At 45.4% G+C, this 57,671-nt stretch carries 53 protein-coding genes (1 of these 53 running past the window's edge); 22 read left to right on the top strand and 31 right to left on the bottom strand.

Annotated features, from left to right (window positions below; translation table 11 throughout):
* From R7093_RS15740 to pgpA, 6 genes are all read left to right on the top strand, one after another.
* A protein-coding gene (locus R7093_RS15740; RefSeq protein WP_318146731.1) for a riboflavin synthase crosses the window boundary here: on the top strand, window positions 1–520 show its 3' portion. Its footprint begins 134 nt before the window's first position; only the last 520 of its 654 coding nucleotides appear in the window; its start codon lies off the left edge, out of view; it ends in the stop codon at window positions 518–520.
* 173 nt (window positions 521–693) lie between these two features.
* Window positions 694–1,803 carry a bifunctional 3,4-dihydroxy-2-butanone-4-phosphate synthase/GTP cyclohydrolase II gene (gene ribBA, locus R7093_RS15735; RefSeq protein WP_005381573.1) on the top strand — a complete coding sequence of 370 codons (1,110 nt, stop codon included), beginning with the start codon at window positions 694–696 and terminating at the stop codon, window positions 1,801–1,803.
* Window positions 1,804–1,972: 169 nt separating this feature from the next.
* Entirely contained in the window at window positions 1,973–2,443 is a 471-nt protein-coding gene (gene ribE / locus R7093_RS15730; protein ID WP_005381572.1) for a 6,7-dimethyl-8-ribityllumazine synthase, read from the top strand.
* The gene (gene nusB, locus R7093_RS15725; protein ID WP_005381571.1) at window positions 2,443–2,910 is read left to right on the top strand and encodes a transcription antitermination factor NusB; all 468 of its coding nucleotides are present in this window, start codon (window positions 2,443–2,445) and stop codon (window positions 2,908–2,910) included. The genes ribE and nusB overlap by 1 nt, the downstream gene beginning before the upstream one ends.
* 78 nt (window positions 2,911–2,988) lie before the next feature.
* Complete coding sequence (gene thiL, locus R7093_RS15720; RefSeq protein ID WP_047102095.1) at window positions 2,989–3,954, top strand: thiamine-phosphate kinase; 966 nt, start codon at window positions 2,989–2,991, stop codon at window positions 3,952–3,954.
* Between the two features lie 91 nt (window positions 3,955–4,045).
* Complete coding sequence (gene pgpA, locus R7093_RS15715; RefSeq protein ID WP_005381569.1) at window positions 4,046–4,552, top strand: phosphatidylglycerophosphatase A; 507 nt, start codon at window positions 4,046–4,048, stop codon at window positions 4,550–4,552.
* 58 nt (window positions 4,553–4,610) lie between these two features.
* On the opposite strand, the gene dxs is transcribed toward pgpA, so the two are convergent.
* From dxs to xseB, 3 genes are read right to left on the bottom strand one after another with little or no spacing between them, the layout of a single operon-like run.
* Window positions 4,611–6,476, bottom strand: a complete 1,866-nt coding sequence (gene dxs / locus R7093_RS15710; protein ID WP_047102093.1) for a 1-deoxy-D-xylulose-5-phosphate synthase — start codon at window positions 6,474–6,476, stop codon at window positions 4,611–4,613.
* Window positions 6,477–6,496: 20 nt separating this feature from the next.
* Window positions 6,497–7,381 carry a (2E,6E)-farnesyl diphosphate synthase gene (ispA, locus tag R7093_RS15705; protein WP_005383621.1) on the bottom strand — a complete coding sequence of 295 codons (885 nt, stop codon included), beginning with the start codon at window positions 7,379–7,381 and terminating at the stop codon, window positions 6,497–6,499.
* 21 nt (window positions 7,382–7,402) lie between these two features.
* On the bottom strand, window positions 7,403–7,645 hold the full coding sequence (xseB, locus tag R7093_RS15700; RefSeq protein ID WP_005381566.1) for an exodeoxyribonuclease VII small subunit: 243 nt from the start codon (window positions 7,643–7,645) through the stop codon (window positions 7,403–7,405).
* A gap of 263 nt (window positions 7,646–7,908) precedes the next feature.
* Between xseB and pomA the strand changes: the two genes are divergently transcribed.
* From pomA to rlmM, 7 genes are all read left to right on the top strand, one after another.
* A complete protein-coding gene (pomA, locus tag R7093_RS15695; protein ID WP_005381564.1) occupies window positions 7,909–8,670 on the top strand; it encodes a flagellar motor protein PomA in 762 nt (253 codons plus the stop codon).
* A 14-nt stretch (window positions 8,671–8,684) separates the two neighbouring features.
* Entirely contained in the window at window positions 8,685–9,632 is a 948-nt protein-coding gene (locus tag R7093_RS15690; RefSeq protein ID WP_047102078.1) for a flagellar motor protein MotB, read from the top strand.
* 211 nt (window positions 9,633–9,843) lie between these two features.
* Window positions 9,844–11,292 (top strand): tRNA uracil 4-sulfurtransferase ThiI, encoded by a 1,449-nt coding sequence (gene thiI, locus R7093_RS15685; protein ID WP_005383617.1) that lies wholly within the window; start codon window positions 9,844–9,846, stop codon window positions 11,290–11,292.
* Between the two features lie 510 nt (window positions 11,293–11,802).
* Window positions 11,803–12,723, top strand: a complete 921-nt coding sequence (locus R7093_RS15680) for a transcriptional regulator GcvA (RefSeq protein WP_005383616.1) — start codon at window positions 11,803–11,805, stop codon at window positions 12,721–12,723.
* Window positions 12,704–13,327 (top strand): alpha/beta fold hydrolase, encoded by a 624-nt coding sequence (locus R7093_RS15675; protein ID WP_085569905.1) that lies wholly within the window; start codon window positions 12,704–12,706, stop codon window positions 13,325–13,327. The genes R7093_RS15680 and R7093_RS15675 overlap by 20 nt, the downstream gene beginning before the upstream one ends.
* The gene (locus tag R7093_RS15670) at window positions 13,317–13,715 is read left to right on the top strand and encodes a DUF423 domain-containing protein (RefSeq protein WP_047010151.1); all 399 of its coding nucleotides are present in this window, start codon (window positions 13,317–13,319) and stop codon (window positions 13,713–13,715) included. Before R7093_RS15675 ends, R7093_RS15670 begins: the two co-directional genes overlap by 11 nt.
* On the top strand, window positions 13,712–14,803 hold the full coding sequence (gene rlmM, locus R7093_RS15665) for a 23S rRNA (cytidine(2498)-2'-O)-methyltransferase RlmM (protein ID WP_017820611.1): 1,092 nt from the start codon (window positions 13,712–13,714) through the stop codon (window positions 14,801–14,803). The genes R7093_RS15670 and rlmM overlap by 4 nt, the downstream gene beginning before the upstream one ends.
* 109 nt (window positions 14,804–14,912) lie before the next feature.
* On the opposite strand, the gene xni is transcribed toward rlmM, so the two are convergent.
* From xni to queF, 5 genes are all read right to left on the bottom strand, one after another.
* The gene (gene xni / locus R7093_RS15660) at window positions 14,913–15,695 is read right to left on the bottom strand and encodes a flap endonuclease Xni (RefSeq protein ID WP_025768895.1); all 783 of its coding nucleotides are present in this window, start codon (window positions 15,693–15,695) and stop codon (window positions 14,913–14,915) included.
* 58 nt (window positions 15,696–15,753) lie between these two features.
* Complete coding sequence (ppnN, locus tag R7093_RS15655; protein ID WP_047102074.1) at window positions 15,754–17,130, bottom strand: nucleotide 5'-monophosphate nucleosidase PpnN; 1,377 nt, start codon at window positions 17,128–17,130, stop codon at window positions 15,754–15,756.
* A gap of 291 nt (window positions 17,131–17,421) precedes the next feature.
* Window positions 17,422–18,987, bottom strand: coding sequence for a sensor domain-containing diguanylate cyclase (locus tag R7093_RS15650; protein WP_005381978.1), 1,566 nt, complete (start codon window positions 18,985–18,987; stop codon window positions 17,422–17,424).
* A gap of 98 nt (window positions 18,988–19,085) precedes the next feature.
* A complete protein-coding gene (locus tag R7093_RS15645) occupies window positions 19,086–21,368 on the bottom strand; it encodes a tetratricopeptide repeat protein (RefSeq protein WP_017635678.1) in 2,283 nt (760 codons plus the stop codon).
* 164 nt (window positions 21,369–21,532) lie between these two features.
* On the bottom strand, window positions 21,533–22,378 hold the full coding sequence (queF, locus tag R7093_RS15640) for an NADPH-dependent 7-cyano-7-deazaguanine reductase QueF (RefSeq protein WP_025768898.1): 846 nt from the start codon (window positions 22,376–22,378) through the stop codon (window positions 21,533–21,535).
* Window positions 22,379–22,486: 108 nt separating this feature from the next.
* On the opposite strand from queF, the gene syd reads away from it, so the two are divergent.
* Together syd and R7093_RS15630 are read left to right on the top strand one after the other, a co-directional pair.
* Complete coding sequence (gene syd, locus R7093_RS15635) at window positions 22,487–23,032, top strand: SecY-interacting protein (protein WP_005381970.1); 546 nt, start codon at window positions 22,487–22,489, stop codon at window positions 23,030–23,032.
* Between the two features lie 2 nt (window positions 23,033–23,034).
* A complete protein-coding gene (locus tag R7093_RS15630; protein ID WP_047010147.1) occupies window positions 23,035–23,811 on the top strand; it encodes a Zn-ribbon-containing protein in 777 nt (258 codons plus the stop codon).
* A 126-nt stretch (window positions 23,812–23,937) separates the two neighbouring features.
* On the opposite strand, the gene R7093_RS15625 is transcribed toward R7093_RS15630, so the two are convergent.
* Genes R7093_RS15625 through metN form a run of 3 tightly spaced genes read right to left on the bottom strand, consistent with a single transcriptional unit; the run spans window position 23,938 to window position 26,481 of the window.
* Window positions 23,938–24,747: a MetQ/NlpA family lipoprotein gene (locus tag R7093_RS15625; RefSeq protein WP_005381966.1), complete on the bottom strand. Its 810-nt coding sequence runs from the start codon at window positions 24,745–24,747 to the stop codon at window positions 23,938–23,940.
* Between the two features lie 32 nt (window positions 24,748–24,779).
* Complete coding sequence (locus R7093_RS15620) at window positions 24,780–25,457, bottom strand: methionine ABC transporter permease (RefSeq protein WP_005383604.1); 678 nt, start codon at window positions 25,455–25,457, stop codon at window positions 24,780–24,782.
* A complete protein-coding gene (gene metN, locus R7093_RS15615) occupies window positions 25,447–26,481 on the bottom strand; it encodes a methionine ABC transporter ATP-binding protein MetN (RefSeq protein ID WP_005381962.1) in 1,035 nt (344 codons plus the stop codon). The genes R7093_RS15620 and metN overlap by 11 nt, the downstream gene beginning before the upstream one ends.
* A gap of 341 nt (window positions 26,482–26,822) precedes the next feature.
* Between metN and gmhB the strand changes: the two genes are divergently transcribed.
* The 4 genes from gmhB to treC all read left to right on the top strand — a co-directional run bounded on the left by gmhB (window position 26,823) and on the right by treC (window position 31,770).
* A complete protein-coding gene (gmhB, locus tag R7093_RS15610) occupies window positions 26,823–27,374 on the top strand; it encodes a D-glycero-beta-D-manno-heptose 1,7-bisphosphate 7-phosphatase (protein ID WP_005381961.1) in 552 nt (183 codons plus the stop codon).
* Window positions 27,375–27,448: 74 nt separating this feature from the next.
* Entirely contained in the window at window positions 27,449–28,396 is a 948-nt protein-coding gene (treR, locus tag R7093_RS15605; RefSeq protein ID WP_047102070.1) for a trehalose operon repressor TreR, read from the top strand.
* A gap of 176 nt (window positions 28,397–28,572) precedes the next feature.
* The gene (gene treB, locus R7093_RS15600) at window positions 28,573–29,997 is read left to right on the top strand and encodes a PTS trehalose transporter subunit IIBC (RefSeq protein WP_005381959.1); all 1,425 of its coding nucleotides are present in this window, start codon (window positions 28,573–28,575) and stop codon (window positions 29,995–29,997) included.
* A gap of 87 nt (window positions 29,998–30,084) precedes the next feature.
* Window positions 30,085–31,770 carry an alpha,alpha-phosphotrehalase gene (gene treC / locus R7093_RS15595; protein ID WP_054576933.1) on the top strand — a complete coding sequence of 562 codons (1,686 nt, stop codon included), beginning with the start codon at window positions 30,085–30,087 and terminating at the stop codon, window positions 31,768–31,770.
* An 89-nt stretch (window positions 31,771–31,859) separates the two neighbouring features.
* Here treC and R7093_RS15590 read toward each other — a convergent pair whose 3' ends face one another.
* The 3 genes from R7093_RS15590 to R7093_RS15580 all read right to left on the bottom strand — a co-directional run bounded on the left by R7093_RS15590 (window position 31,860) and on the right by R7093_RS15580 (window position 35,104).
* Window positions 31,860–32,759, bottom strand: coding sequence for a hypothetical protein (locus R7093_RS15590; protein WP_047102068.1), 900 nt, complete (start codon window positions 32,757–32,759; stop codon window positions 31,860–31,862).
* Window positions 32,760–32,890: 131 nt separating this feature from the next.
* Window positions 32,891–34,411, bottom strand: coding sequence for a transcriptional regulator (locus R7093_RS15585; RefSeq protein ID WP_047102066.1), 1,521 nt, complete (start codon window positions 34,409–34,411; stop codon window positions 32,891–32,893).
* 90 nt (window positions 34,412–34,501) lie between these two features.
* On the bottom strand, window positions 34,502–35,104 hold the full coding sequence (locus R7093_RS15580) for a YitT family protein (protein WP_318146730.1): 603 nt from the start codon (window positions 35,102–35,104) through the stop codon (window positions 34,502–34,504).
* Window positions 35,105–35,451: 347 nt separating this feature from the next.
* Here R7093_RS15580 and glyA point away from each other — a divergent pair, with 347 nt between their 5' ends.
* The gene (gene glyA / locus R7093_RS15575) at window positions 35,452–36,702 is read left to right on the top strand and encodes a serine hydroxymethyltransferase (RefSeq protein ID WP_047102062.1); all 1,251 of its coding nucleotides are present in this window, start codon (window positions 35,452–35,454) and stop codon (window positions 36,700–36,702) included.
* A 461-nt stretch (window positions 36,703–37,163) separates the two neighbouring features.
* On the opposite strand, the gene lipA is transcribed toward glyA, so the two are convergent.
* The 12 genes from lipA to leuS form a co-directional block, all read right to left on the bottom strand.
* A complete protein-coding gene (gene lipA, locus R7093_RS15570) occupies window positions 37,164–38,129 on the bottom strand; it encodes a lipoyl synthase (protein ID WP_005391329.1) in 966 nt (321 codons plus the stop codon).
* The gene (lipB, locus tag R7093_RS15565; protein ID WP_005384137.1) at window positions 38,126–38,788 is read right to left on the bottom strand and encodes a lipoyl(octanoyl) transferase LipB; all 663 of its coding nucleotides are present in this window, start codon (window positions 38,786–38,788) and stop codon (window positions 38,126–38,128) included. Before lipB ends, lipA begins: the two co-directional genes overlap by 4 nt.
* A gap of 176 nt (window positions 38,789–38,964) precedes the next feature.
* A complete protein-coding gene (gene ybeD, locus R7093_RS15560; protein ID WP_005384135.1) occupies window positions 38,965–39,243 on the bottom strand; it encodes a DUF493 family protein YbeD in 279 nt (92 codons plus the stop codon).
* A 139-nt stretch (window positions 39,244–39,382) separates the two neighbouring features.
* Window positions 39,383–40,561, bottom strand: a complete 1,179-nt coding sequence (locus tag R7093_RS15555) for a serine hydrolase (protein WP_005384132.1) — start codon at window positions 40,559–40,561, stop codon at window positions 39,383–39,385.
* A 91-nt stretch (window positions 40,562–40,652) separates the two neighbouring features.
* Entirely contained in the window at window positions 40,653–41,456 is an 804-nt protein-coding gene (locus R7093_RS15550) for a septal ring lytic transglycosylase RlpA family protein (protein ID WP_017635670.1), read from the bottom strand.
* A gap of 2 nt (window positions 41,457–41,458) precedes the next feature.
* Window positions 41,459–42,580: a rod shape-determining protein RodA gene (gene rodA, locus R7093_RS15545; RefSeq protein ID WP_005384128.1), complete on the bottom strand. Its 1,122-nt coding sequence runs from the start codon at window positions 42,578–42,580 to the stop codon at window positions 41,459–41,461.
* Window positions 42,580–44,496 (bottom strand): penicillin-binding protein 2, encoded by a 1,917-nt coding sequence (gene mrdA / locus R7093_RS15540; protein WP_005384126.1) that lies wholly within the window; start codon window positions 44,494–44,496, stop codon window positions 42,580–42,582. Before mrdA ends, rodA begins: the two co-directional genes overlap by 1 nt.
* A 29-nt stretch (window positions 44,497–44,525) precedes the next feature.
* On the bottom strand, window positions 44,526–44,996 hold the full coding sequence (gene rlmH, locus R7093_RS15535) for a 23S rRNA (pseudouridine(1915)-N(3))-methyltransferase RlmH (RefSeq protein WP_017821762.1): 471 nt from the start codon (window positions 44,994–44,996) through the stop codon (window positions 44,526–44,528).
* Window positions 44,997–45,000: 4 nt separating this feature from the next.
* Window positions 45,001–45,318: a ribosome silencing factor gene (gene rsfS / locus R7093_RS15530; protein WP_005373015.1), complete on the bottom strand. Its 318-nt coding sequence runs from the start codon at window positions 45,316–45,318 to the stop codon at window positions 45,001–45,003.
* Between the two features lie 88 nt (window positions 45,319–45,406).
* On the bottom strand, window positions 45,407–46,426 hold the full coding sequence (holA, locus tag R7093_RS15525; protein WP_047102059.1) for a DNA polymerase III subunit delta: 1,020 nt from the start codon (window positions 46,424–46,426) through the stop codon (window positions 45,407–45,409).
* A 5-nt stretch (window positions 46,427–46,431) separates the two neighbouring features.
* Window positions 46,432–46,971: an LPS assembly lipoprotein LptE gene (gene lptE, locus R7093_RS15520; RefSeq protein ID WP_005373019.1), complete on the bottom strand. Its 540-nt coding sequence runs from the start codon at window positions 46,969–46,971 to the stop codon at window positions 46,432–46,434.
* 152 nt (window positions 46,972–47,123) lie between these two features.
* On the bottom strand, window positions 47,124–49,697 hold the full coding sequence (gene leuS / locus R7093_RS15515) for a leucine--tRNA ligase (protein WP_005384121.1): 2,574 nt from the start codon (window positions 49,695–49,697) through the stop codon (window positions 47,124–47,126).
* Between the two features lie 153 nt (window positions 49,698–49,850).
* On the opposite strand from leuS, the gene R7093_RS15510 reads away from it, so the two are divergent.
* Complete coding sequence (locus R7093_RS15510; RefSeq protein WP_005373024.1) at window positions 49,851–50,321, top strand: zinc ribbon-containing protein; 471 nt, start codon at window positions 49,851–49,853, stop codon at window positions 50,319–50,321.
* An 84-nt stretch (window positions 50,322–50,405) separates the two neighbouring features.
* Here R7093_RS15510 and lnt read toward each other — a convergent pair whose 3' ends face one another.
* The 5 genes from lnt to miaB form a co-directional block, all read right to left on the bottom strand.
* Window positions 50,406–51,923 (bottom strand): apolipoprotein N-acyltransferase, encoded by a 1,518-nt coding sequence (gene lnt, locus R7093_RS15505; RefSeq protein ID WP_047102055.1) that lies wholly within the window; start codon window positions 51,921–51,923, stop codon window positions 50,406–50,408.
* A 33-nt stretch (window positions 51,924–51,956) separates the two neighbouring features.
* Entirely contained in the window at window positions 51,957–52,856 is a 900-nt protein-coding gene (corC, locus tag R7093_RS15500; protein ID WP_005384118.1) for a CNNM family magnesium/cobalt transport protein CorC, read from the bottom strand.
* A gap of 105 nt (window positions 52,857–52,961) precedes the next feature.
* Window positions 52,962–53,426, bottom strand: a complete 465-nt coding sequence (ybeY, locus tag R7093_RS15495; protein ID WP_005373030.1) for an rRNA maturation RNase YbeY — start codon at window positions 53,424–53,426, stop codon at window positions 52,962–52,964.
* A gap of 2 nt (window positions 53,427–53,428) precedes the next feature.
* A complete protein-coding gene (locus R7093_RS15490; protein WP_005373033.1) occupies window positions 53,429–54,526 on the bottom strand; it encodes a PhoH family protein in 1,098 nt (365 codons plus the stop codon).
* Window positions 54,527–54,599: 73 nt separating this feature from the next.
* Window positions 54,600–56,024, bottom strand: coding sequence for a tRNA (N6-isopentenyl adenosine(37)-C2)-methylthiotransferase MiaB (gene miaB / locus R7093_RS15485; protein ID WP_005373038.1), 1,425 nt, complete (start codon window positions 56,022–56,024; stop codon window positions 54,600–54,602).
* Window positions 56,025–56,281: 257 nt separating this feature from the next.
* Here miaB and R7093_RS15480 point away from each other — a divergent pair, with 257 nt between their 5' ends.
* Window positions 56,282–57,460, top strand: coding sequence for a 2-octaprenyl-3-methyl-6-methoxy-1,4-benzoquinol hydroxylase (locus R7093_RS15480; protein WP_318146729.1), 1,179 nt, complete (start codon window positions 56,282–56,284; stop codon window positions 57,458–57,460).
* The last annotated feature ends 211 nt before the right edge of the window (window positions 57,461–57,671 follow it).

Here is a 57,671-nt window from a genome sequence, read left to right as displayed (position 1 = left end):
TGGTGTTTGCTTAACGGTAGTTGACTTCGGAAGCCACTATTACAGTGCTGATCTGTCATTAGAAACCTTGAAGAAAACTGGGTTTGCTGAATACCAAGTAGGCGATAAGGTGAATCTAGAAAAAGCCATGTTGCCAACAACGCGATTGGGTGGACATATCGTTTCTGGCCATGTCGATGGGGTTGGTGAAATTGTCGAACGCAATTCAGTTGGCCGTGCGATAGAGTTTTGGGTTGCAATGCCTGCGGAAATTAGCAAGTACGTTGCAGAGAAAGGCTCGATTACTGTTGATGGTATTAGCCTAACCGTCAACGACTTACGTAAAAATGCTTTTAAGCTGACGATCGTTCCTCATACGAGTGAAGAAACTACGATTGACCAGTTTCAAGTGGGGCGCAAAGTCAACTTAGAAGTTGATGTACTTGCGCGTTATATGGAGCGTTTACTGCAAGGACAACAAGAAGATAAGGCCGAGTCTCGTATCACGATGGACTTTTTACAGCAAAACGGTTTTGCATAAGTCTTGGGAGTGGCTGCGTGAGGCATGCGATAAAGAGCAGACTCACAGAACACCGCGAGATTCATTGACTTGCTTAATGCAAAGCTCAAACTATTGACCTAACTAGCATTCACTGCAACGTAATTTTTCATTGCTGTCGCAATAACAAATTTAGAATAACGGGATAACAGACTATGCCAATCAGTACGCCACAAGAAATTATTGATGATATTCGCGCAGGCAAAATGGTCATCCTAATGGATGATGAAGACCGCGAGAATGAAGGTGACTTGATCATGGCTGCCGAGCATATTACGCCGGAAGCCATCAACTTTATGGCAACCTATGGCCGTGGCCTGATTTGTTTAACCATGACCAAAGATCGTTGCGAAAGTCTAGGTCTGCCACCAATGGTGCAAGACAATAATGCGCAATACACCACCAACTTTACTGTTTCGATTGAGGCAGCAGAAGGGGTAACGACTGGTATTTCAGCCGCAGATCGCGCACGTACCGTTCAAGCAGCAGTCGCGCCAAACGCTAAAGCTGCGGATTTGGTGCAGCCTGGTCACATCTTCCCTCTCGCAGCTCAAGACGGCGGTGTACTGACTCGCGCAGGTCACACTGAAGCTGGCTGTGATTTGGCTCGTCTTGCTGGTTTAGAGCCAGCATCGGTGATTGTTGAGATCTTAAATGACGACGGCACCATGGCTCGTCGCCCAGATCTAGAGATCTTTGCAGAGAAGCACGGTATTAAATTGGGCACTATTGCCGACCTAATTGAGTACCGCAATAACACTGAGACAACGATTGAACGTGTGGCAGAGTGCAAGCTACCGACAGAGTTTGGCGAGTTCACGTTAGTCACTTACAAAGACACCATTGATAACCAAGTGCACTACGCAATGTGCAAGGGCGATTTGAAAGAAAAAGCGCCACTGGTTCGCGTTCATCTTCAAGACGTTTTTACCGACTTACTACGTAGCGATCGTAATGCAGAGCGCAGCTGGACACTAGATAAGGCAATGAAACGCATTGGTGAAGAAGGCGGTGTGCTGGTTGTTCTTGGCCATGAAGAATCGACCGATCTACTTATTCATCGCGTGAAGATGTTCGAAGCGCAAGACAAAGGTGAAGCCCCAACGCTTGCTAAAAAACAAGGCACGTCTCGCCGTGTTGGCGTTGGTTCACAGATTCTTGCGGATCTCGGTGTACATGATATGCGCCTTCTGTCATCGACCAACAAAAAGTACCACGCGTTAGGTGGTTTTGGTCTGAACGTTGTTGAGTACGTCTGCGAGTAACAACCGAACAATAAGTTCCTAGTCTTTGACGTGCTTAACTCGTCAATGGCTAGGAACCGGTGATTTGCCTCCAATTTCCATTAGATATTGCTCACAAATTTGTGCTAGAATCCGGCGATTCTCACTTGATGAACATATTTCACTTATAAATAGAGTTAAAGGAAAGCTTATGAAAGTGATCGAGGGTGGCTTCCCAGCGCCAAATGCAAAAATTGCTATCGTTATTTCTCGTTTCAACAGTTTTATTAACGAAAGCCTACTTTCTGGTGCGATCGATACACTAAAGCGTCACGGACAAGTAAGCGAAGACAACATCACGGTTGTGCGTTGTCCAGGTGCCGTAGAACTACCTCTAGTAGCTCAGCGTGTTGCTAAAACTGGCAAATTCGACGCTATTGTTTCTCTAGGGTCTGTTATTCGCGGTGGAACGCCTCACTTTGACTATGTTTGTAGTGAAATGAACAAAGGTCTAGCACAAGTGTCTATGGAATTCAGCATTCCAGTAGCATTTGGTGTTTTGACTGTTGATACGATCGATCAAGCGATTGAACGCGCAGGAACCAAGGCTGGTAATAAAGGTGCAGAGGCTGCACTAAGCGCACTTGAAATGATTAATGTACTATCTGAAATTGATTCCTAATGGGGGCCAGTGTGAAACCAGCCGCACGTCGTAACGCACGTCAATTCGCTCTACAGGCGATCTACTCATGGCAAATTACTAAAGAGAATGTTGCCAAGATTGAAGAACAGTTTTTGTCTGGCGACAAATACGATGAAGAAGAACTTCATGCATCTGAGCCAGCGCTTGCTGCTCCAGAGACAGACGTAGCTTACTTCCGTGAACTATTAAGCGGTGTTGTACTTAGCCACGCTGAGCTAGATAGCAAAATTCGTCCATACATCTCTCGTCCTATGCAGGATTTAGATATGATGGAACTTGCTCTTCTTCGCCTTGCTATGTACGAGATGACTCGTCGCGAAGATGTTCCTTACAAAGTTGTTATCAATGAAGCGATTGAACTTGCAAAAGTTTTTGCAGCAGAAGATAGCCACAAGTTTGTGAATGGTGTACTTGATAAAGCAGCACCTCACATTCGTAAGAAATAACGATTTCTTCAATGAAAAGGTCAGCACATGCTGACCTTTTTTGTATCAAAAGCTTTTACATCAAAAAGTAAGTGAATTATGTCTGGTGAATTTAATCTGATAGACAAGTATTTCGTCGGTCGTCAGAGCCAACGTAAAGATGTCCATCTAGCCGCTGGTGATGATTGCGCTTTGGTCAAAGCGCCAGCTAATGTTCAGATTGCGATTAGCACGGATACATTGGTAGCTGGAACGCATTTCTTAGCCGACGCGAACCCAGCATGGGTCGCACACAAAGCATTGGCTTCTAACATCAGTGATTTGGCGGCGATGGGCGCAACGCCTGCGTGGGTGAGCTTTGCATTAACGATGCCTGAGCCAGATGAAAAATGGCTTGCTCCTTTCTGTGATGCATTTTTCGAACTGGCTGATTACTATGGTATTCAGTTAATAGGCGGTGATACCACCAAAGGGCCATTGTGTCTGACACTTACGGTGCAAGGTTTTGTACCTGAAGACAAAGCGCTCACGCGATCCGGAGCCAAGCCTGGGGATTGGGTATATGTAACGGGAAACCTTGGCGATGCAAAAGCTGGCTTGGATGTGATTCTAGATGACTCTCTGCGCAGCAGAGCCGGCGCGGAAGCACTAGAGCGAGCTCATTACCTTAGTTCTCCGCGTGTGCTTGCTGGACAAGCTCTTGTTGGCTTAGCCTCGTCGGCGATAGATATTTCAGATGGTTTAATCTCTGATATTAAGCACATTTTACAGCGATCTCAGGTTGGGGTTAGTATTGATGTCTCTCAGCTACCGATCTCTTCAGAATTAGTCCAGTTTTTAGATGATAAGATCAGCGCGCAGCAGTATGCTTTAGCAAGTGGCGAAGAATACGAGTTGTGTTTTACCGTGCCGGAGCAAAATCGAGGCTCGTTACAAAGCGCTTTATCTCATACTGGCTGTAAGGTCACATGTATTGGTCAAATCCGACCAAATGGAACCTTCGAGCTGCATGATAACAATCAACCACTTGATTGGGACTTAAGTGGCTTCGACCACTTTAAATGATCTGAGCTAAGCTCTAGCCAAGAGCCTGTTACTATTGAGTAACTCGCAGGCATGACGATTGAAACCAAACTAGCAGTATAGGTTTAAGGATATGACCAACCCTCTTTCTCTGATTTCATTAAAGAATCCGTGGCATCTATTGGCGACGGGTTTTGGCAGTGGATTATCCCCGTTTATCCCTGGAACAATGGGCACACTGGCGGCCGTGCCTTTCTTTTTGCTGTTGGCACAATTACCATTTACGGCGTATGTCATTGTTGTTCTGATTTCGTGTGTGATCGGCATTCAAATATGCCAAGTGACGTCTGCAGACATGAAAGTACATGATCATGGTTCAATCGTATGGGATGAGTTTGCGGGCTTTTGGATTACGATGAGCATTGTACCTGCACTGAATATTCCACTCACTGAATGGAAGTGGTTGATCACTGGCTTCATCTTATTTCGTTTTTTCGATATGGTAAAACCTTGGCCAATTGGGTGGCTAGATAAGCGAGTTCACGGTGGGCTGGGTATTATGGTTGATGATATCGTGGCGGGAATTATGGCTGGTGTTGCCCTGTTTCTAGTCGCAAAATACGCTGGCTGGATGAATTAAACCATGAACTAAACACTGGACGTAAAAAAGGGATGCCATGAGCATCCCTTTTTACATGCTATTTTGCTAAATAATCCAAGATGGATTTTTCAATTCCTTTTGCATCGAGACCAAGCTCTTCATGCAGTTCATCTTGTGTTCCCTGACGAATAAACTCATCGGGTAAACCTAGGTTTAAGACTGGCTTAATGATTTTATCTTTCATCATGAACTCAACGACACCCGCACCTGCACCACCTGCGATAACATTTTCTTCTAACGTCACGAGCACGTCATGATCTGCGGCTAATTGACGAATTAATGCTTCATCGAGCGGCTTCACAAAGCGCATATCAGCAACAGTGGCGTTAAGGTATTCTGCCGCTTCTAGCGCGTTACCCAAGAAAGTACCAAAGCTCAGAATAGCAACTTTTTCACCTTGGCGAACCATGCGCCCTTTACCGATTTCTAACGCCGTAAACTCAGTTTCGATTTCTACGCCCATGCCGCTACCACGAGGGTATCGAACCGCACTCGGGCCAGAATGCTTATGGCCAGTGTAAAGCATTTGTCGGCACTCGTTTTCGTCGCTTGGCGCCATGATCACCATGTTCGGAATACAGCGCATAAAGCTCAAATCGAACGCACCTTGGTGAGTTTGACCATCTGCGCCAACGAGACCTGCGCGGTCGATCGCAAACATCACTGGTAAGTCCATGATCGCGATGTCGTGGATCAATTGGTCATAACCACGTTGCAAGAAAGTCGAATAGATAGCAACGATTGGATGATCGCCCGCAATTGCCATGCCTGTTGCCAGTGTCACTGCGTGCTGCTCAGCAATCGCCACATCAAAGTATTGGTCTGGGTACTCTTTTGAGAAACGCACCATACCTGATCCTTCGCGCATTGCTGGCGTAATTGCCATTAGCTTAGGATCTTGGGCCGCCATGTCACATAAAAAGTCACCGAAGATCTTTGAGTAAGTTGGCTTACCGCCACTGCTCTTCGGCAGACAATTATGCGTTGGATCGAATTTAGGAACACCATGGTAGCCGATAGGATCTTTCTCGGCAGGCTCATAACCTTTGCCTTTCTTGGTCATGATGTGCAGGAATTGAGGGCCTTTGAGCTCACGCATGTTTTTTAGCGTTTTGACGAGTTCATTGACGTCGTGTCCATCAATCGGGCCAATGTAATTAAAGCCGAACTCTTCGAACAGAGTACCAGGCACTACCATGCCTTTGAGGTGTTCTTCCGTACGGCGAACCAACTCTTTAATAGGTGGAACACCAGACAACACTTTTTTACCGCCTTCACGGATAGAAGTGTACAAGCTGCCAGAAAGTACTTTCGCAAGGTGGTTATTCAGGGCGCCGACGTTTTCTGAAATCGACATTTCGTTGTCGTTCAAAATCACCAACATATCAGGATGAACGTCGCCAGCGTGGTTCATGGCTTCGAATGCCATGCCTGCTGTAATTGCGCCATCACCAATCACACTGACGATTTTGCGACCTTTACCTTCTTTTTGTGCGCTGATGGCCATGCCAAGACCTGCACTAATCGATGTCGAAGAGTGGCCGACAGATAAGGTGTCATATTCACTTTCTTCACGCCAAGGGAAAGGGTGTAGACCATCCTTTTGGCGAATTGTTGGCATTTTATCGCGACGTCCGGTGAGGATTTTGTGCGGGTAAGCCTGATGACCAACATCCCAGATCAATTTGTCGATAGGGGTGTTGTAAACATAATGCAGAGCGACAGTTAGCTCTACGGTGCCTAAGCCAGACGCTAAGTGTCCGCTAGATTGGCTCACTGAATTTAGCAGATACGTTCGCAGTTCATCACACAGATTTGGTAATGTTTCTTTCGGAAGAAGACGTAATTCTTCCGGTGTATTTGCTAACGCCAGTGTTGGGTACTTTGAAATATCAAGAGTCATATAAATGCGCGCTTATAGTGTTAATTTTTGCGCTCGATGACATATCGGGCGAACTCTTCGAGTAACTGAGTATTGTATGGGATAGCTTCCAATGCTTGAAGTGCTTCCTGTAACAGAGTGTGAGCTTTCTCTATGGCTCCCTCTAAACCCAGCAGGGAAGGATAAGTGCTCTTATTCAGACCTTGGTCGGAACCTTGAGGCTTACCCAGTGTTTCTGTGTCACTGATGATATCAAGAATATCGTCTTGAACCTGAAACGCCAAACCAATTGCTTTTGAGTAGCGCTCCAAGTGAGGTAGAACCTCGATACCTTTCTCACCAGCAGCTAATGCACCTAATTTTACCGCACAATCAATCAGAGCTCCGGTTTTTTTACGGTGTATCTCTTCCATTTCTTCAAGAGAAACTTGGCGATTTTCCGCGCCTAAATCTAAGGCTTGCCCTACACACATGCCGCTGGCACCAGAAGAATGCGCTAATGCTTTGATCATGTTGATGCGTTGAGCTTCTGCCGCCGGGCTTAATTGACCATCAGCAATAATAGTGAAGGCAAGGGTTTGTAGTGCATCACCTGTCAGTATTGCGGTTGCTTCATCAAACTTAATATGACAAGTTGGTTGACCTCGACGCAGTTCATCATCGTCCATGGCTGGCAGATCATCATGAATGAGTGAGTAGGCATGTATACATTCGATAGCAGCGGCGGGGGTGTCTAAGTCTTCAGGTTTACAGCCGAGCATTTGACCTGTGATGTAAACAAGAAAAGGGCGAACGCGTTTTCCACCTAGCAAAAGGCCGTATTTCATTGCTTGAATCAATGGCTGCTCTTGATATGGAAGCTGATCGAGCCACAAATTCAATTGCTGATTGTTTCTTTGTTGAAAAGACGTCAATGTCTGTTGCATCACATTGCTCACTACTGATTGTTATTCTGAATCTGGTTTGAAGTCACTCAGTGGTGCTTCATCATCTTCACTAAGAAGAATGCTCACGCGCTGTTCGGCGTCGCTTAATTTAGTTTGGCCTGCACGAGCTAAGGCAATGCCTCGTTCAAACTTACGCAGGGCATCATCTAGAGCAAGATCGCCATTTTCTAATTGATCAACCAAGCTATCAAGCTCTTCAATGGTTGCTTCAAAGGTCATGTTTTCTGGTTTCTTGACCGCCATCTTTTTTCTGCCTTAATCAAGCCTCGGGTAAGATGCACGAAAGTTACCTTAGCCTAGTAACTTGGTCAAATTTAACCTTATATAATTGTCACAAAATTAGCGTTCAACGAGTCTAAGCGATGAAACCCCATATTTTGGTTGAGGTTGTTAAGTGTAATTTGTGATCCATTAGCTAAGATTTTTCTAAAAATTCTGCGCGAGTTGTCGATACAGGTAATAATCCGCCCAATGGCAGTATTTGAGTATAGCGTGAGGAGTGCTTTGTGGATTTAGCAACCCTATTAGGTTTGATTGGTGGTTTTGCATTCGTCATTATGGCGATGGTGCTTGGTGGCAGCATCGGCATGTTTGTCGATGTCACGTCGATCCTTATTGTCGTTGGTGGCTCAATATTCGTCGTGTTGATGAAGTTCACAATGGGACAGTTTTTTGGTGCGACAAAGATTGCTGGCAAAGCCTTCATGTTTAAAGCGGATGAACCCGAAGACCTGATCGCAAAAATTGTGGAAATGGCCGATGCGGCGCGTAAAGGTGGTTTTCTTGCTCTTGAAGAGATGGAAATAAACAACACATTCATGCAGAAAGGCATTGATCTACTGGTTGATGGCCATGATGCCGACGTTGTGAGAGCGGCACTCAAAAAAGACATCGCGCTTACGGATGAACGACATACGCAAGGTACTGGCGTATTTCGCGCCTTTGGCGACGTTGCTCCTGCGATGGGAATGATTGGCACCTTGGTTGGTCTTGTTGCGATGCTTTCAAACATGGATGACCCTAAAGCGATTGGACCAGCAATGGCCGTTGCACTCTTGACCACATTGTATGGCGCGATCCTGTCTAATATGGTGTTTTTCCCTATTGCGGATAAGCTTTCTCTTCGTCGTGACCAAGAAACGCTAAATCGCCGTTTGATCATGGATGGCGTATTAGCGATTCAAGATGGCCAAAACCCGCGAGTGATCGATAGTTACTTGAAGAACTACCTCAATGAAGGTAAACGTGCCCTTGAGATTGACGAGTAACTTGGAGAGTCGTGATGGATGATGAAGATAACAAATGCGATTGTCCGCCACCTGGCCTCCCGTTATGGATGGGGACATTTGCAGATTTGATGTCGCTACTGATGTGTTTCTTTGTTCTTCTGCTCTCGTTTTCTGAGATGGATGTACTGAAGTTCAAACAAATTGCAGGATCAATGAAATTTGCCTTCGGTGTGCAAAATCAGCTTGAAGTGAAAGACATTCCCAAAGGTACTAGCATTATTGCCCAAGAGTTTCGACCGGGTCGGCCGGAACCAACTCCGATTGATGTCATCATGCAGCAAACCATGGACATCACTCAGCAGACGCTCGAATTTCATGAAGGGGAGTCTGATCGAGCTGGTGGCACAAAACGTGATGAAGGCAAGTTAACGGGTGGGCAATCGCCAGAAACGTCAACTCAAAACAATGAATCTGCCGAAGCGGACATGCAGCAACAGCAATCTAAAGAGATGTCGCAAGAGATGGAAACCTTGATGGAAAGCATCAAGAAAGCCTTAGAGCGAGAGATTGAACAAGGCGCCATTGAAGTTGAAAACCTCGGTCAGCAGATTGTTATACGTGTGCGTGAAAAAGGTGCATTCCCAGAAGGTTCGGCCTTCTTGCAGCCTAAGTTTCGTCCTTTAGTTCGTCAGATTGCAGAGCTAGTAAAAGACGTGCCAGGCATTGTGCGAGTATCTGGCCATACAGACAATCGACCGCTAGACTCGGAACTTTATCGTTCTAACTGGGATCTCTCTTCTCAGCGTGCAGTATCAGTCGCGCAAGAGATGGAGAAAGTGAGAGGCTTCTCTCATCAACGTTTAAGAGTACGAGGCATGGCGGATACGGAACCCTTGTTACCGAATGATTCTGATGAAAATCGCGCGCTTAACCGACGGGTTGAAATCAGCATTATGCAAGGCGAGCCTCTCTACAGTGAAGAAGTGCCGGTAATTCAATAACTAGGCTTTAGTTTTAAGTCAGTAAAGAGATAAGAAAGCGAGCAGATTGCTCGCTTTTTTTGTTTTTCCAATCCGCTTGGGTGTATAATCTTGCGCCTTAAAAGTGAGCTCAGACTACTTTTTGTGACTGAAACGCGGTTTTACTGCGTATGAAGTATTGAAGTTGAGTGTCACTCTTTGTTGATTGCGAAACTAACCTGCGAATTAGACTATGAAATTTATTGTAAAGCCCCATCCAGAAATTTTTGTAAAAAGTGAATCTGTGCGTAAGCGCTTCACAAAGATTTTAGAGTGCAACATTCGTAACATCATTAAGAGCCGCACGGAGTCTGTCGCGGTATTTAACCGTCGTGATCACATTGAAGTGACCTCTGAGAGTAACGAATTCCACGCTGAAGTTCTTGAGGTTTTGACTCATACACCAGGCATTCACCACGTACTGGAAGTGAAGCAAACTGAATTTAAAGACTTGCACGATATCTTCGAGCAAGTGCTAGAACTCAACCGTGCTGCACTCGAAAATAAAACCTTTGTTGTACGTGCGAAGCGTCGTGGCAAGCATGACTTTACCTCCATTGAACTAGAGCGTTATGTAGGCGGTGGTTTAAATCAAGCGATTGAAAGCGCTAGTGTTAAGCTACGAAACCCAGACGTGACGATCAAGGTAGAAGTCTCGAACGACAAGCTAAACCAAGTATTGTCTCGTCATAAAGGCCTAGGTGGTTTCCCTCTGGGTACGCAAGAAGACGTGTTAAGCCTGATCTCGGGTGGTTTCGATTCTGGTGTTTCAAGCTATCTTCATATCAAGCGTGGTTCAAAAGTACATTACTGCTTCTTTAACTTAGGTGGTCCAGCACACGAAATCGGCGTTAAGCAGGTTTCTCACTACCTATGGAACAAATACGGTTCTTCAGCAAAAGTACGTTTTATCTCAGTTGATTTCGAGCCTGTGGTTGCGGAAATCCTAGAGAAAGTCGATGACGGCCAAATGGGCGTGATCTTGAAGCGTATGTTTATGCGTGCAGCAGGCATGATCGCTCAGAAGATGAAGATCGAAGCATTGGTAACAGGTGAAGCACTAGGTCAAGTATCGAGCCAAACGCTAACCAATCTACGCCACATCGATAACGTAACTGACACGCTGATTCTGCGTCCACTTATCAACTGGGATAAAGAAGACATCATCAATCTAGCACGTGAAATCGGCACAGAAGATTTCGCAAAGACAATGCCAGAATACTGTGGTGTTATCTCTAAGAAGCCAACCGTGAAAGCGGTGAAAGGCAAGCTAGAAGCTGAAGAAGAGAAATTCGACTTCAGTATCCTTGAGCAAGTGGTTCAAGAAGCTCGCATGATGGACATTCGTGATATCGCGAAAGAGTCTGAGCAAGCCGCACCAGAAGTAGAGCAAGTTCAAGCGGTAGAAGAGCACGCGGTTGTGCTAGATATTCGTAGTCCTGAAGAGGAAGACGATAACCCACTTGAAATCGAAGGTGTGGATGTGAAACATATCCCTTTCTACAAGCTGGGTACACAGTTTGGTGACTTAGACCAGTCTAAGACATACCTACTTTACTGTGACCGCGGTGTGATGAGCCGTCTGCAAGCGCTTTACTTGCAAGAGCAAGGCTTCAGCAACGTAAAAGTTTACCGTCCATAGCTGACTGTTAAAATACGTTAAAAGGCGCAAATTGAGACATCAATTTGCGCCTTTTTTGTTTTTGATCGCGTTACAGACAACCATTACTTAGCATAATGTTGAGGCTCATCGCAAAGCCATACACTTTGTGTTGATATAACGATAATTAATCCGAAAGAAGAGTAATAAAGTGATATTGCTGCCAGATATGCGGATGAGATTTTTGATAGATAAAAAAACACCGCCTAATTTAGGCGGTGTAACAAATTTGACAGACAGGTCAAAAATAAATACAGGAAGTATATGTTTTGTCACAGGGAGTGTGGACAAAACATTATGGTAGAAATCTACCTAACTCGAAATACGAGTTTGCAAACACAACATCGCAACAACGAAGCCAATTGATTTCCAAAGAAATCAAGCCGTTCAGGCCCGTGTTGCGGGGTGAAATATAGAATTTATCTGGCTGTTCGACAACGGACATTTTATAATGTTTCAGATTAAAAAAACTAATCCTATTAGAGGTCCCATATGTCTCGCAGATTGCCTCCATTAAATTCGCTTCGAGTCTTCGAAGCGGCTGCTCGTCATCTCAGTTTTACACGAGCAGCAGAAGAGTTATTTGTTACTCAAGCCGCGGTCAGTCACCAGATTAAAGCGCTTGAAGAGTTCTTATCATTGAAGCTCTTCCGTCGACGTAATCGTTCTTTGTTGTTAACAGAAGAAGGCCAAAGTTACTTTCTCGATATCAAAGATATTTTCACCTCGATTGCGGAAGCGACAGATAAGGTGTTGGAACGTAGCGAAAAAGGGGCATTGACGATTAGCCTACCGCCGAGTTTTGCTATCCAATGGCTTGTACCTCGTTTGGCCGATTTTAATGCTCAAGAGCCCGATATCGATGTTCGTATTAAAGCCGTAGATATGGATGAAGGCTCACTGACTGATGATGTTGATGTGGCGATCTACTATGGCCGTGGGAACTGGCCAGGTTTGCGAGCAGATAAATTGTACCAAGAGTTTTTGATCCCACTTTGTTCACCTTCATTACTTTTGGGTAACAAACCATTAGAATCTTTAAGTGACCTCAAATTACATACTTTGTTACACGATACTTCGCGTAAAGACTGGAAGCAGTTTGCTCGTCATTACAACATTGAAGGCATCAACGTAAACCACGGTCCTATTTTTAGTCACTCAACGATGGTGCTACAGGCAGCTGCGCACGGTCAGGGGGTCGCGCTCGGTAACAACGTACTCGCCAAACCTGAAATGGAAGCCGGACGACTCATTGCACCATTCGACGAAGTTTTGATATCCAAGAACGCATTCTATGTGGTGTGTCATGAACAGCAGGCAGATATGGGCCGAATCGCAACGTTTAGAGATTGGATGTTAGCAACCGCGAGAAAAGAACAAGAGGAAGTATTGGATGAATCACTGGATAGCTGAGGGGCCTGAAAACGGACCGCTGTTTATTTTTGCTCACGGCGCAGGTGCGGGGATGGAGCATGACTTCATGACAGCGGTTGCCAAAGGATTAGTGGAGCAAGGTATTCGTGTAGTGCGTTTTAATTTCCCTTACATGGTGAAACGTTCGGAAGATGGCAAAAAGCGTCCGCCCGATCGCGCGCCAAAGTTGCTCGAAGCATACAGCGAAGTGATCGCTCACTTTACTTCTTCTCCCGTGGTTATTGGTGGTAAGTCAATGGGCGGTCGTATGTCGAGCTTGTTGGCTGAAAATGAGCTGGTGGCGGGCATTGCCTGTTTAGGGTTTCCATTTCACCCGCCAGGAAAGCCAGAGAAATACAAAGGCGAGCACTTAGCAACCATTGAGAAACCTACGCTGATTCTGCAAGGGGAACGAGACACCTTTGGTAAGCGTGAGGAATTCGATGATTTCGTCCTTTCGTCACAAGTAACGGTGAGCTTTTTACCTGATGGTGACCACAGCTTCAAACCGCGCAAGATCTCAGGTCATACTGAAGTGGGTAACATTGCACTCGCGATAGAGCAGTTAGCGGCGTTTATACAAGAGGTGTACAGTGAAAAGTAAGTGGTTACTCTCATTCTCTGGTTTGTCTGGGCTGCTTTCGGTCGCTCTTGGAGCATTTGCTGCTCATGGGCTAAAAGCGACACTGGCCCCTTATTTGCTCGGTGTATTTGAGACCGGAGTTCTGTATCAATTTATTCACACGTTGGCGATTGTGTTTTGTGCCATTCTGCTTCTGCTCAATTTGGGACAAAAAGCACAAAAGTATTTTTTCATTGCGGCGATTTGCTTTATTATCGGCATCTTTTGTTTTAGCGGCAGTCTTTACGCGCTGGCGCTGACGGGCATTAAGTGGTTTGGGCCAATTACTCCTGTAGGAGGGTTGCTGTTCATGATTGGTTGGTGTCTGTTCTTTTTTGCTGCGTTCAATATCAAAGAGGTCTCCAAGTGAAACAACTAATGCTCTATTGCCGTTCTGGCTTTGAGAAAGAGTGTGCTGGTGAAATTCAGGACAAAGCGACACAGTTGGAAGTGTATGGCTTCCCTCGTGTGAAGAGAAACTCAGGTTATGTTGTCTTCGAGTGTTACCAAGATGGAGATGCCGACAAACTTGCGAGAGGTTTAGACTTTAAGTCTTTAATTTTTGCTCGACAAATGTTTGCGGTAGCAGCTGAGTTTCAATCGTTGCCAAGTGATGACCGCATTAGTCCAATTTTGAATGAACTAGCAGACATTGAAGCATTCCCTCGTTGTGGTGATTTGAGAATTGAAACGCCAGATACAAATGAAGCGAAAGAGCTACTGAAATTCTGCCGTAAGTTTACCGTCCCAATGCGTCAAGCGTTGCGCGGCAAAGGCTTAATGCTGAACAAAGATAACGCGAAAAAACCAGTACTGCACATTTGCTTTGTTGAGCCTGGCCACTGTTACGTTGGTTACTCTTACACTGACAACAACTCACAGTTCTTCATGGGTATCCCTCGCCTTAAATTCCCAGCAGACGCTCCAAGTCGTTCAACACTTAAACTGGAAGAAGCATTTCATGTCTTTATTCCACGTGAAGAGTGGGATGAGCGTTTGGCACCAGGTATGTGGGGTGTGGATTTAGGTGCATGTCCAGGCGGTTGGACGTACCAATTAGTGAAGCGCTCAATGTTCGTTCACTGCGTAGATAACGGCATGATGGCAGACAGTTTGATGGAAACTGGCCAGATCAAGCACCATATGGTGGATGGTTTTAAGTTCGAACCAGACCGCAAGAACGTAACATGGATTGTTTGTGACATGGTGGAAAAGCCAGCTCGTGTTGCTCACCTGATGGGACAGTGGCTGTTAAAAGGTTGGGCAAAAGAGGCCATCTTTAACCTTAAGCTGCCAATGAAAGGGCGTTATGACGAAGTGCTGCAAGACCTTGAAAATCTGAAGCAGTTCCTCATTGATAATAAGGTAAAGTTCAAGCTACAAGCTAAACATTTGTATCATGATCGTGAAGAGATCACGATTCATATCCAATGTCTGTCGAATATTTCACCTTACTAACTTTATTCCCCGAGTCTTTTGGGAATAGTGATTAGAATAGAAAAAGCGCCTTCAAATGGCGCTTTTTTAATATCTGCCGGATTTCATGGTGTGAAACTTCCATCGGGCACTACTTCGCTTTGTTTGGCCCTAAAAAGCGAATATCTTGCAAGTTAAAGCCTAGTTCGATATCGCACTTTAAAGCGGCGACGCGTTTACATAAACGAGCAGACTCAATGTGCTCGTCCAATTTTTTACGGTATTTCGGTACGAGGTCTTCACTAGCGTAGGCAGCTTCAATACTCTCAAACTGAGTGAGAATCTCTTTCGCTGCTTTCGGGCCAATTCCAGGTACGCCCGGAACCTGGCTAGAGCTTATCCCTGTCAATCCCCAGTAGTCCGCTAGTTGATTTGGTTTTACGCCGAACTCTTTTTCGATAAATGGTTCATCTAACCAACGGTGTTGGAAATAATCACGGATTTGTAGGGTAGGGGAAAGTAGCTGGCAGTAACCTTTGTCTGTGGAAACGATGGTGACTTTTTCACCATGGCTGGCCACTTTCGTTGCGAGTGTAGCAACCAAATCATCTGCTTCATCGCCTTCAGAAAGCAATGAATCAATACCTTGCTCCCACCACGCTTGTTGAATCGCATCTAACCCTTGCAGTAGTGGCTGAGGCATTGGCTTTCGGTTTTGCTTATAGTCAGGGAGAATTTCAGCGCGCCAACCTCTGTCTTGTTCGTGGTGATCAAAAACTGCGATGATGTGTGTCGGGTTGGCCTCTGACAGAATGCGAGTGAGGGTTCTTTGCGTTGTGGTTATGGTTCTTGCTATGTCGGTTGGATCTGGTTGTGCTGAGTGCACTCGGCGGATCAGGTTTAGGGCATCAATGATAACAAGATGAATAGACATAATGACTTAGCAATAAAAAAGGGGCGTAATGCCCCTAGTGTAACGAATGCTAGCCTGACTATCGACCACCAATTTCCGGGTGAGCGATTCGATAACACGGTTCGTAGTCTGAACCGCCAGGTAATTTCATTCGGTGCTGTTCGACAAAGTCTTTTAGCAACTTATCGAGTTTTTTCATGAGGACTGCGTCGCCATGAATGGTGAAAGGCCCTCTACGTTCTATTTCTCGAATGCCTTCAGCCTTTACGTTACCTGCCACTATGCCAGAGAAGGCTTGACGCAAGTTGGCCGCTAAAACTTGCGGTTCTTGATCTAGGCTTAAATCCAATTGTTCCATCGACTCATGAGTAGGCTCGAATGGTAGTTGGAAGTTTGGCTCAATTTTCAATGACCAGTTAAAGCTGTACGCATCGCCTTTCTCTTTTCGGTGAAGGCGTACCGAGTCCATGGAGCGTTTCATAATACGAGCGACTTCTGCCGGGTTGTCAATGATGATCTCGTAGTGCTTTTGCCCTTCCTCACCAAGTGTGTCGCGAATGAACTCATCAATAGAGCGGAAGTACTCTTCACTCTCTTTTGGTCCTGTTAATACGATAGGCATTGGCTGATCGGCGTTATCCGGGTGCATCATGATGCCAAGAATGTACAGTAGCTCTTCCGCTGTGCCCGGGCCTCCTGGGAAAATAACGATACCATGAGCCATACGGACGAAAGCTTCCAAGCGCTTTTCGATGTCGGGCATGATGACCAGTTCATTTACTATTGGGTTTGGTGGCTCGGCAGCAATAATCGAGGGTTCGGTTAAACCAAGATAACGTTGCTGAGTATAACGTTGCTTTGCGTGCCCAATTGCTGCACCTTTCATCGGCCCTTCCATTGCACCAGGGCCGCAACCTGTGCAGATGTTAAGTTCACGCAGGCCCAGTTCGTTACCCACTTCACGTGTGTACTGATACTCCACTCCATTGATAGAGTGACCACCCCAACATACGACAAGATTCGGTGCGATACCTGGAGTTAATGCTCTGGCATTACGAAGAATGCCGAATACGAGGTTCGTAATGTGAATTGGGTTAGTAAGGTTGAGCCGCTGGGCGTCTGCCAAATGCATGTTTACGTAAACGATATCACGCAATACGGAGAACAGATGCTCTTGGATACCTTTAATTATTTCGCCGTCAACAAAAGCGTGCTCTGGCGGATTAGTCAGCTCAAGCTTAATACCACGCTCACGACGCACGACGTTGACATCAAACGATTGGTATTTATCGAGCAGTTCTTTCGAGTTATCGGTATGGCTACCGGAGTTCAACACCGCTAATGTGCAATTACGGTACAGCTGATAAAGTTCACTCGAGGCTGTGTTCTTTAAGCGCTCTACTTCTAGTTGAGATAGCAAGTCCATGCTACCAGCGGGGCTTATATGGGTAATCATAACGCCTCCTTGTGTTGCATTAATTTGAGGGAAAGTACCAACTTACCTTTTTGGTGTTATACGTATGGTTTGATGAAAGGTAGTTGGCCGATTTGGTTTTATGGTTATCAACTCCCAAGCAACCTCAAGATGATACATTTGCCTTTTATAAATACATCATCTTGAAGTGACTTGGGTTTTTACAGCTTAGCAGACTAAAAGGGAAGAAATGTGATAACTCGTTGAAAATGGGTGGTTATAAAGCGAAGATTGCACCAAATTTGGTTTGTTTGCTTGCTTTTTGTACGAATCTTAGCTCCAGTTAAGCTGGTTTGTTCCACGTTTTTTAGCGTCCGCAAGCATCTTGCCAAGACGATCGAGCACATACTCTGGCGTATCGGACTCTTTGAAAGACGTCGATACAGCAGCTAAGGTAATCATGATATTTTGCTCACGGAACTTAAAGGGTAATTGGCTAATATCACGCTGGATATGCTTAATAAGATCCAGTGTGTATTCTTCAGATTGTTCCGGGACGAGTAGAATGAACTCCTCGCCACCAAAGCGAGCCACTGTTTCCGTTTCTGATACGCGCTTGTTAATAGTACGAGCGATGATCTTCAGCGCTTTATCGCCAGCCGTATAACCATAGCTATCATTCACCGCTTTGAAATTGTCTACATCAAACAGCACAACACGAAGGTTTTGCTGAGAGCGAATCCAACGGCGATACTCTAGCTCTAGTCGATCGTTAAATGCAGTGCGGTTATAAACTTTAGTCAGCGGGTCGAGCAACATACGCTGAGCTTGGTCATCTAAGCGTCGACGATAATCTTGCGTAGTTTCAAATACCGCTTCGAGTTGGTTCTTACTGTAACTTAACCGCTCTTGCAGCGCTTGCTCTCGCTCTTCCGTCATTTTCAGTCGCTCTGTCAGCGACGCCATTTTTTCGAGAAGAGGCGTGATTTCTTTTTTCACAACCGCGATATCTTGAGCTTGATTAAGTGACTTTTGGCTTAATTCAACCAAGCTGTTCATTTCTGTGTTGAGCTCTTGGCGGTGTTCAAAGTAGGTATGATGCTGGTCGACGTTCTGATGAACGGTTTTTAGGTTACTTGCGAGAGAAGTGTTCAGCTGATCAAGGAATTGGCTAGACGCCTCGCGCTCGAACTTTGTTGCTTCGACAACCAATTTCAGCGTTGAGAGCGTAAGCTCAATGAGAGACTCGGCACTCACGCCAAGGAGCAACTTAGCGCGAATATCCAGCAATCTATCGCCTGATTCTCCCTCGAAATCAAGCTCTGTAATAGTATGTTGGAGGTCGCTGGCTAAGCACTCAAGCTGAGATCTGTCGGGATTGTTTTCAAATTCACTAAGATGTAGACGTGAATTAGACGTGATGATTTTCAGAGCGCGTTCGTAAATACTCAGTAGCTTAGTGGCTTGATCAGCTTTATTGCTGGCGTGAACTTCAGAGAAACTCATCAGGTTCCGTAGTTCACGTTTTAACTGCGCAGGTAAGCCCGTGACACGTTGCAGTGTTTCACCACTGTGCTTGATTTGTTCGTCAAGGTAACCGTTTTGTTTATCCATCGTCTTCGACTGCTGTTTGAGCATCCTCTCTAATACCGCTAAACGCGGGATAAGAGTGCTGATATCTTTTTGATGTTGCAGCTCTTGTTGGATTTCAAATAGGTAGTTGGATACCTGAGTATTCGAACCCTGGCAAGCTGAAGACAATGATGCCACAACGCGTTTAAGAACTTGTTGTTCACGTTTGAATTTGAGTGAAGTATCACGATGAGTCAGTCTGAGTTGGTCAAGTTGACAACTCAGCTGATGCAGCTGCGACTGAATATCGGATTCCAAGATTCCCATGAAGTGACTACGGTTAAGTCCATGTACTACTGACAATTATCTGATAATAACAAAAAACTTTATAGCGTCATTAGTTATTACGTTCAACAGGCGTTTAATTATCCATTTTTTAATATTTTCTTGATGTCGTCCTCATTCTTGTAGGACGAATGGATCTTGATCAGGCCTTGGCTAATGGCATGTTGACAGGCAGTTCTTATGTTACCTGTTGCAAAGCTAGCAGCAGGCGCATTATCGATGGCTTTTAAGAACACCCAGTGGCTTTGCTTATCCTTCAAGCTGACTTCTCGTGCGATGTGAGTAGCAAGCAATAACAGATCGAGTAATTCCTCATCGTTAATTGCAGTGTAGGCTCGGGGTAAGAACGGATAATCGCTGATGCCCATACGAATAATACGATTGACGTTGTGCTGCTGTGCGAACTCATCCACCCAAGTCTGGAATTTTTCGAACATGACTTCGGCAGAAGCATCACGGTCAGCGTTCGGTTCTATGTAGAGTAAGTTCGCATCTGAGAAATGGTAAAGACGCGACGGTTTTTCTATTTTTTCCGCAAGGAAGTCGCCAAATGCCCGTTCTAGTTCTAGACCTGCCTTATAGCCGTTATGGACGTACATGCTTCGTAAGAATGGCAAATCGATCATAACAAAGCGTAGGCGATCATTAAGTGGTTCGTGGATCAATTCACCCATTTGCCATTGCTCGAAAGTTTCGCTCGACTTTTTCAATGAGCGAGAAAGCTTAACATTCAGCATACGCAAGTTACGTAAACGAGAGCGAGAGTGGGTGAAGAGGTCGTTACGCAGTTTTTCGATTTCACTTGCTTGGCGCTGCATAATGACACCACGGCGCATAATGAACAAAAACATGACCAAGACAGTAATAAACAATGCAAATGAGATTTTCTGGAATTTACGATGCTCTCTTTCCACTTGCTCTAAGCGTTCTGATTGACCGATGTAATGGATGGTTTGTTCGGCAAATTCTTTTTGCTGACGGAACGCATCCTCACTGATTTGGTTAAGCTGCTTTTGTTCTAGACGAACGAGGTTGGTGTATTTTTTATAAGCTTGCAGAGAAAGTTTGTATTCGCCTGCCTGCTCGTAACCCAACCCAAGTAAACGGTATGACTGCTGCTTAATGAAGTTGTTATTTTCAGGTGACTTTTCAGCAAGTGCTAACGCCAGCTTAGCATTAGTAATGACGTCTTTACTGTCATTTTGATGATAAGCCAGACCTGACTGAAGCAGGGCAGCCTTTGCTTCAAGCTTAGGAATATTGGTGTATTCTAAAAGCTCTTTAGAGCGGTCTAAGTACTGCTCTGCTAGCGCGTAGTTATAGAGTTGTAGGTAGGTAGCCGCCAAGCTTAAGCGAATTTTAATGATTCTATTGATGTTCTTACTGGTACTTTCATGGTCAAGCACGTTGAAGTAATGCACTAACGCAAGGTTAAACTTACCCTGATAAAAGTAGATGTCGCCCATTTGCTCTAGGACGTCCGCTAGGATCGGAGAGCTAGGGTAAGAGTCATAAAAATCTGCGGCTTGAGATAAGTATTCGATCGCTTTGTCGTACACTCGTCGCTCCTGGAAGAGCCTAGCCAAAAGGCGATTCACTTTTGCTAATCTTGCACCACTGTTACTTTCAATAGATTGCCAATAACCGTATAGCAGCTCTGACAAAGCCAAATTGTATTTCTTGCTATTGAGGTAAAACTCGCCGACGGCTGTGTAGTAGTCGATCAAGGCTAACTCAGAGCGGCTATCGTCAAGCATGGTCTTTGCTTCAGAGTACAAGTTTTCCGCTTTAATGATATCGCCACTATGTGAAGCGAGGAGTGCTCTTTGCATCACTAGTCGGTAGCGAACGCTGTCGGTGCGTTGTAATACGGCATCGGCTTCATCGAGCTGTTGTTCAATTTGGTTAAGCGTGTCTTCCGCTTTTGAGTAGTTTTCGTCGTACATCCAAATCATTTGGTTGCGCATCAGCTGGAGATCTAAGTCCATGTACGGCAATTGATATTCTTGCGCTAAGCGTTCCGCTTTATTTAGGTGCTCGATAGCCGAACGAACATTACCCATGGCGTAATCTGCCTGAGCGATAATCTTGTGCGCTTCGATGGTGCTGCTTGGTGTGCGAACGCTACGATCTGTTTCGTCGCGAGACATGGCTGAAGGGCTGTCACTTTCTTTGCGTTCTGTTAGCTCACGCTGTGACAAATAGTTGGTTGCCGCTTGTTTTGCTTGTGATGGTTCTATTTCCGCCAATTGTTGTGCTTCGTTGAGTAACGCGGACGATAAAATGGTTGCATGAAGTGGCTGTACAAACAGCAAGCAAAGAAAGCCAATCAATTTGAATAGACGCGAACTGTCCCAAAACATCCTTTCGTTCCCTCGAACTGTTTTTAGATATGGCGATAACGGCGAAAAGCCTCAATTAGCCGTTTAAATGCGGGTTGAAGCCATTTGATATAGTAACATGCTTGGACAATAAAAACGTCCGGCAACCCTTTAGATTGCCGAACTTATTTCTGTTGCCTATGCGCTTACTGACGAGCCATACGGTGATTGTGAGCTGGCTTATCTTGTTCCGTTGAGCGGTAAGGGTTGATATCCAAGCCTCCACGGCGCGTATAGCGGGCAAATACGGTCAGTTTGCTTGGTTGGCAGTATTTCATTAGATCCGTAAAAATACGCTCTACACACTGTTCGTGGAACTCATTGTGCTCGCGGAAAGACACTAAGTAACGTAACAGCTTCTCACGAGCTATTTTTGCGCCTTGGTAGCGAATTTCTACACTGCCCCAGTCGGGTTGGTTAGTGATCAAACAGTTTGATTTCAATAGGTGGCTATGTAGCACCTCTTCAACTTGTACTTCACCTGCTGCACCTTCAAGCAAATCGGCATCGAAATCGTAACTGGTGATGTTAATGTCTTGGTCATCAATACATTCACCGTCCATTGTTACGATAGGTTGATTGGTATAGTGGGTCACTGGATTCACCTCAACCAGCACCTTTTCACCTGCGCATTCAGAAAGGTCTTGTGTTAAACGCTCAGTCACTTCTTCCCAGCTTGCAAAGCGGGTTTGGTTATAGCTGTTTAAGTACAGTTTGAAAGACTTCGATTCAATCAAGTTTGCGCTGGTGGCTGGAATGTATACTTCGCCAACGGCCACTTGTGGTAAACCTTTACTATTTAACCAAGACAGTTCGTACAGCGTCCAAATGTCGTGCCCCATGAAAGGCAGAGTATCGCCTAACTGGAGGTCATCTCGGTTCAGGCTGCGAGGGACTGGTTGCAGCAAGCTTGGGTCATACTGGTTCGCATACTCGGTCGTTTTACCTAGTGTTAGGCCAGCAAGCTCTTTAGCGTCAGAATATTTGCTCATACTTTGTGGTCGTTTTCGATTAGAATGGCGAGAATTTTACTGAATCCGCTGGTCAATTGCCATCCGGCAAGTACGGCTATCTGATAAATAAGGAATGAGGAGACCTTCATGACCCAAAACGTTACTCAGGCGCTACAAGAGTTCAGCCTGCGCTACCAACAAGCTTGGCAAGCTAAGCACAATGAGTTGCCAAGCAGTGAAGAGCTTGCAGAGCTTGTTTCTCCTTGTGTCGAAGAGAAGCGTGATGGAAAGGTGCTTTGGAAAGCGGTCGCACGTGATGAAATGGCCGATTTCACCAATGTGGAAAATGCGATTGAGTTGTCACTGCAAGATGATGTTAAAGCCTTTTATGGTTCTCAATACTGCGCTGATATGGAGGCAACTTGGCAAGGTAATTCGTTGACGCTGCTGCAAGTCTGGAGCGATGACGATTTCGTGCGTCTACAAGAAAATATTCTTGGTCATTTGGTGACGCAGCGCCGCTTGAAACTTAAACCAACAGTATTTATCGCAGCGACAGATGAGGAAATGGATGTGATTTCTATTTGTAACCTCACTGGCAATGTGATTCTAGAGCGTTTGGGCACCTCTAAACGTGATGTATTGGCAGATTCATTGGTTGAGTTCTTGAATAAGTTAGAGGCTGCCGTCTAAGTATGTATGTTGTTGAGTTGCAGTTTGAGTGTTTTGATAACACCACCGTCAGCGCGGTAGACAAAGCCATTAATGGCTTGATGGATGCTCTGCGTTACAACGGCCAAGTATTAGGTCGTGAATTCCCGATAGTGATGGGAGAAGGTGAATTTTTCGTTCGTGTTGTTTGCCCAGAACAAGACAGCTTGCATCCACGTTATCACTCAGATTTCGTCAAAGTGTGCATGAACCGTTTGTCGGATGCGTCTTTGCTTGCTCCGAAAATGCGTATGCTAGGGCGTGATTTGAATTCAGAACAAGCAGCCGAAGAAGAGACACCTAGCTGGCAAGTGTTGTACACGACTTATGTTCATACGTGTTCGCCTTTGCGAAGTGGTGAAACCCTGTTGCCAATTCCTTTGTATCGTAATGAGCCAACACTTAATGGAGACCATAAAGCCGTCATTAAGTGGCAGACTGAGTGGCAAGCGTGTGATGAAATCCAAATGGCAGGGGGTTGCCGAGCGGAACATGCGGCGCTGCACGAAATTTGCGATGTGGATAGTGTGCTGTTTCGCCGAGGTTGGGACTTACGTGGCCGTATCGAATACATCACGAAGATCCCTACGTACTATTACCAGTATCGTGTCGGTGGTCAGTCGCTGGAGAGCGAGAAAGCGCGCAAGTGTCCAAAATGCGATGGCGAGTGGCTACTCGATGAGCCACTACATGAAATATTTCATTTTAAGTGTGATGACTGCCGAATCGTGTCGAATATCTCTTGGGACCATCTTAAGTAGCGAATTGAAGCTACTTAAATGGGTAGATAGACAAATAGAAAGGGCTGATGTTTTCACATCAGCCCTTTTGTGTTTAGAACGTTTATGTTTAGAACGTTGTTTTCAGTCATGTTTTGAAAAGTGGGATTACCAACCTTTCACAACACCGCCTTTGAACAGCTCTTTTGCCGCTTCGTAAACTTCTTCCGTTTGGTAAGCTTTTACGAAGTTTTGTACGTTTTGCGCATTAACATTTTCTTCGCGAGCGACAATTAGGTTTACGTATGGTGAGTCTTTATCTTCAACGAACACGCCGTCACGCTCTGGCGATAGGTCTATAGAGCTTGCGTAAGTGGTGTTGATGATAGATAGCGTTACGTCATCCAGTGAACGCGGAAGCTGTGGGGCTTCTAGTTCAATGATTTCGATATTTTTAGGGTTGCCTACGATGTCACGTACTGTAGCGAGTAGACCAACGCCATCACGTAGCGTAATCAAACCTTGTTGCTCAAGAAGCAGTAGTGAGCGACCTAGGTTCGTTGGGTCGTTTGGTACTGCGATGCGTGCGCCATCTTGAATTTCATCAATTGATTTTACTTGCTTTGAGTAACCAGCAATAGGGTAAACGAATGAGTTACCCGCGATAGCCAGTTTGTAGCCGCGGTCTTTCACTTGTTGGTCTAGGTATGGTTTGTGTTGGAACGCATTCGCGTCTACTGAACCATCATCCAGAGCGGCGTTTGGTGTTACGTAATCGGTAAATGTTACTAGCTCAACGTCTAGGTTGTATTTCTCTTTTGCTACTTTAGCGGCAACTTCGGCTACTTGTGCTTCAGCACCAGCAATAACGCCAACTTTTACTTTGTTTACGTCTACTTCTTTGTCGCCGCAACCCGCTAGAGCAAGAGCAGAGGCGGCCGTTGCTACAGTCAAAAGACCTTTAAGGCTAAATTTCATCTTTATCTCCTTATAATTTGTATTTTTGATGCTTATCTGTGGTCTACACGGCGCACCACTGCGTCGCCGATAGACTGAATAATCTGTACTAGAACAATCAACATCACGACAGTCACGGCCATGATAGTTACATCGTAGCGGTGGAAACCGTAACGAATGGCTACGTCGCCTAGGCCGCCGCCGCCTACCGTACCCGCCATAGCTGAGTAGCTAACGAGAGTGACCAAGGTAATCGTTACTGAGTTAACAATAGTCGGCATTGCTTCAGGTAGTAGAACTTTTGTGATGATCTGTGTTGGAGTCGCCCCCATTGACTGCGCTGCTTCCACCAAGCCTGTCGGTACTTCTAATAAAGCGCCTTCAATAAGACGAGCGACAAAAGGAATGGCGCCAATAGTCAGTGGGACGATTGCTGCGGTTGTACCGATAAAGGTTCCAACCAGCATTTTTGTCACTGGAATAATCGCAACCATCAGTACGAGGAATGGCACTGAGCGACCAATGTTAACGATAGCGCCTAAGCCGCTATTTAGTTTGGTGTTTTCAAGTAGGCCGCCTTTCTTAGTAATATGGAGGATTACGCCTAATGGAATACCCACAGCAAAGCCGACTAATCCGGCAACCGCAACCATGTAAAGCGTTTCCCACGTTGCACCTAAAAGTAGTTTGCTGTTTAAACTCAGCCATTCAGAAATCGTATTAAAGGACATAACCAAGTACCTCTACTTTTACGTTGTGCTTACGCAGGTATTCAAGAGCTGCGTTGTCATCTTCTTCGTTACCAAATAGCTCTGCGACCATCATGCCGAATTTCACGCCACCAGCGTAATCAAGGTCGGAACTCAAAATACTCACATCAATATTGTATTTACGAGAAATTTGCGACATTAACGGTGCATCGACGGTTGCGCCAGTAAACTCTAAGCGAACCAACGGGTAGCTGCCATCAACACGCTCTGCTTGCAGACGTGCTTGGTAATCTTCAGGAATGGAAAGATCCAGCGTTGAGCGAATGAATTGGTGCGCCAGCTCCGTTTTAGGGTGCGCAAAAATATCGCCAACGGTGCCTTTTTCCACCAGCTCACCACCACCGATGATTGCTACTTCGTGACAGATACTTTTTACGACTTCCATTTCGTGAGTGATAAGTAAAATCGTGATGTTGAGTTTGCGGTTGATCTCTTTCAATAACTCAAGGATAGATTGAGTTGTTGCCGGATCTAGTGCGCTAGTGGCCTCATCACAAAGCAGCACGCTAGGATCGGATGCCAATGCACGAGCAATTGCCACACGCTGTTTTTGGCCGCCACTTAAGTTAGATGGGTAGCTCTCGTGTTTGTCGGCTAAGCCTACAAGCTTTAGCAACTCAGTTACTTTTGTTGTGATTTGCGATTTGTCTTTACCTGCCAGTTCTAGGGGTAATGCCACATTATCAAACACAGTACGAGACGAAAGCAGGTTAAAGTGCTGGAAGATCATGCCAATGTTACGGCGTGTTTCGACTAGTTGTTTTTTACTGAGTTTGGTTAGATCCACACCATCAACGATGATGGAACCAGAGGTCGGTGCTTCTAGCATGTTGACACAGCGGATCAGCGTACTTTTACCAGCACCTGATGAACCGATAACACCAAAGATGGTGCCTTTGTCGATGTGTAGGTTAATGTCTTTCAGGGCAAGGATTTCCTTACTGCCTTGGTAGAACACTTTATTGACGTTTTTTATTTCTATCATGTTTCAACCTGCCCAAAGATACGGGGAACTTCGCTGTCAAAAACGGCCTTTGACAGAACTTAATGTTGAGCTTTATCTCAATTTTCAGTTGATGCTATGGGTTAAGCAGAATGAAGTCAATAGATATTTTTACGTCTAGACGTCTAAATGTATGGATGTTCTGTTTTGAAACGAAGATGTATAGATAACAAGCAGGAGGTAGACGGCGGGGCACCCTCAGATTTACCGATTCTTGCCCAACAAATCAACCGTTTTGTCGAGGCCTAGAATGAATTAGATAGTGTTGAAGTTTATAAGGTATGTAATAATCTGATTAAACCGAGTTAATAGAGAAATACGTTTTGGCAAAACCTGCTGTTTTTATCGATCGTGATGGCGTAATAAACGTTGACCACGGCTACGTTCATGACGAACATGATTTTGAGTACATTGATGGTGTATTTGAAGCGACGAAAGCGCTAAAAGATAAAGGCTACCTTCTAGTGTTAGTGACGAATCAATCGGGCATCGCACGCGGTAAATTCAGTGAAGACCGTTTCTTGTCTCTGACTCAATGGATGGATTGGAACTTTGCTGATAATGGTGTTGAGTTCGATGGTATCTATTACTGTCCACATCATCCAGAACATGGCATTGGCGAGTACAAGCAAGATTGTGAGTGCCGTAAGCCAAAACCAGGCATGTTCATTTCTGCGCGTGACTTCTTGAAGATCGACATGGAGAAATCTGTGATGATCGGCGATAAAGCTGAAGACATGATGGCAGCAGAAGCGGCAGGCGTTGGCACTAAGATTTTGGTTCGCACTGGTAAGCCAGTAACAGAACAGGGCGAAGCCATTGCAACGGTAGTATTAGATAGCATTGCAGATGTGCCTGCGTACTTAAACAAGTAATCTTCATTACTGACTGAGTTAAGGGAAGCCACTGCTTCCCTTTTGTTTGATTCCTTCTTTTAGTCTGAACACTTATGAGCAAAAAACTCACCATTCTTGATATCGCAAAATTGGCAGGCGTGGGCAAATCGACAGTAAGCCGTGTGCTTACTAACGATCCAAAAGTGAAACCGCAAACGCGTGAGAAGGTAGAGCAAATCATTCGTGAATCAGGCTACGTCCCATCAAAGTCGGCGCAGTCGATGCGTGGTGGCAGTCAAAAGGTTATTGGGGTTATCATCTCCCGTTTAGATTCACCATCAGAAAATCGCGCCGTTGGTACCATGCTCAATGCTTTGTATTCCGCTGGTTATGATGCGGTGATCATGGAGAGCCAATTCGATCGCGATAAAACCAATGAGCATTTGGATGTGCTTAAACGTCGCAACGTCGATGGGGTGATCGTGTTTGGCTTTACTGGATGTGATGAGCGAGCATTGGCGGAGTGGGGGAATCGTATCGTCGTGATCGCGATGGACACGCAAATGGTTTCCTCGATCAACTACGATAACCAAGGTGTGATAGACATGGCTTTGTCTCACCTTGAGCGGCAATCTTTATCTCGCATTGCTTATATTGGTGTTGATCCTGAAGACAAAACCACTGGCTTAGCTCGTCTAAATGCTTATAAAGCTTGGTGTCAACGCAAGCAAATTGCACCTTGTTTCCAAACGGGTAAGTTGAGCCATGAAAGTGCTTATCAGTTGGTAGACAAAGTCCTTCAATCTGATACTCAGGCCATCGTGTGCGCCAGTGACACTATCGCGTTGGGCGTGATTAAGCGTCTTCAAGAGTTAGGACGTGAAGACGTGGTTGTGACAGGTGTTGGTGGTAATGAATTGCTCTCTTTCCTTTTCCCTAAAGTATTTAGTGTCGACCCAGGTTATACCCTTGCAGGTGAGAAGTCCGCTAACATGCTGATCAATCAATTAAATGGCGATGAGGAAGTGGTTCACTTTACTCAACAGCCTATCGTTTGTTAATCCACACTAAAACGATCTGCTCTAAAATTATACTGTGATCATTCTCAATTAATGGGACTGTTCCCATTTTGTTTTTTGTCTTCGAGTGGCAGTATTAAAATTAAGAAATGGGAATGTTCCCATTTATAAAAACAAAATGATGAATCGAATGTATCCAATACAGGGTGGACAAAGTTATGAGTAAGATTGCGCGTAAAGACGTGGAGCGTCTTATTGAGCTGGTCGGGGGGCCGGACAATATTGCCAGTGTAAGTCACTGTTTAACTCGCTTGCGTTTTGTTCTAAATGATACGGACAAAGCAGATACGAAACAGTTAGAAGCATTACCGATGGTGAAGGGCTGTTTTACCAACGCAGGCCAGTTCCAAGTGGTTATCGGTACTGAAGTGGATGAAGTTTACAAGGTACTGATCGGACTGACGGGTAAAAGTGAAGCCAGCAAAGACGAAGCGAAGAACGCTGCTCGTCAAAACATGAATATCGTTGAGCGTGGTATTTCCCACCTTGCAGAAATCTTTGTACCACTGCTACCTGCGATCATTACCGGTGGTCTGATTCTTGGCTTCCGTAACGTGATTGGCGACATCAAGATGTTTGATGGTCAAACGCTAACGGAAATCAGCCAGTTTTGGGCAACGGTACACTCTTTCCTATGGCTAATTGGTGAAGCAATCTTCTTCTTCCTACCAGTTGGCGTGTGTTGGTCGACAGTGAAAAAACTCGGCGGTACTCCGATTTTGGGTATCACATTGGGTGTCACGCTGGTTTCGCCGCAGTTAATGAACGCTTACCTAATTGGTAAGCAAGTACCTGAAGTGTGGGACTTTGGCTTATTCGCCATCGAGAAAGTGGGCTATCAGGCGCAAGTGATTCCAGCAATGCTTGCTGGTATGGCTCTGGCGTTTATTGAAACCAACTTAAAACGCATCATTCCGTCTTACCTTTACCTAGTAGTCGTGCCGTTTGTCTCAATCATTGTGTCTGTGATTCTTGCGCACTCTATCATTGGTCCATTCGGTCGTATGTTGGGTGACGGCGTTGCTTTCGCAGCAAAAGCAGCCATGACGGGTGACTTCGCAATGATTGGCTCAACCATCTTCGGCTTCCTATACGCGCCATTGGTCATTACTGGTATTCACCACACCACCAACGCGGTAGACCTTCAACTGATGCAAGAGCTAGGCGGTACGCCAATTTGGCCTCTGATTGCACTTTCAAACATTGCTCAAGCGTCTGCGGTCGTCGGCATCATTATCATCAGTAAAAAACATGGCGAGCGTGATATCTCAGTACCTGCGGCTATCTCTGCTTACCTTGGTGTGACCGAGCCGGCGATGTACGGCATCAACTTGAAATACAAGTTCCCAATGCTGAGCGCGATGATCGGTAGTGCGTGTGCTGCTGCTATTTGTGGTAGTGCGGGCGTAATGGCGAACGGTATCGGTGTGGGCGGTTTGCCGGGCATCTTATCTATCCAACCGCAGTTCTGGGGCATTTTTGCTTTGGCTATGTTAGTCGCAATGCTGGTACCTGCTGCATTAACGTTAATTCTTTATAAGCGTGCACAAGCCAAAGGTGAGCTTGAGCCTGCAAACGCGTAATTCTATTTGAGGCAGTGACTTGGCTGCCTCCTCCTATTTTTCTTTTCAAATTTTAAGTTTCCGATTACTGGTAAGTGAGTGTTAGAAATGGCTATGACCAAGCATGATGAGAGCTGGTGGAAAACCGCAACCATCTATCAAATTTACCCAAAAAGCTTTTGTGACAGTGGCAGTAAAGGCACGGGCGACATCAAAGGGATCATTTCTAAGCTGGATTATCTTAAGCATCTTGGTGTGGATGCGATTTGGCTGACGCCGGTTTACCAATCACCAATGATCGACAACGGTTATGACATATCCGATTACTACTCGATCAACCCTGAGTTCGGCACTATGGAAGATTTCGATACTTTGCTAGCAGAAGCGCATCAGTTGGGCATTCGTATTATCATGGACATTGTAGTGAACCACACGTCGACAGAACACAAGTGGTTCCAATCCGCACTGGGTGATAAAAACAGCCCATACCGTGATTACTACATTTGGAAAGATCCGGTAGATGGTGTAGAACCAAACAACTGGCAATCTAAGTTTGGTGGTAACGCTTGGGCGCTGGATGAAAAAACAGGCCAGTACTATTTGCACCTTTTTGCTAAAGAGCAAGCGGACTTAAACTGGGAAAACCCAGTAGTGCGTGAAGAAGTGAAAGAAGTCATCAGCTTCTGGGCAGACAAAGGTGTCGATGGTTTCCGTCTCGACGTTATCAACCTGATTTCCAAGCAGCAAGATTTTCCAAGTGACGATATTGGTGATGGTCGTCGTTTCTACACGGATGGTCCACGTGTGCACGAATACCTTCAAGAGATTAGCGAATCTGTGTTTCAAAAATACGGCAGCGTAACAGTGGGTGAAATGTCTTCCACCACACTAGATCACTGCCAGCAATATTCTTCGCTAGACGGCAAAGAGCTATCCATGGTGTTCAACTTCCATCATCTGAAAGTCGATTATCCAAATGGTGAAAAATGGACCAAAGCGCCGTTTGATTTCATTCAGTTAAAACAGATCTTCAATCATTGGCAAACGGGCTTAAATGGCAAAGGGTGGGGGGCGCTGTTCTGGTGTAACCACGACCAGCCACGCGTTGTGAGCCGATTAGGTAACGACGAGCAATACCGTGTTGAATCTGCCAAGATGCTTGCGGCATCAGTGCACATGATGCAAGGCACACCTTATGTTTACCAGGGGGAAGAGATCGGCATGACCAACCCGGGTTATACCGAAATCAGCCAATATCGTGATGTTGAAAGTACTAACATGTACGACATCATGGTCAACCGTGATGGTGTATCTCATGACGATATGATGGCGATCTTGGCACAGAAGTCGCGTGATAACTCACGTACACCAATGCAATGGAACAGTGCAAAACACGCGGGCTTTACTGAGGGCACGCCGTGGCTTGAAGTGGCGCAGAATTACTCTGAAATCAATGCTGAAGCTGCGGTTGCCGATTTGAACTCGGTGTTCTACTTTTACAAGCGTCTGATTGAACTGCGTAAACAGGTTCCAGTTATCACTGATGGCCGTTACGAGGACCTGCTGCCAGAGCACAAACGTATTTTCGCTTACGCTCGTCAGAACGATAAGCAAACGCTGCTGTGTATCAATAACTACTACGCAGAAGAGGTGGAATGCGTTCTGCCAGAACGTTTTGATATGAGTAAAGCGAAAAACTTGCTATCTAACTATCAAAACTCAGCGAGCGCAGTCGCGTCAAACCATCAAGTGTTACGACCTTACGAAACTCGTATTTTATTGATAGAAGAATAAACTCGGGTGTCATCACCCCCTAAGGTTGATGTTCGAGATGAAGGCTTTGGTGTGCTCCCCAAAGCCTTCTTTTATTGAGATATCCTAGCTTATTTTGTTTCAATCGCTGTTAGCTGCACTTTCTCTTCATTGATTTGTACTTGTTGTACTTTCAGCAGTTCAATTTGTTCAATCAGACCTAAGCTCGGATTAAACCAACGTTCTGCCGAAGTGGCGAACTCCATTGATTCCATATCATCACAGTTTAGGTTGTAGATGTTCTCTTCCATCAGGTATGCCGCTTCAATTTTCTTGCCTGAGATCGAGAACGCTTTACGCACACCAGTCTCTCGGATTTGCTGTTGCCAAACCACTTGGCAAGATGCTGTCATAGGAAGGTTTTGTACCCACTCATGATCTTCAAAACGGTCTAGAAGGTTGTGAACTGCGTAGCCTGTAAGAGTGGTTTGCAGAGACATAGTTTCTTCACCGATGTCAATATTCGGGCTTTTCTCTTTTACGTCGTCACCGTTTAGGCGGAAAATCGGACTGCTGTGCATAAGCATGGCAATAAACTGATGACCAATGAAATAAGCGTCAGTGATTTCATGGAGTGCACCATCTGATCCTGCAAAGTAAAGCGTATTGCTCTCTTCGTCGTCGTTGTACTGCTCGTCTGAATAGTAGAACTGTTCGGCGCCGTAGTTCACCAAGTCATTAACCAACTGGACCATTGCCTCGCTGTTTGGGATTTGTGCCAATGCTGCCAATATTTGCTCGCTATCCATCGCTTGGAAGCTCAGTTTCATGTCGCCCTCTGGTTGGCCATCCAAGCTAAACGAATAGCTCAATTGTGTGTTTGGTATAGGAGCGAAAATGGAGTTGTGAATCGAGACGTCGAAACTTTCTTGAGGCACTTTGTTTGGATTCGCACTGCCAGAAGACGAACCTCCGCCACAGCCGTAAAGAGCCAGAGTTGCTGCTGCGATAAGCGTCATTTTGTTTAGCATGGTTTACATTCCTGATTGATAAGGCCGCTTCATGTTGGGCCGTTGCTTGAATGCGAGCATGCTAAGTTCAGTGAGAGAAAAAGGGCAAAAAACAAAAGATAACAGGGGTTAATGAAAGCTTAATTTTATATTTAGGTCTTTGTTTTATTTGGGGTTATTTCGTTGGCTACGTTAGTGCAATACTCGTTAATGAGCGCTTTCCATCGGCTTATGATTTCTTGATCGGTCACACTAACACGCAACGTTTTCCACGGTTGGAGGCAAGTCTCTTTTGATTCAGATTGAGAAAGACGCTCAAACAAGGTTTCGGAAGGTAAAACGCGCAGCAGCGCCACCAGTGATTCCATGTAGTTGAGACGGAACTGTTCAAGTTTGTTCTGCTTATAAGCAATGTGAGACACAAAGGTATAAATCAGTGCGTTTTGGATACGTGAGTCGCCATCTGGTGTCGTTAACAGAGCTTTTGCCCTGTCTAAGTTACCTAATTTGAAATGCAATAGACCTAACCAAAGGCTCAGCTCATCTGGCAAAACATCAAACGACGATTGCACTTGAGTTAAATATGCTTCCAGCTTTTGATGTTCGTGCTCGTATAAGGCGAGATGTCTTGCCGTTGTTATAGCCGCAAACTCATCAGATTGTCGGAGAGGTTGGCTAGAAAAGGCATTCTCGAATAACATTTTTTTGTGAATATCCGAAAGCTGCCACGTACTTGCCGAAGGTGCAGGCAGATTGAAGTATTGCGCGACATCCGAGTGCATTTGGAAAATATCCGATTGTAAGTCAGATAAACGCAGTGTGTACTCATTGCGAAACGCTAGCTTGCCCGTCGCAGGATAAATAAGGTTCATCTGCGCTTTCAAGATGTCCTGTTTTGTGCTGTCTTTTAACTCGATATTGAGCTCGTAGTCGCTGGTCTGCATGTTTCGTGCGCCAGGGAAATATGGCGCATGACCGATAGGATCAAGAAAGTAACTGGGAGCATCTTGGTTGGCTATGTCGGTGTATGGATATTCGACCTGTTGTTGCAGCAAGATGGCTTTGACCAGTATGCGGTATTTTCGCGCCTGAGAGCCGATTGAATCGACACGGTTGAGTAGTAGCTCGACTTTGGGAATCAGTAGTTGATGACGTGTTTGTTGTGTTGAGATTTCTTGGCGTTGCCATAACAAGCTTGCGAGCGTCACGCTACAAACTGCAAGTATGGCACACAAGCTATAAGCAAAAATCAGCTTGAAGTTCTTATTACTCGCCACCTGAGTTGGGATAACGCGTCGATGGCTTTTCGCTGGTGGCACCAAACGAATATTGGCAGGGTTAAGAAAGTAGCCTTTGCGGGGGTAAGTGACTAAAAGCTTAGCGGCATCGTATTCGGGTAAGTACTGCTGTAGCAGGGCACGTAAGGTGCTAATGCGGTTCGTTAGCACATTCTTAGAGATGAACTTGCTCTGCCAAATGGTTTCAATAATGGTGTCAGCAGAGAGTGGGTGGCCAACGCTTGTTAACAGCAGTTCTAATAATTCAATGGTGCGAGGTTCAAGATCAATCGCGATAGCATCTTGATGAAGGCTCTGTGTCTTCGGGTTATAGATCAGCTCTCCAATCGCAATACAACTGTGAGTCTGTTTAGCTTGTTGCAGAAAGTCGCGCATACCGTACCGATCTATTTGGAAATCGCGAAGTATTATATAGCGATTGGAGCGCGAAATCTTATAAATCGCGCTTCAATCATTATCAAAAATTTATGAACCGTAGGTCACGGAATAGCGGTGCGGTTTGTGGTTCATCGCTAACACGACATTGAGTGCAAACGCCCCCAAAATTGAAAGGCCAATCACCTCTGGTGTGACAAAGAAGAATGAAGCTAACAGGATACATGCATCGATTGCCATTTGGCTTTTGCCAACTGAAATGCCAAATTTGTCTTGGATAAACAAACACAGCACGTTAAAGCCACCTAAGCTGGAGCGATGTCTGAATAGGATCAGCATACCGAGCCCCATTAAAAGCCCGCCTGCGACGGCGCAATAAACTTCATTTACCGATTCGAGCGAGATTAGCAAATAAAGATGATCGGCAAAGATAGAAACCAACGCGCCAGAAATGGCACTATTAATGGCGAAATGACGGCCGAAGCGTTTCCATGCTAGTAAGTAAAAAGGACTGTTTGCTAAAAAGTACAGCACACCAAAGGTAAAAGGTGTAAATTGGCTAATAAGCAGAGCCAATCCAGTCGTGCCTCCCGTTAGAAGGTTCGCGGATTGGAGAAAGAAAACGCCTTGAGCTACTAAAAAGGTACCCGTGAGAATCGCTATCCAGTCTTCTTTTAATGAGTGTTTTTCCATCAATGTTGCAGTCATTAGTGATAAATAAGGCGTGCATAGTAGTAAAAAGATGATCTTTTCGGTAGCTAGAGGGTAAAATTTACGGTAAACCTATGTAATTGCTGTTTTACAGGGTGTAAAGCACAAATTTGACAGGCAATAGATTGTCGTTATGCGATTGCAATGCTGGCATGATAAACATTGCTTGTCATCATGAAAAAACTGCATGAGAAAAATTGTAAATTTCTCTTTATGACCTAAATCAAATTATGTAGAATGCGCGCCATTAGGGTGACGAAAACGTTTGCGTCGGGTCATTCAACAGTTTTTTTGCAACTTTCAGTACTAATCTGAGTCAGGAGATACAGATGCTTAAGCGTGATATGAACATCGCAGATTACGATGCGGAACTGTTCGCAGCTATCCAGGAAGAAACTCTTCGCCAGGAAGAACACATTGAACTTATCGCTTCTGAAAACTACACAAGCCCACGTGTAATGGAAGCGCAAGGTTCTCAGCTAACGAACAAATACGCTGAAGGCTACCCAGGTAAGCGTTACTACGGCGGTTGTGAGTACGTAGATAAAGCTGAAGCACTAGCAATTGAGCGTGCATGCCAACTATTTGGTTGTGAGTACGCTAACGTACAGCCTCACTCAGGTTCTCAAGCAAACAGCGCAGTTTACATGGCGCTTCTTAACCCAGGCGATACAGTACTAGGTATGAGCCTAGCGCACGGTGGTCACCTGACTCACGGTTCTCCAGTAAACTTCTCTGGTAAGCATTACAACGTTATCCCTTACGGTATCGATGAAGCGGGTCAAATCAATTACGACGAGATGGAACAGCTAGCGCTTGAGCACAAACCTAAGATGATCATCGGTGGTTTCTCTGCTTACTCGCAAATCGTTGATTGGAAACGCATGCGTGAAATCGCTGACAAAGCAGGTGCTTACTTATTTGTTGATATGGCGCACGTAGCTGGTCTTATCGCTGCCGGTGAATACCCAACACCAGTACCGCATGCTCACGTGGTAACAACAACGACGCACAAAACACTAGCAGGTCCTCGCGGTGGTCTTATCTTGTCAAATGCTGGCGAAGATATGTACAAGAAATTGAACTCAGCAGTGTTCCCTGGTGGTCAAGGTGGCCCTCTAATGCACGTTATCGCTGGTAAAGCAGTAGCGTTCAAAGAAGCGATGGAGCCAGAGTTCAAAGCTTATCAAGCTCGCGTAGTGAAAAACGCAAAAGCAATGGTTGGTCAGTTCCAAGAGCGTGGCTACAAAATCGTATCTAACGGTACAGAAAACCACTTGTTCCTTGTTGACCTAATCGACAAAGATATCACTGGTAAAGACGCAGACGCGGCACTAGGTGCAGCAAACATCACTGTAAACAAGAACTCAGTACCAAATGACCCACGCAGCCCATTCGTAACGTCTGGTATTCGTGTAGGTACGCCAGCGATCACTCGCCGTGGCTTCACTGAAGAAGATGCAAAAGAGCTAGCAAACTGGATGTGTGACGTTCTAGATAACATCGGCAACGAAGAAGTTATCGAAGCGACTAAAAAGAAAGTGCTAGAAATTTGTAAGCGTCTACCGGTTTATGCCTAACTGTTCTTCATAGAATGAGTCGATTTCGGTGTCGAACATACTCATTTGCTCGCGCAAACTCCGTGTGTTCTTCTAGAACTCGACTCATCTATTTTGAACATTGATATACTAAAGGCCCTCATTTGAGGGCCTTTTTGTTTGTCTGGCGTTTGGAATGAGATATAGCGAGAGTGTGTGATAAGGGGATGGCTACCAACACTGTCCCTTTTCAATATATCCAAACCACGTCATTCCGACGAGCCTAGGCGAGATCAGGAATCTTGTTGAGGCACACTCTTTTACTCAGAGTTTCCCTAAAAATCATCAGTATTCTGAAAACAGATTCTGAATCACGCTCGTTCCTCGCTGTTCAGAATGACGGTGGTAGAATGGCTTTTTATCATCATTTGCCAGATACAAAAAAGGTTGGCACTGAGCCAACCTTTTCTCTTCAAAACAAGCTTTTCAAAACAAGCGAGAGCTTATTTAATCTCGATACCTTGAGCTTGCATATCGGCATGGTAAGAAGAGCGCACAAATGGACCACACGCTGCATGCGTGAAGCCAAGTTCTAGTGCAACTTCTTTTAGCTCGTCAAACTCTGATGGTGGAACGTAACGTTCTACTGGCAAGTGGTGACGGCTTGGCGCTAAATACTGGCCTAGAGTCAGCATCGTTACGCCGTGTGCGCGTAGATCTTTCAGTACTTCGATGATTTCTTCTTTGGTTTCACCAAGACCCATCATCAAACCAGACTTGGTCGGTACATCGGGATGCTGCTCTTTGAACTTCTTAAGAAGCTCAAGTGACCATTTATAGTTCGCACCTGGGCGAGCTTTACGGTAAAGACGTGGCGCGGTTTCTAAGTTGTGGTTGAAGACATCTGGCGGATTGTCTTTCATTAGATCAAGCGCTACATCCATGCGACCACGGAAGTCAGGAACCAGTGTTTCAATCTTAATATGCGGGTTTAACGCACGGATCTCGCGGTTACAATCGGCAAAGTGCTGTGCACCGCCGTCACGCAGATCGTCACGGTCAACAGAAGTGATTACTACGTATTTCAGCTTCATATCGGCAATGGTTTTCGCCAGTTTTTGAGGCTCTTCTGCTTCCGGTGGTAATGGGCGGCCATGAGCAACGTCACAGAAAGGACAACGACGAGTACAAATAGCACCTAAGATCATGAAGGTTGCTGTACCGTGGTTAAAACATTCCGCTAGGTTCGGGCAAGATGCTTCTTCACATACGGAGTGAAGTTTATTCTTACGCATCGCCGCTTTGATGTCTTGAATTCGTTGGCTGTCGGCTGGTAGCTTGATCTTCATCCAATCAGGCTTACGTAGCACTTCTTTCTGCTCTGTAGGCATGTTCTTTACGGGAATCAATGCCATTTTATCGGCGTCACGATATTTAACGCCTTTTTCCATCTGGATTGGTTTGCTCATGCTTTATTACCTTGAGAAGGTGCTTCTGTGCTGAATTCTACTTGCTCATAATCGAGCAAAGTAACGAGTTCTTCTATTAATTGTTTTTCTACGGCTTCTACATTGTCTGGGCCGCCAAATTGGCTGACCTGAACCATTTCCATACCTTCATAACCACAAGGGTTAATACGCAGAAACGGTGTTAAATCCATATTTACGTTCAAGGCTAAACCATGAAACGAGCATCCTTTACGAATGCGTAAACCGAGAGAGCATATTTTCTTACCGGCAACGTAGACACCCGGTGCGTCAGGTCGCGCGGCTGAGTCAATATTGTATGCTTTTAGCGTGTTGATCACGAGGTTCTCGATTGTGGTAACGAGATCTCGTACACCTAATTTTTTGCGGCGTAGGTTGATCAAGAAGTAGGCGACCAACTGACCAGGGCCATGATACGTAACCTGACCTCCGCGATCACTTTGTACAACAGGAATATCGCCAGTGTTAATCAAGTGCTCAGCTTTACCTGCCTGTCCTTGCGTAAATACTGGGTTATGTTCTACCAACCAGACTTCATCACGGGTTTCTTCTGTGCGTTGGTCGGTGAACTCATGCATCGCCTTCCATACAGGCTCATAGTCTTGGCGGCCAAGTCGTTTTACAACAAGTTGGTGTTGCATGGGAATTCCTGTTGCTAATATATAAAGTTTTTGGATTATAAACCGGATAACCCTGATGCTCTACCGCTGCGTAACAGATTTTTAACTGAAAGTGATGTAAAGCCTCGTTATCTATTTGATAAATAAAAAGAAAGCAGCCAAGGCTGCTTTCAAAAAAAATTTAATCTATCAAAAAATTATAGAACCATGCGTACGATGTCAATTTCACCTAACTCTTTGTACAGTGTCTCGACCTGCTCGATAGAGGTTGCAGTAATGTTGATTGACACAGAGTGGTAGTTGCCCTTAGCACTTGGTTTAACGGTCGGGCTGTAGTCACCTGGAGCATGGCGCTGAATAACTTCAAGAACAAGCTCTGGAAGTTCAGGCTTTGCATGACCCATTACCTTGTAAGTAAATGAACAAGGGAACTCAAGCAGGTCTTTTAATTTTGCATCAGAGTTGATGGTTAGCATATCGATAACTCCAGTAGATATTCGTTGCGGTGCGAAATAGTACAGTCAAATTAGGGGGAACTCAAGACGAGGAGCTCAAACTTAAAAAGCCGCCCATTCAGGCGGCTTTGCGAATAAGTTTGCTACTCTAACGTTCTTTTTAGAAGAAGCTCTTGAATAACAATACGATGTAATCCCACATGCGGCTAAATAGACTACCTTGCTCTACGGTTTCTAGTGCCATTAGTGGGTACTCGGCAATATCTTCACCATCGATCTGATAGTATAGCTTACCAACTACATCACCTTTATTAATTGGGGCTTCTAGCTCTTTTTCAAGGACGAAGCTTGCTTTTAGGTTTTTCGCTTCACCACGCGGTAGTGTTACGTAAGTATCTTGGTCAAGACCCAGTGCTACGGTGTCTTTGTTACCCATCCACACTTTTTCTTCTACGAACGTTTCACCTGCTTTGTGCGGTGCCACTGTTTCGAAGAAACGGAAGCCGTAGCTTAGCAGCTTTTTGCTTTCTGACTTACGAGCATTGGCATCTTTAGTACCCATAACGACCGCAACCAAGCGCATTTGACCTTCAGTTGCTGAACTTACTAGGCTGTAACCCGCATTACTTGTGTGACCCGTTTTGATGCCGTCAACGTTCATGCTCTTATCCCAAAGTAGACCGTTACGGTTGTATTGGGTGATGCCGTTGTAAGTAAATTTCTTCTCTGAGTACACTCGGTACTCATTTGGTACGTCACGGATAAGTGCTTTACCTAGCAGTGCCATGTCGTATGGTGTTGAGTACAATTCTGCGTTATCTAAGCCATGAACGTTGGCAAAGTGCGAGTTAGTCATACCCAATGTGTTGGCCCAAGCGTTCATTAGGTCAACAAATGCATCTTCTGAACCTGCAATATGTTCTGCCATCGCAACACAGGCATCGTTACCTGACTGGACGATGATACCTCGGTTCAGGTCACGTACTTTAACTGTTGTGCCTACTTCAATGAACATCTTTGATGAATCAGGGAAGTTTTTCGCCCACGCATTTTTACTGATGGTGACATCATCATCTTCTGAGATATTACCACGCGCTAGCTCTTGGCCGATTACATAGCTGGTCATCATCTTAGTCAGACTAGCTGGAGACAATTTTGTGTTCATCTCTTTCTCTGCCAGTACTTTACCTGAATGGTAATCCATCAGCACGTAGCCCTTCGCCGCGATTTGAGGGGCATCTGGAACAACGATAGGTGATGCAAGAGCAGATTGAGCGAAAGTTGCAGAAAGGGCAACCGAAGAAACGAGAATAGATTTCACAAACTTATTTTTATTCATGGTAATTCAAATTTTTGGGTTAACTGCAGACATCTTATCAGAATCCCTAGTTATGTAAGAGGGGGATCAAAGAGAAATTCATGACACGAGGTCATTTGGCAGTGTTGTGTTTTTTAATAAATGCAGACGAATAGCCGAGCAACTTTACTTTATCTAGTGTGGCTTGCGTCAGGGAATAGTCAGTAAATGGCCCTAACAACAAGCGATAAGACTCTTTCGCACTCTCTAGGAAAGTTTCTGTATCCAATTTTTGACCAAGCTCGGTACCTAAAGTTCGCGCGCGCTCTTCATTTTTTGATGATGCCACTTGAATAACGTACCTAGGGTGCGCTTCTAATGACTTTTTGTCCGTGGGCTGATTGATACTGATCACTTCAATTTCCACGTTCGCGGTGCCTGTTTTTATGACATCTAACTTGTGCGCGGCGGCATAGCTTAAATCAATGATACGGCCATCGTGAAAAGGACCTCGGTCATTAACTCGTACTATGGTGGTTTTGCCGTTGTCAGTATTGGTAACTTTTACGTAACTTGGTAACGGTAGCGTTTTATGCGCTGCCGTCATTGAGTACATGTCATAGATTTCGCCATTAGAAGTCAAATGACCTTGGAATTTTTTCCCATACCAAGATGCGCGGCCTTTTTCTTTAAAGCCTTTCGCATTGCGAACTATTTTGTAGTCTTTGCCACGCAAGTGGTAATCTTTGTTCCCACCTAGGCTGTACGGTTCATATTTAGGATGCGCATCCTCGATGTGTTCGACTGAAAGCGGTGTATCCGGTGCAACATCGGATTCGAGTTCGTAACGGCCTTCTTGTTCTTTTTGGCTAGTTGATGAACAGCCTGCCAAAATAAGAGCAGAGAAAACCAAGGAATATAAAGCGCGTTTTTGCATGTCTAGGTCGCCTTAGAGAATGCTTTTCGGTGCGTATGAATCGACATTAGAATACCAAAACCAGCCATCAAGGTTACCATTGATGTGCCGCCATAACTGATGAGTGGCAACGGTACACCTACTACAGGTAGGATGCCACTTACCATGCCAATATTTACAAAAATATACACGAAGAAGCTGAGTACAATACTGCCTGCCATCATTCGTCCAAATGCGGTTTGCGCTTGGCTGGCGAGATATAAACCTCGTCCAATAATAAATAGATAGATGGCTAAAAGGCAAAGGAAGCCAATCATACCCCATTCTTCAGCAATTACTGCAAAGATAAAGTCAGTGTGTCGTTCAGGAAGAAATTCTAGTTGTGACTGCGTACCTTGCAACCAACCTTTGCCGGAAATACCGCCGGAGCCAATCGCAATTTTACTCTGAATAATGTGGTAGCCCGCTCCTAGCGGATCAGACTCCGGGTTAAATAGAGTACGAACTCTCACTTTTTGATACTCTCGCATCAAGAAAAACCACAGAATTGGAATGAAACCACCTAATGCAATCGCAGCACCAGCAATTATTTTCCAGCTAATGCCTGCGAGGAAGATAACAAAAATACCGGAAGCCGCGATCAGGATTGAGGTACCTAAGTCAGGCTGTTTTGCAATGAGAATGGTTGGTAAGCAGACCATAATCAGTGCAACAATGAGTGTTCTTAGCGTTGGTGGGAGGGGCTGTCTACCAACATAGCGAGCCACCATTAATGGCACCGCGAGCTTCAATAGCTCTGACGGTTGAAAGCGCACAAAACCGAGGTTAAGCCAACGCTGCGCGCCTTTCGATGCTTCACCGAAAAACAGCACGCCGAAAAGCAGTATAACGCCACCAACGAACATCAAAGGTGCCAAGCTTTCGTAAGTTCGTGGAGAAAGCTGTGCAAGGACGAGCATCACAACGAGTGAAAGCACCATTCGCATGGCTTGGCGATCCATCATCAGTAAACTTTGGCCACTGGCGCTGTACATGATCACCAGGCCAAACCCCATCAGGGCCAGTATGCCAAGTAGGAGTGGTAAGTCGATATGGAAGCGTTCAAACAGGGCGCGATTTTTACCTGTAGAGGGATCCATCTTCATTACTGTTTTACCTCTTTCTTCGCATTGTTTTCAGGCTCAATTTCTTCTGGACCAAGAACGACTCGGTCAAAAATTTTCCTTACTACTGGGGCACCGTTACTAGAACCACCACCGGCATTTTCTAGTACTACAGTGACGACCACTTTAGGATCATCAAATGGTGCAAAGCCAGTAAATAACGCATGGTCACGTAAGTGCTCGGCGATCTCATCGGCGTTGTACTCTTCGTTTTCACCCAGACCGAAGACCTGTGCAGTACCTGATTTACCCGCTGTTTCATAATTCATTTTGTAGAATGAGCGACGAGCTGTTCCGCGCGTGCCATGGTTTACCCGACGCATGCCTTCTTTCGCCATATCCCAGTACTTTTTAGGCACATTCTTGATTGGTGGGTAAGTCACGTATTCTGTCGTTTGCTGCTCTTCGAAGTCGTTACCATTTTCTATCGTCGCTTTGAGCAAGTGAGGTGCGATCACTTCTCCCTCGTTTACTAATACGGAGGTTGCTTTGGCGATTTGCATTGGTGTTGCTGTCCAATATCCTTGGCCGATACCTACAGGGATCGTATCACCTTTATACCACGGGGTTTTATGGCGAGACATTTTCCAGTCACGAGTCGGCATGTTCGCCTTACTTTCTTCGTAGATATCAATGCCAGTGTAATCACCAAAACCGAACATCATCATCCAATTCGAAATACGGTCAATGCCCATGTCATAAGCGATTTGATAGTAGAAGGTATCAACAGACTCTTCGATCGACTTAATGATATCGACGCGTCCGTGTCCCCAACGCAACCAGTCCCGGAACGGACGTGTGTTAGAGTTTGGTATGCGCCAATAACCAGGATCATTTCGTGTGGTGTTAGGTGTGACGACACCTTCTTGCAGCGCGGCTACCGCCATAAATGGTTTGATGGTAGAGGCCGGAGGGTAAATGCCAAGTGTAGTGCGGTTGACCAAAGGACGGTTTTTATCGTTCAAAAGGGCGCGATAATCTTTACCTGAGATTCCGTGCACGAACGAGTTAGGATCGTAGCTAGGGCTTGAAACCATAGCCAGTACGCCGTTGTCTCTAGGATCGATTACTACAGCACTGCCTCGGCGGCCGTCCAACAATTGGTGTACGTACAACTGCAAGTTGATATCAAGGTTTAAAACGATGTCTTTTCCGGGTACAGGTGGAACGTACTTTAAGGTACGAATTACTCGGCCGCGGCTGTTTACCTCGACTTCTTGATATCCGGCTGTACCGTGTAAGAGGTCTTCGTAGTATTTTTCAATACCCAGCTTACCAATGTCGCGAGTGGCTTGATAGTTTGCGTCTTTTTCTTCTCGGATCAGGCGTTGCATGTCGCGATCATTAATTCGAGAAACATACCCAATCACGTGGGTTAAGACTTCGCTGAAAGGGTAGTAGCGCTTTAAGGTCGCACTTATTTCCACACCTGGAAAGCGGTACTGATTGACGGAGAATACCGCTACTTGTTTTTCGTTCAGTTGGGTAAGCAGTGGGACCGATTTAAATCGACGAGTCCGTTTACGCTCGTGGTGGAAACGTTCAATCTGGTCTGGTGTAATTTCCAGAATAGTTTGTAATTCTTGGATGGTTGCATCAATGTCTTTAATTTTTTCTGGGGTCAGTTCTAAGTTAAAGACGGGACGGTTCTCTGCCAGTAAAACGCCATTTCGGTCATAAATTAGACCTCGGTTAGGCGCGATAGGCACCACTTTGATGCGGTTATCGTTCGAGCGGGTTTGATAGTCTTGAAACTGGTTCACCTGAATGTTGTACATGTTGGCAACCAGAGCTCCCATCAAGACAACAATGCCGATAAAAGCAACAATAGCGCGGCTGGCAAACAGACGCGCTTCGGCTTGATAATCTCGGATTTGACTGCGGCGTTTACGAATCATTAACGCTTGGCTCTAAAGTTAAACAACGATTATTCGCGATGATAAGGGTGGTTAGCGGTGATGCTCCACGCTCGGTACAAGCTTTCTGCCATTACGATACGCACTAGAGGGTGGGGTAGCGTTAAGGCAGACAATGACCAGCTTTGGTCTGCTGCAGCTTTGCATGCAGGAGCGAGTCCTTCAGGACCGCCGATTAATATTGATACATCACGGCCATCTAATTTCCAAGCTTCTAACTGCTCAGCGAGTTGAGGAGTGTCCCATTTTTTACCTGGGATATCTAACGTGACGATACGGTTGCCTTTTGGTACCGCAGCGAGCATCGCTTCCCCTTCTTTTTGCAGGATGCGAGCGATATCGGCATTCTTACCACGCTTGCCAGCAGAGATTTCAATCAACTCCAACGGCATATCATGCGGGAAACGGCGACGATATTCTTGAAAGCCTTCCTCAACCCATTTTGGCATTTTTGTGCCAACAGCAATTAGTTGAATTTTCAAAAGATTAACCCCAGAGTTTTTCTAGCTGGTAGAGTTCGCGGTGCTCTTCTTGCATCACGTGAAGCATGGCGTCGCCCATATCAAGGACTACCCATTCACCTTCGTTTTCACCTTCCATTCCTAGTGGCTCAAGACCGGCTTTTTTCACCTCTGTTGCAACATGGTCAGCGATGGATGAAACGTGGCGTTTGGATGTACCAGTACAGATGATCATGTAATCTGTCACGCTTGATTTATCTTCCACATTTAGGACGATAATGTCTTCCGCTTTCATGTCGTCGGCTTTATCAGCTAAAAAGTCTTTCAGTTCTTCGCGAAGCACTCGGTTTTCCTCGGTTTGTCTCTTATCTCTACAGTGTTTTACATTCTTGCTTGCAAAACAGGTCGCGCACTATATCACGCTTTGATTTTTAAATTGCCAGCTTAATATCAGGAGAGCAGGTTTCTAAGCTCAACTGATGAATAGTTGGCCATACAGACTCGTCATACTGAGTTTTGGCTTTTATCTCGGCTTGAGCCAACAAGGAGAGCAATGCACAAATACGACTCGCTGATAAGCGGGCCAGTGCTGCGTTATAGAGTGGACGCTTGTTTTGCCAAACTCGATATTTCTCAAATACCTGGTTCATTCCCATTTGAGTTAAGTCTTGATGCATATTTAAAAGTTGGCTCAACTCTTTTTGTACACTTCGAATCAAGATCACGGTCTCAACCCCTTCCGCCTCAAGTTGGCGAAGAATACGTTGTGCACGGTTTGCTTTACCTGCCAGTAAGGCGTCGATCCAGTTAAAGGTAGTGAAGTGGTTATGGCGACTTAGGGCTTCCTCTAAACGTATGATGGTCAGCTCACCATCCGGGTAGAGTAGGGCCAATTTCTCTAAGCTTTGTGTCAATGCAAATAGGTTACCTTCATGCCATTGAGCCAACATTTGCAGTGATTGTTGATCGGGTTTTAGGCCCAACGTGCGGCAACGTGCCTGAATGAACATAGGTAAGCGTTGTAGATCTGGCGACAAACAGCTTACCCAGTCGCCTTTTGAGCTTAATGCTTTGAACCATTTCGCATTTTCTTGGGCTTTGGTCAGTTTGCTACCAACAATGACGAGCATGATGTCATCATGCAGCATATCACACAGTGTTTGCAGCTCTTTGCTGACGGCGGTTGTCACGCCACTCTCTGGAATTTCAAGCTCGATCAATTGACGGTTTGAGAACAGGCTCATCGCTTGGAAGCAATCGTAAACTTGATTCCAGTCGATGCTTGCGTCTACCGCAAAACGGTGTTTTTCCTCAAAACCTTGTTGAAACGCTGCCTTTTGGATTGCTTGGCGGCTCTCTTGAAGCAGTAACGGCTCATTACCAAAGATTAGGTAAACCTGTTTAACGTGTTTAGTTAAATGATCCGTTAATTTATCGGCATAAATTCGCATAGTGATTAAGAGTTTGTGTTCGCTGGCTCAGAGATTTGTCCTGCTTCATATTCGGCACGAATACGGCCCAACTGGCGCATCATCTGTTTTGCAGCTTGCAAGCGCATCTCGTCTTCAATTACGTCACGTTCAACAGATTTTGCAAGTGCCGTCAACGGGTTGTCTAGGTAGTTGCGGTTTACTGTTGTCGTAAAGTTTTTAGAGCCATAGCCAGGAATTGTCACACGGTATTTTACTACGTATGTCAGCTCTTTTTCTGCTGCACGGCTATTTTGATAAAGCGATAGTGTACGCTCATCGATTGTCGCTTCCGTCAAATGAAGGTTGGGTACCGTCGATGATGGTTGAACAAGTTCAACTTTGTTCAGTTCGAGTTGAGAGCGAACATAGCGAGTTAATTCACTGTATTCATCGTAGCTGGAGAAAGACATAGTGTGCAGCTCTTCCGGTACGGAATACTCGCCGCGAAGGTGAAAACCACAGGCAGAAAGAAGCCCCGCTAATACCAATACCACTGGTAGTTTAATCAAAGAGAAAAAGCGCATTGATTGTATTCATCCTAAATTGAAGGGGTTATTTACCTTAAACCACTCATGTGAATGGTTTGAGGTAAATAAACAGGGTAGAAAACTACCCTGTTTAATGACTCTTGGTTAACAAATAAGTTCGCTAAACAGAGACAAATTGACAGCTGCGATTAGTTTGCAACGATGTTCAGCAGTTTACCTGGAACGTAAATAACTTTACGAATAGTCAGGCCATCAGTGAACTTAACCACGTTTTCGTCGTTTAGACCAAGCTGTTCGATATCGTCTTTAGAGATATCAGCTGGGACTGTTAGCTTCGCACGTAGCTTACCGTTAACTTGAACAACGATAGTTTTTTCGTCTTCAACTAGCGCTTTTTCGTCAAACGTCGGCCATGCCGCGTTATCAATGTCTGTTTCACCTAGTGCTGCCCATAGCTCGTATGAGATATGCGGAGTGATAGGGTAAAGCATGACAACAATAGCTTTCAGTGCTTCGTCAAGGATTGCACGATCTTGCGCAGATTCTTGAGGCGCTTTCGCTAGTTTGTTCATCAGCTCCATGATCGCTGCGATCGCGGTGTTGAATGTTTGACGACGAGCGATATCGTCCGTCACTTTCGCGATAGTTTTGTGAACGTCGCGGCGAAGTGCTTTTTGATCACCAGAAAGCGCTGAGGTATCTACTGCTTCTGCTGCGCCTTTCGCTGTGTGCTCTTTCACTAGTTTCCAAACACGTTTTAGGAAGCGGTTCGCACCTTCTACGCCAGACTCTTGCCATTCAAGTGTCATGTCCGCTGGAGACGCGAACATCATGAATAGACGTACTGTGTCAGCGCCGTACTTATCTACCATTTCTTGAGGGTCGATACCGTTGTTCTTAGACTTAGACATCTTGATCATGCCTGAGTGCGTTACATCGCGACCTTCAGTGTCTTTAGCAGAAGTAATGCGGCCTTTACCATCACGTTCAACGGCTACGTCTGTTGGAGCTACCCACTCTTTGCCGCCTTTCTCGTTCTCGAAGTAGAACGCATCAGCCAGTACCATGCCTTGACACAGTAGTTGCTTGAACGGTTCGTCAGAAGTTACGTAACCCGCATCGCGCAATAGTTTGTGGAAGAAGCGTGAGTACAGTAGGTGCATACAAGCATGCTCGATACCACCGATGTACTGGTCTACTGGTAGCCAATAGTTTGCTTTTTCTGGGTCTAGGATGTCGTCCGCTTGTGGTGAACAGTAACGCGCGTAGTACCAAGAAGATTCCATGAACGTATCGAACGTATCTGTCTCACGTAGAGCAGGTTCGCCGTTAAAGGTTGTCTTCGCCCACTCTTTGTCTGCTTTGATTGGGCTCGTTACGCCGTCCATTACTACGTCTTCTGGAAGAATCACTGGTAGTTGGTCAGCAGGTACTGGGTGAACTTCACCGTCTTCAGTGGTTACCATTGGGATTGGCGCACCCCAATAACGTTGACGAGATACACCCCAGTCGCGTAGACGGAAGTTTACAGTCTTAGTGCCTTTGCCCTCTGCTTCTAGCTTCGCTGCGATTGCGTCGAATGCCGCTTGGAATTCTAGGCCATCGAATTCACCTGAATCGAACAGTACACCTTTCTCAGTGTATGCTGCTTCAGAGATGTCTAGCTCGCTGCCATCAGCAGGCTTGATAACTGGCACGATGTCTAGACCGTACTTCGTTGCGAACTCGTAGTCACGTTGGTCGTGCGCAGGTACAGCCATTACCGCGCCTGTACCGTAGTCCATCAGAACGAAGTTTGCTACGTATACTGGTACTTCGCGGCCGTTCAATGGATGAATAGCAGTAAGGCCAGTTGCCATACCTTTCTTCTCCATTGTCGCTAGCTCAGCTTCTGCAACCTTGTTGTTCTTACATTCGTCGATAAACGCTGCAAGCTCTGGATTGTTCTCTGCTGCAAGAGCTGCAAGAGGGTGGCCGGCTGCGATACCCACGTAAGTCACACCCATTAGCGTATCTGGACGTGTTGTGTAAACTTCTAGGTCTTGTTGACCCTTAACTTCAAACTTCAGTTCAACACCTTCAGAACGACCAATCCAGTTGCGCTGCATGGTTTTCACCATTTCAGGCCAACCTTCAAGCTTGTCTAAGTCGTCTAGTAGCTCTTGAGCGTACTCAGTGATTTTGATGAACCATTGAGGGATTTCTTTTTGCTCTACAGGCGTATCACAACGCCAGCAACAACCGTCTTCAACCTGCTCGTTTGCAAGAACAGTTTGGTCGTTAGGACACCAGTTAACAGAAGAAGTCTTTTTGTAAACCAAACCTTTCTCGTAAAGTTTAGTGAAGAACTCTTGTTCCCAGCGGTAGTACTCCGGTGTACATGTTGCGAATTCACGGTTCCAATCGTAACCAAAGCCTAGAAGCTTAAGTTGGTTCTTCATGTATTCGATGTTTTCGTAAGTCCAAGGTGCTGGCGCAGTTTTGTTTTTTACTGCTGCGTTTTCTGCAGGTAGACCGAATGCGTCCCAACCGATTGGTTGCATCACGTTTTTGCCTTGTAGGCGTTGGAAACGAGATACTACATCACCGATAGTGTAGTTGCGCACGTGACCCATGTGCAGTCGACCACTTGGGTATGGGAACATGGACAGACAGTAGAATTTTTCTTTATTTGGGTCTTCACTTACAACAAAGGTTTTGTTGTCATCCCAGTGCTTTTGAACTTTTTGTTCAATATCTTGTGGGTTGTATTGTTCTTGCATCGATGGTATCCGTTATCTTGGAATTTGTGAGTTCGGTTAGAACAGACTTAAATAGATCGTCATAGAATACCTAAAGCTAGGGATCACAACAATAGCCAATCTGTACCCATGCGCCCTTAAGTGACGCAGGTAGGAGAAAGATGGAGGTCAGTTATGCCTAAACGTAAAACAGGTTATGAGGAAATGCTCGAGGATGTGATTGAAACCTTGAAGCACAGTCCGGAAGAAGTTAACAAAGCGATTGAGACGTCGGGCAAAGTGGTGGATGCTGCTAATGACTTGACCAAAGATGAATTGGCTTTAATCAAAGCGTACCTTAAAGCAGACTTAAAAGAGTTTTCAGAGAGTTACGAGGATAGCAAAAGCGGTCCGTTTTACTTAACGATTGCGGATTCGATATGGCAAGGGCTGTTAGAGATTACAGACCGAACTAAAGTTGAGTGGGTTGAGTTGTTCGATGACTTAGAGCATCAAGGGCTATATGAAGCAGGAGAGGTGATAGGCTTAGGCACTTTAGTTTGTGATGAGTGTGGTCACAAGACAACGTATAACCACCCAACTGTAATCATTCCGTGTATTAAATGTGGTCACAAAGGCTTTACTCGCCAGTCATTAAAACCATAAATGGCGAGTAACGACTGTATAATGCAATGAATAAAAAAGAGGCTTAGTCGCCTCTTTTTTGTCTTTTCTACTTTCAAGCTGTTATCAGCTCTGTTTTCTTCTTAAACCGAAAGCCAGAGCTAAACTTAACCCTATCCAAATATACAATGGCCAAGTACCAACGATTCGATATGGCGTTTTCCCATCGGTTGGGGTGAGCTCTGCGCGCAGTACTGCAGTTTCAAACTGCGGTACTTGCTCAACGATTTTACCTTTGTGATCGGTTACCGCTGTTAATCCGTTGTTAGTCGAGCGGATGAGCGGTTTACCTAACTCTAAGGCACGCATACGGGCGATCTCCATATGCTGAAGAGGACCGATAGAGTGACCAAACCATGCATCATTTGAAAGCGTTAGAATGAAGTCTGTTTCGTCAGTCACATTTTGACGCACTTGCTCATTAAAGATGATCTCATAGCAAAGCGCTGGTGCCATGTGCATGCCATTCGCAACGATGTTTGGCTGCACAAAAGCCCCACGGCTAAACGACGACATCGGTAGGTTAAAGAATGGCGCTAATGGGCGCAAAATATCTTCAAATGGTACAAACTCACCAAATGGTAGTAGGTGATGCTTATGGTAACGTTCGCTTAAATCGAAGCTGTAGTCACCGTATGGTGTGATGCCTAGGGACAGAATACTGTTGTAGAACTGTCGATCTTCAGCTTGGTTGACGACACCGGTGATGATTGCGCTGTTATTCATTTTTGCAGCGCTGTCGATATTGCTCAAAAATGAAGGCACTTCAATTTCAAAAGCGGGAATTGCTGCTTCTGGCCAAACGATAATGTCAGCATCCCAGTTTTCACGAGTTAAGTCAGCGTACTTCATGATGGTTGGCCAGCGTTGACTTGGTAGCCACTTTAGGTTTTGGTCTACGTTACCTTGAATCAGCGCGAGCTTAGTCGTGTCTTCTGGTCGGGGTGTTACCCAATCGTAGTTGCGAATCCCAAAGCCAGTACTGAGTAGCACCGCAGGGATAATCACCATCAGCCACTGCTTATGAATCCATGCATAGGCTAACGCCCCTGCGCTGATAAGGATAAGTAGAGTAAGCAGTTCTACGCCGCCAATTGGTGCAAAGCTTGCGAGTGGAGCATCTATCTGGCTATAGCCTAGCCATAACCAAGGGAAGCCAGTCATCACCCAACCACGTAACCAATCACTGATCAGCCATAAAGCAGGTGCAGCGAGAAGTGCTTTTGTGAGCGTAAATTGAGGAAACAGCTTGTTGTTGAGCCAAGCAAATAAGCCTGAATAAACAGCCAAGTAGGCAACAAGCAAGCCCATTAAAAATAAATTGGCAATGAGCGGCATACCGCCAAAACCGGAGATACTGACGTAAACCCAGCTAACGCCAGTTGCAAATTGACCTAACCCCCAAGCATAACCAATCCATAGTGCGCGTTTCGGAGTTTGGTTAGCAAGAAGAATCAGTAGAATTGCTGGGCTAAGAATGGCAATAGGCCACAGCTGGTAAGGAGCGAAAGCGAGTGTAGTAGAGGCGCCAACAAAAGCGGCCACTAAGGGCCGCTTAAGGCGATGAAAGAGTTCATTCATCATTGTAATTTTCTGAGATTCCCAATGGGTATCGCGTTACTCTTGAGTGGCTTCAACCAGGGTTTCTTCGTCTGGGATCGTCACTTGGAGTTGAATGACACGACGGTTATCGGCAGCGGTGACTTTGAAGTTGTAGCCTTCAATTTCAACCAGTTCACCACGAGAAGGTAAGTGACCAAAGGCAGTCATGACCATACCACCAACGGTATCAACTTCCTCATCGCTGAAGTTGGTTCCGAATGTCTCATTAAACTCTTCGATGGTTGTCAGCGCTCTGACAGCAAACGTATGCTTGCTCAGCTTACGAATGTCCGTCTCTTCACTTTCATCGAATTCATCTTCAATATCCCCGACGATTTCCTCAAGGATATCTTCAATGGTCACAAGACCAGAAACACCACCGAATTCATCGACAACAATGGCCATATGATAACGTTCTTCACGGAATTCTTTCAGCAGTCGATCAACGCGTTTACTTTCCGGTACCACAACCGCTGGTCGAATGACTTCTTCGATATCAAATGGATTACTGCCTGAGCCTAAGTATTTAAGTAAGTCCTTCGCTAGAAGTATGCCTTCCACATGGTCTTTATCTTCGCTGATCACAGGGTAGCGAGAGTGTTGAGCATCGGTAATCAAAGCAACCAAGGTATCAAGGTCGTGAGTACGCTCAACGGTAACCATTTGCGAACGCGGGATCATAATGTCACGCACACGCATTTCGGAGATTTCCATAACACCTTCAAGCATATCGCGAGTGTCATGGTCAATCAGGTCGTTAACTTCAGAGTCGCGGATAACATCCACAAGCTCTTGGCGATCTTTTGGTTCGCCCTGAAATAGTTGACCTAGACGTTCAAAGAAGGACTTTCTACTCGGACCTTCTGCCTTTTCTTTCTTATCTTCGTTAGAAGAGGGAGAATTATCTTCGTTCATTGTTTCTCAATTAAGTAACGCTATCAGAAGTGTGATAGCACACATAGAGAGGCGAACACGAGAGTCATTTAGGTGGTTCGCCTTTCCCTGTCGAGTGGCCAATAGCTACTCTTTTTCAGCAATGTAAGGATCTTCATAACCCATACCTTGCATGATTTCGGTTTCGAGGGACTCCATCTCTTCGGCTTCGTCATCCTCTATATGATCATAACCTAGCAGATGCAAGCTGCCATGTACAACCATATGCGCCCAATGTGCTAGCAGAGGCTTGCTCTGTTCAACCGCCTCTTTTTCAACAACTTGGCGGCAAATAATCAAATCACCAAGTAAATCTATTTCCATACCAGGAGGTGCTTCAAATGGAAACGACAACACATTAGTTGGTTTATCTTTGCCGCGATACTCATGGTTGAGCGTATGACTTTCTTGTTCATCAACAATACGAATGGTGACTTCGGCTTGTGGCTGGAAGAGAGGAATTGTCTTATCTAGCCACAATTGGAAATCTTGCTGCGAAGGCAGACCTTCTTCATTTTCGACTGCCAGTTGCAGATCAAGTTCAATCGCCATGATTATTCCTTAGTTGAAGCAACTTGTGCATTCAGTTCGGCTTTTGCTGCTTCTAGTAACTTCGCATCGCGTTCTTCACGACGGCGTTTCTCGAACTCTTTACGCTCTTTCTGGTCTTGTGCTTCCCACTTCTCGTACGCGTTAACGATACGAGCAACCACAGGGTGACGTACAACGTCGTCGGCTAAGAAGAAGTTAAAGCTGATGTCGTCAACTTCGCTTAGTACTTCAATAGCATGACGAAGACCCGATTTCGCACCACGAGGTAAGTCAATCTGCGTGACATCACCAGTGATAACCGCGCGAGAGTTAAAACCAATACGCGTTAGGAACATCTTCATCTGCTCAACAGTGGTGTTCTGACTCTCATCAAGAATGATGAAGGCGTCGTTTAGAGTACGACCACGCATGTAAGCAAGAGGAGCAACCTCAATCACGTTACGTTCAATCAGCTTCTCTACGCGCTCAAAGCCCAGCATTTCAAATAGGGCGTCGTATAGCGGACGTAGGTATGGGTCGACTTTCTGGCTTAAATCACCAGGCAGGAAGCCCAATTTCTCACCAGCTTCAACCGCTGGACGAGTAAGTAGAATACGGCGGATCTCTTGGCGCTCTAGTGCGTCAACAGCTGCTGCTACAGCAAGGTAGGTTTTACCTGTACCAGCCGGGCCAATACCAAAAGAAATATCATGCGTGACCATGTTAACCAAGTACTGCGCTTGGTTTGGCGTACGTGGTTTGATCACACCTTTCTTGGTTTTGACGAAGACTTCTTTACCATGCTCGATGTTAGACTCAGTATTCTGCTCAAGAACACCAGACTCTTTGATCGCTAGATGGATTTGCTCAGGCTCAATATCTGGGATCTCACCTCGTACAGGTGCGGTATCAACATATAGAGTTTTCAGGATATCCAGCGCAGCTGATGCGGTATGAGGTTTACCGACAATCGTAAAGTGGTCACTACGGTGGTTAATTTCAACGCCTAGACGACGTTCTAAATGCTTGATGTTGTCATCGAATGGACCGCACAGGCTAGCTAGTCGGCGGTTGTCTGAAGGTTCTAGGTTAATTTCTAGAGTTACGATTTTATTGCTCAATGTTGCCTCTCATTTTTTGCCACTTAGTGAGAGCCTGATAACGACCAGGCTCTCTATGGCTATTTATACGAGCTTACGGCGTAAAAGTAGCTACACCCAGCTCATCTTCGCGACGTGTTTTCGCCATCATCTGCGTTGGGGAAATCACACTACGAAGATCCATGTCTTTTTCAGTACGTACTAGCTCACCACGCAGTGAGTTTGCAAATACGTCTACGATCTTCACATCAACGAACTGACCAATTAGGTCTGCACTACCTTCAAAGTTTACTACACGGTTGTTTTCTGTACGAGCGCGTAGTTCCATTAGGTTTTTCTTCGAAGGACCTTCAACTAGAACACGTTGTTCTGTGCCAAGCATTAAGCGAGAGTAACGCATCGCTTGAGCATTGATAGTTTGCTGTAGTTCGTAAAGGCGCTCTTTCTTCACTTGTTCTGACACATCACAAGGGTAATCCGCTGCTGGCGTACCTGGACGTGGAGAGAAAATAAAGCTGAAGCTCATGTCAAAGTCTACATCTTTGATTAGCTTCATGGTGTCTTGGAAGTCTTTGTCTGTCTCACCAGGGAAACCAACAATAAAGTCTGAACTGATTTGGATATCAGGACGAGCTTTACGCAGTTTACGGATGATCGATTTGTATTCGATAGCGGTGTGAGGGCGTTTCATCATCGTTAGGATACGGTCACTACCACTTTGCACAGGTAAGTGCAGGAAGCTCACAAGTTCTGGGGTATCTTCGTATACTGCGATGATGTCGTCTGTGAATTCTAACGGGTGGCTCGTCGTGAAACGAATACGGTCGATACCATCGATAGACGCAACCAAACGAAGCAGTTCTGCAAATGAACAGATCTCACCATCGTGCATAGGACCACGGTACGCGTTTACGTTTTGACCCAGAAGGTTTACTTCACGTACGCCTTGTTCAGCAAGTTGGGCGATTTCGAACAGTACGTCATCCATTGGACGGCTTACTTCTTCACCACGAGTGTACGGTACGACACAGTAAGTACAGTACTTAGAGCAGCCTTCCATAATAGAAACGAATGCTGTCGCACCTTCAGCGCGAGGTTCAGGTAGGCGGTCGAATTTTTCGATCTCTGGGAACGAAATGTCCATAACTGGTGCATCATCGGACTGAGATTGTTTGATCATCTCAGGTAGGCGGTGCAAAGTTTGTGGGCCAAAAATAACGTCAACGTATGGTGCACGTTCACGAATATGGTCACCTTCTTGCGTTGCTACACAACCACCTACACCGATAACTACGCCAGGTTTTTTATCTTTTAGTGTTTTCCAGCGGCCTAGCTGGTGGAAAACTTTCTCTTGCGCTTTTTCACGGATCGAACAGGTGTTAAGTAGAAGTACGTCTGCTTCCTCTGGCTCTTCCGTCAGCTCGTAGCCGTTTGCAGCATTAAGCAGGTCGGCCATTTTTGATGAATCGTATTCGTTCATCTGGCAGCCCCAGGTTTTAATTAGCAGTTTCTTACTCATCTCACTTTCGCTCGTTCAGTTGTACTTAAATCGGAGAGCTATTGCTCAAATTATAGCCGCCATCACGGCGGTAAGCGGCGTATTGTACTGCTTTAAAAAGCACCTGACTAGTGATCTAGCTAATTCTCTGCAAAGCCTGATGAAATCTAGTTTTTCGCCCTATGCTGAACAAGGTTTTTTGTTAAACAATTTTGTAAAAGTAGCCATGGAAAGTACAATAAAAAACGCCAATTAATCAGCACGATGAAGAGTGAAAAATGAACAAGTATGACATCGCCGTGATCGGTGGCGGTATGGTCGGGGCAGCCGTCGCTGTTGGATTTGCCAAGCAGGGCAGAAGCGTTGTCTTGGTTGAAGGTACAAAACCTAAAGTTTTTGATGCCGCTCAGGCGATGGATATTCGTGTATCTGCAATCTCGCACCAGTCGGTGGAGTTACTTGATTCACTCGGAGCATGGTCAGAGATCAAGAGCATGCGAGTTTGTCCTTATCGGCGGTTAGAAACTTGGGAGCACCCAGAGTGCCGTACTCGTTTTCACTCTGATGAATTGTCATTGGATCAGCTAGGTTACATCGTTGAAAATCGCCTAATCCAATTAGGTCTTTGGCAAGTCTTCTCTCAGTATGAAAATCTAACCGTGATGTGTCCTGAGCGATTAAAAGCCATTGAGTTTGCAGATGTAAATCTTGTGACACTAGAAAGTGGGGAGCAGTTTGAAGCTAACTGGGTGATTGGTGCTGATGGTGCAAACTCTAAAGTTCGTCAATTGGCTGGAATTGGTGTAACTGCGTGGGATTACCGACAACACTGCATGTTGATTAATGTGAAAACAGAATTGCCTCAGCAAGATATTACTTGGCAACAATTTACACCTTCAGGCCCACGTTCATTTTTACCTCTGTGCTCTTTGAGTAACGACGATGGTCAAGTAGTAGGCCAAGGTTCTTTGGTTTGGTATGACTCGCCTAAACGTATTAAACAACTGTGTGCGATGGGTAAACCTCAACTAAGAGAAGAAATTTTACGTCATTTCCCTGCTGAATTAGGCGATATTGAAGTTTTACAGTTTGGCTCATTCCCACTCACTCGTCGTCATGCGCAAAGCTACTCAAGCAAAAATTGCGTGTTAGTGGGTGACTCTGCCCATACGATCAACCCGCTTGCAGGGCAAGGGGTAAACTTAGGCTTCAAAGATGTAGACGTTCTCCTTTCGGTAACAGAACAACAAGAAAAGCTGGAAGATACCTTACTCGCGAAATACGAACGCGCACGTCGACCTGACAACTTACTCATGCAGACGGGCATGGACTTTTTCTATAAAGGTTTTAGCAACGATCTATGGCCATTGAAGTTCGTACGTAATGCTGCATTGAAGCTTGCTGAAAACTCAGGGCCAATTAAGGCTCAAGTACTGAAATACGCGTTAGGTATGTAGTAAGCTACTCAAATCACAGATAGAAAAAAAGCGAGCCATGAGCTCGCTTTTTTAATTCGGCAAATCTAATGATTTCCCGAGTCCAGAACCAAAAAAAGAAAAAAACCCAGCAAAGTCATGCTGGGTTTTCCGATAATGGTGCGGAAGGAGAGACTTGAACTCTCACACCTTGCGGCGCCAGAACCTAAATCTGGTGCGTCTACCAATTCCG

This window comes from Vibrio sp. 1580, from assembly GCF_033340055.1.
This window is presented reverse-complemented; position numbering and strand designations above follow the sequence as displayed.

Bases quoted from the DNA above. Each gene is read 5' to 3' on its own strand.
- ribBA (WP_005381573.1), top strand. From the start codon at position 694: ATGCCAATCAGTACGCCACAAGAAATTATTGATGATATTCGCGCAGGC.
- ribE (WP_005381572.1), top strand. From the start codon at position 1,973: ATGAAAGTGATCGAGGGTGGCTTCCCAGCGCCAAATGCAAAAATTGCT.
- nusB (WP_005381571.1), top strand. From the start codon at position 2,443: ATGGGGGCCAGTGTGAAACCAGCCGCACGTCGTAACGCACGTCAATTC.
- thiL (WP_047102095.1), top strand. From the start codon at position 2,989: ATGTCTGGTGAATTTAATCTGATAGACAAGTATTTCGTCGGTCGTCAG.
- pgpA (WP_005381569.1), top strand. From the start codon at position 4,046: ATGACCAACCCTCTTTCTCTGATTTCATTAAAGAATCCGTGGCATCTA.
- dxs (WP_047102093.1), bottom strand. From the start codon at position 6,476: ATGACTCTTGATATTTCAAAGTACCCAACACTGGCGTTAGCAAATACA.
- ispA (WP_005383621.1), bottom strand. From the start codon at position 7,381: ATGCAACAGACATTGACGTCTTTTCAACAAAGAAACAATCAGCAATTG.
- xseB (WP_005381566.1), bottom strand. From the start codon at position 7,645: ATGGCGGTCAAGAAACCAGAAAACATGACCTTTGAAGCAACCATTGAA.
- R7093_RS15690 (WP_047102078.1), top strand. From the start codon at position 8,685: ATGGATGATGAAGATAACAAATGCGATTGTCCGCCACCTGGCCTCCCG.
- thiI (WP_005383617.1), top strand. From the start codon at position 9,844: ATGAAATTTATTGTAAAGCCCCATCCAGAAATTTTTGTAAAAAGTGAA.
- R7093_RS15680 (WP_005383616.1), top strand. From the start codon at position 11,803: ATGTCTCGCAGATTGCCTCCATTAAATTCGCTTCGAGTCTTCGAAGCG.
- R7093_RS15675 (WP_085569905.1), top strand. From the start codon at position 12,704: ATGAATCACTGGATAGCTGAGGGGCCTGAAAACGGACCGCTGTTTATT.
- xni (WP_025768895.1), bottom strand. From the start codon at position 15,695: ATGTCTATTCATCTTGTTATCATTGATGCCCTAAACCTGATCCGCCGA.
- ppnN (WP_047102074.1), bottom strand. From the start codon at position 17,130: ATGATTACCCATATAAGCCCCGCTGGTAGCATGGACTTGCTATCTCAA.
- R7093_RS15650 (WP_005381978.1), bottom strand. From the start codon at position 18,987: ATGGGAATCTTGGAATCCGATATTCAGTCGCAGCTGCATCAGCTGAGT.
- R7093_RS15645 (WP_017635678.1), bottom strand. From the start codon at position 21,368: ATGTTTTGGGACAGTTCGCGTCTATTCAAATTGATTGGCTTTCTTTGC.
- queF (WP_025768898.1), bottom strand. From the start codon at position 22,378: ATGAGCAAATATTCTGACGCTAAAGAGCTTGCTGGCCTAACACTAGGT.
- syd (WP_005381970.1), top strand. From the start codon at position 22,487: ATGACCCAAAACGTTACTCAGGCGCTACAAGAGTTCAGCCTGCGCTAC.
- R7093_RS15630 (WP_047010147.1), top strand. From the start codon at position 23,035: ATGTATGTTGTTGAGTTGCAGTTTGAGTGTTTTGATAACACCACCGTC.
- R7093_RS15625 (WP_005381966.1), bottom strand. From the start codon at position 24,747: ATGAAATTTAGCCTTAAAGGTCTTTTGACTGTAGCAACGGCCGCCTCT.
- R7093_RS15620 (WP_005383604.1), bottom strand. From the start codon at position 25,457: ATGTCCTTTAATACGATTTCTGAATGGCTGAGTTTAAACAGCAAACTA.
- metN (WP_005381962.1), bottom strand. From the start codon at position 26,481: ATGATAGAAATAAAAAACGTCAATAAAGTGTTCTACCAAGGCAGTAAG.
- treR (WP_047102070.1), top strand. From the start codon at position 27,449: ATGAGCAAAAAACTCACCATTCTTGATATCGCAAAATTGGCAGGCGTG.
- treB (WP_005381959.1), top strand. From the start codon at position 28,573: ATGAGTAAGATTGCGCGTAAAGACGTGGAGCGTCTTATTGAGCTGGTC.
- treC (WP_054576933.1), top strand. From the start codon at position 30,085: ATGGCTATGACCAAGCATGATGAGAGCTGGTGGAAAACCGCAACCATC.
- R7093_RS15590 (WP_047102068.1), bottom strand. From the start codon at position 32,759: ATGCTAAACAAAATGACGCTTATCGCAGCAGCAACTCTGGCTCTTTAC.
- R7093_RS15585 (WP_047102066.1), bottom strand. From the start codon at position 34,411: ATGCGCGACTTTCTGCAACAAGCTAAACAGACTCACAGTTGTATTGCG.
- R7093_RS15580 (WP_318146730.1), bottom strand. From the start codon at position 35,104: ATGGAAAAACACTCATTAAAAGAAGACTGGATAGCGATTCTCACGGGT.
- glyA (WP_047102062.1), top strand. From the start codon at position 35,452: ATGCTTAAGCGTGATATGAACATCGCAGATTACGATGCGGAACTGTTC.
- lipA (WP_005391329.1), bottom strand. From the start codon at position 38,129: ATGAGCAAACCAATCCAGATGGAAAAAGGCGTTAAATATCGTGACGCC.
- lipB (WP_005384137.1), bottom strand. From the start codon at position 38,788: ATGCAACACCAACTTGTTGTAAAACGACTTGGCCGCCAAGACTATGAG.
- ybeD (WP_005384135.1), bottom strand. From the start codon at position 39,243: ATGCTAACCATCAACTCTGATGCAAAATTAAAAGACCTGCTTGAGTTC.
- R7093_RS15555 (WP_005384132.1), bottom strand. From the start codon at position 40,561: ATGAATAAAAATAAGTTTGTGAAATCTATTCTCGTTTCTTCGGTTGCC.
- R7093_RS15550 (WP_017635670.1), bottom strand. From the start codon at position 41,456: ATGCAAAAACGCGCTTTATATTCCTTGGTTTTCTCTGCTCTTATTTTG.
- rodA (WP_005384128.1), bottom strand. From the start codon at position 42,580: ATGAAGATGGATCCCTCTACAGGTAAAAATCGCGCCCTGTTTGAACGC.
- mrdA (WP_005384126.1), bottom strand. From the start codon at position 44,496: ATGATTCGTAAACGCCGCAGTCAAATCCGAGATTATCAAGCCGAAGCG.
- holA (WP_047102059.1), bottom strand. From the start codon at position 46,426: ATGCGAATTTATGCCGATAAATTAACGGATCATTTAACTAAACACGTT.
- lptE (WP_005373019.1), bottom strand. From the start codon at position 46,971: ATGCGCTTTTTCTCTTTGATTAAACTACCAGTGGTATTGGTATTAGCG.
- leuS (WP_005384121.1), bottom strand. From the start codon at position 49,697: ATGCAAGAACAATACAACCCACAAGATATTGAACAAAAAGTTCAAAAG.
- R7093_RS15510 (WP_005373024.1), top strand. From the start codon at position 49,851: ATGCCTAAACGTAAAACAGGTTATGAGGAAATGCTCGAGGATGTGATT.
- lnt (WP_047102055.1), bottom strand. From the start codon at position 51,923: ATGATGAATGAACTCTTTCATCGCCTTAAGCGGCCCTTAGTGGCCGCT.
- corC (WP_005384118.1), bottom strand. From the start codon at position 52,856: ATGAACGAAGATAATTCTCCCTCTTCTAACGAAGATAAGAAAGAAAAG.
- ybeY (WP_005373030.1), bottom strand. From the start codon at position 53,426: ATGGCGATTGAACTTGATCTGCAACTGGCAGTCGAAAATGAAGAAGGT.
- miaB (WP_005373038.1), bottom strand. From the start codon at position 56,024: ATGAGTAAGAAACTGCTAATTAAAACCTGGGGCTGCCAGATGAACGAA.
- R7093_RS15480 (WP_318146729.1), top strand. From the start codon at position 56,282: ATGAACAAGTATGACATCGCCGTGATCGGTGGCGGTATGGTCGGGGCA.